The sequence below is a fragment of the Kitasatospora acidiphila genome (assembly GCF_006636205.1).
In the GTDB taxonomy this organism is placed as follows: Bacteria; Actinomycetota; Actinomycetes; order Streptomycetales; family Streptomycetaceae; genus Kitasatospora; species Kitasatospora acidiphila.
On sequence record NZ_VIGB01000003.1, the window covers coordinates 3896986 to 3952096 of the forward strand.

A 55111-nucleotide genomic window follows, 5' to 3' on the forward strand; every position below is an offset into this window, starting at 1 on the left:
CTCCCCCGCCGCTGCTAACAACGGCGCCCCCAGCAATGGTCCTCGGTCAGAGCCTCGGCCAGGTCAGCGAAAGTCTGTGCGGTGTCCAAGCCGGCTACATGCTCGAACAGCATGTAGCCGGTGATGAACTGCTCTACCACTGCGGCACCTGATCGAGCGACGCCTTGCCCGGCACTCGGAGCGGCCCGAACTCGTGGTGGGCGGCGAGCTGGCCCAACTCCCCGTCGCATGTCCTCCCCCACCACACCTGGGCCGACTGCAGGTCGGTGAACATCAATGCCCGACGAGTCCACCGATGGAACAGTAGCTAACACATCGTCAGATTGACCAGCTTCGGCAACGCGCTCACGTCCGCGGCGCGTTGGAGAGCCTGGGAGCGATCCGGATCCGCTATTGCCGCCCCTCGTACAGGAGCGAGAGGCTGGCCCAGCTGCACTCCGGCGAGCTCCGGCAGAGAGGACCAACCCCATGGCGCCGAGCACAAGAGCAGGCCGACCCGAGGACCTCGGGCCGCTGCTGGCGCTGGGCGCGGACATCGCGCCCGCACTTCTGGAAACGGCCCTGCGGGAAGGGCGCGTCCGGGTAGCTGTTCTGGACGGCGCACTCGCAGGCTACGTCGCCGTTGAGAAGCCGCTGCCCGGCCATGTCCGGCTCTCCTCCATCGGGGTGAGTCCCGCCTGCCGCCGACGCAGAGTCGCCACCTGCCTGCTCTACGACGTGCTCGGGGCGACTGGAGAGACCGAAGCCGGCGGAGGGACGATCTCAGCCGTCGCCGGGCTGGCCAACCTGGCAGTCGCCGGCCTTCTGCTCTCCTGCGGTTTCATAGCCACCCGGATGCTCCCCGCCGACGTCGCGGGCCAGCAGCCCCAGCTGTACTACCAGCACAAGATCCGAGTGGAGTACATCGATCCTGATGCCAGACACCTGGTACCCGCCTCCCGTTGGGACCTGGTCACCGAGTCGCTCACTCCCAGCGACCATGCAGTGACTGCCATCGCGCTGCTATCCGGCGAGCCCGCTTTCGAGATCTCCAGGTTCGAACGTGATGATCCCGCTCAGCTGCAATCAGGCGAGGCCGCAGCGGGGCTCGCGTTCTCTGGCACGATCCTCGCCGCGATCACATTCCTGCTCGGCTTCTCGTTCGCCTCGGAGCGGTATCCCGACGACGTACGGCTGCTGCTGATCGGCGCCACCTTCGCCACCACGATGTCCCTGATCATCTACGCAAGTGCCTCTGGGGAGCTCGCCCGGATCCGTTCTAACGCCTTCGGGAGGATCATGAAATGGGGCAACGTGCTGTCGGAGTACGGCGGGGTCCTCCCCTTCCTCGCCTCCCTTCCCATCACCTACGCGCAGGTCTCCGGATCGCGATGGTCTGCCGTCGTCACCGGTGTCTTCCTCGGCGCCGCCCTCGTAGTGTACGAGCGGTCCGAGTTCTCGATCGCCCACCGCTTCCGGTGGAGCCGTACCGCCACCGCACTGGCCGGGCTGACCTGCATGCTGCCGCTCGTATGCGTCGTTATGGTGGCTCTCAAGCTGCCGAGTTGGCCATGGACCGCCGTCCTAGCGGCAGCTCTTACCGGACGAACCATGCTGTACCTCTACCGCCGCGCCGCAGAGTCCGGGATCGCCGAGCGTCGCCGCACCTGGCAGATTCGGCAGTAGCACCAGCTCAATCCCCGTCCATTACCAGCCGTGTGATCTCCCTGGCGCACCCCCACGACAACGTGACGCCTGCACCGCCGTGCCCGTAGTTGTGCAGCAGCCTGAGCCCCGGCCTGGACCGTTCCTCCCCGAGCCGCACCCACGGCCGCAGCGGACGCAACCCCACCCGCTCGTCAATGACCACGGCGCTGTGCAGCATCGGCTCGACGGCCTGGCAGCGCTCCAAGATCCCCCGCGCGGTCGCTGGATCGCCGGTCAACTCCCCGGTATCGAGCTCGGATGTCCCGCCGAGCACGACCGTGTCGGCGTGCGGGAAGATGTAAACGAGCTCGGGCGCGTCCGGTGTGTCATCGCAGAAGAAGGTCGTGATGCCGGGGTTCTCCACCACGACCAGTCGGCCCCTGGAGGGCATCACCTGCCGGTCGGGAACCAGGTCGCGCGCTCCGGTACCCGAGCAGTTCACCACGATCGGGGCCGGGGCCTCGGCCAACACCTCAACCAGTGAGGCGTGGGCACGCCGCACCATCCGGCCGCCGATGCGCACAAACCGCCTCGTCAGGTAGTCGAGATAGCTCGGCATGTCGATCACCGGAGCCCCGTAACGCCACCCGGTGACGAAACCGGGCCGCAACTCCTCGGCGGCGCACAGCTCGGCATCAACCAGGGCCATCCACGACGGCGTCACGCATGGTAGCCGCGACTCGTGCGTTCCCAGGCGGATCCGTACCCCCGTGCTCTGCGGGTCACGGGCCAGCAGCCGGAACTCAGCCAGCGAGACGGCGCTCCAGCCCAGCACTCGGTCCAGCGGCTCCACCAGGTAGGGATCCCACATCGCTCCGGCCGCTGCCGACGACGTCCGCCGTACTGGCAGATCGGTATCCACCCGCACCCGCAGCCCCGCCTCTGCCAGGCATACCGCGGTGGTCAGTCCGGACACGCCGGCGCCGATGACCACGGCATCGAGGGTCGGACCAGTCGTCATATCGTGCATGCCGTGACAGTCTGCCAGGGCCGCCGGGGACAGCGGGCCTGGCACGGCGGCATTATCGAATCCGGCCCAGAGCGACCATTACCCCCGTATACCCGTCGCGCAGTGGTTGGCTTCCCGGAACGTCAATATGACTGACTTCCAGACCGTCCGCCGCGTAGTCCCGGAAAGCCTCCAGGACATCGGAGCGCTCGATCTCGCAGGCCGGGAAGGTGACGTCGCCTACGTCATACCCGCGCGAGCCCTCCATGAACGCGAGGGCGAACGGAGCTCCCGGACGCAGTGCCGCGGCGAAGTGGTCGATCGCGCCGCGGTACTCCACACGGGCCGCAGAGAGCGACTCGGCGACGAAGAACATGGTGCCGATGTCGGCAGCGCCCTGCGGCAGGTCGGTGAACAGGTCACCTCGGACCACCTTGGCGGCACCGGCCAGCCGGGTCCGCGGGTCGGTGACAGCACGATAGACCGGCTGGGAGCACAGCACTTCCCAGAAAGCGTCCCAACTGTCGCCATAGTTCTGGACCGCTGAGCGCAGCCAGCGGACATTGCTGATCGCCCGCTCGAAGAGCGTGATCGACCCGCACCAGGGCAGCATGGCCAGTGCCGGGTAGAGGTTGGTCCCCGCGCCGACGTCCAGACCGCGCAGACCGTCGCTCGACGGATGCCGTGCAAAGTGAGCTGCGAAGTGGTCCCGGACAGCCGCCAGAACCTGCCGATCATCCGCAACCAGGGAACGGTAGGTGTGCTTGAAGTACGCCTCGGCGTCGAACGAGTCCCATGGAGCTTGGCGGTTCGTCAGCGCTCGCGTGCCCAGCGAGGGTATGGCTTCCATGAACTACTCAACTCCTGGATTCCGCCCGCAGTTGCGGGTGTTCACCACTTGGCCGACCCGTATCCTCGGGTGCGTGCCCATAATGGGGGCCTGAAGGAGTGCCACTTTAGGGCATTATCAGGCCAGTTGGCAGATAAGACGATGAGAGGGCACGGGCATGCACCCATCGCTGCGGCAGCGCCACCCCGGTCTGGTCCGCCTCGCCACCGAGCGCGATCTCGATCGGCTCCACCGGATCGATCGGGAGATCTTCCCCGAGGAGCCGTATCCGTTCTTCGTCCTGCGCCAGCTGTTCGAGGTGCACGGCAGCCGGTTCCTGGTGCTGGACCAGGGCAGCGAGCTGGCCGGGTACGCGCTGCTCGCCACCACCCCGGACCACCAGGAGAGTTGGGTGCTCGGGCTGGGCGTGGTGGCGAAGCACCGCAACCTCGGCTACGGGCGGCAGCTGATCGAGGAGGGGATCAGCCTGCTGACCTCGGACCGGGTGCGCGAAGTCCGGCTCAGCGTCGACCGGGACAACGACGTCGCGCTGCACATCTACCGCTCGCTCGGCTTCTCGCTGGTCCGCGAGCACGACGGCTACTTCGGGCCCGGCGACGACCGGTTGATCCTGGGGCTGCCGCTCCCCGGTTGAACGCGGGCGGCCTTGGAGCCGCTGGACTCGGGCGGCCTTGGAGCCGCTGGGCTCAGGCGGCTCTGACGGCCGCTGGGCTCAGGCTGCCTTGAAGCCCCGGTGCAGCGCCACCACGCCGCCGGTGAGGTTGCGCCAGGCCACCTTCTGCCACCCGGCCCGCTGCAGCTTGGCGGCCAGCTCGGCCTGGTCGGGCCAGGCGCGGATCGACTCGGCCAGGTACACGTAGGCGTCCGGGTTGCTGCTCACCCGGGTGGCCACCGGGGGCAGCGCGCGCATCAGGTACTCGGTGTAGACGGTGCGGAACGGCGACCAGGTCGGGGTGGAGAACTCGCAGATCACCACCTTGCCGCCGGGCTTGGTGACCCGGAGCATCTCGCGCAGCGCAGCCTCCGTCTCCTGCACGTTGCGCAGCGCGAAGGAGATGGTCACCGCGTCGAAGGAGTCGTCCGCGAACGGCAGCCGGGTGGCGTCACCGGCGGTCAGCGCCAGCTCGGGGTGGCGGCGCTTGCCCTCGGCCAGCATGCCGATCGAGAAGTCGCACGGCACCACCTGGGCGCCCGCCTCCTGGAAGGGCAGCGAGGAGGTGCCGGTGCCGGCCCCCAGGTCGAGCACCAGCTGCCCCGGCCCGGCCGCGACCGCCTCCGCCACGGCGCGCCGCCAGAACCGGGCCTGGCCCAGCGAGAGCACCTCGTTGGTCAGGTCGTACTTGGCCGCGACGTCGTCGAACATGGCGGCGACTTCGTGGGGCTGCTTGTCCAGGTTGGCTCGGGTCACGTACCCCATTCTTCACCCTGGCACCGCCGGACCCGCCGAGGGGGCCGCAGCGGGCTCAGCGCGCCGGGCGGCGGGCCGCCTTGTGGCGGCGGCGGGAGCGCTTGCCGTCGGTGATCGCCGGCATGCCCTCGGCCAGCGCCTCGGTGGCCAGCGCGACGGTGGCGAACACCTGGTTGCGGCGCTCGGCCCAGCGCGCGGTGTGCCGGTGGTGGCGGCGGATCCGCAGCACGCACAGCAGGCAGAAGAGCAACGCCACCGGCACGCTGATCTGGGCCATCCGCACCCCGGCCGCCTGCGGATAGGTCTGGTCGCAGACCCGCACCGCACCCGCGTCGCCGGCCGCGTGCTCCAGGCAGACCGGGTCGCCGACCTTGGCGCCGGCCGGGAGCTGGAGGTCCTCGGCGGTGCGCTGCTGGCCGTTCACGGCGTAGCTGACGCCGCTGTAGGTGCCGCTACCGCCCGGGAGGCGGGTGACGGTGCCCTGGACCTGGACCGGATGCGCGCCGATCTTGTCGGCCAGCTCACTCTGCCGCCAGCCCAGCAGGCACATGCCGAGGGCCACCACCGCGCTGAGCACCGCGGCGAGGTACCAGCCACGGCCGATCCTGGGGGCGGCGGACGCGGACGGATATCGCAACTGACCTGGCTTTCCACGGGGACGTGTGGAGGCCGCACCGACCGGGGAGAGCGGTTGACGGGCCGACCGGGATCGTAACCGCTGTCAGCCGGTTGGGCCACTGCGAGCCGACGTCAGACGACTTCCCACGGCGCGGAGTTCGCAAGCTGACCACCCGTCCGGCAGCTGGCCGGAACGCTCAACTCCGGCCCCGGAACACGATCCTACCGGCCAGTACGGTGGCCAGGCAGTGATCGTCCGCCGCACCGATCGGTCCGAAGACGGCGAAATCCGCCCGCCCGCCGACCGTCGAGTCACGGTCGAACGGCGCGTCGGCCGCCACCACCGCGAGCCCCGAGCGGGCCACCGCGGTCCGCACCACGGGCACGGTGAACGGCCCGACCACCGCCGTCACCCCGCGGGCCAGCAGCGCCTGCAGCCCGCGCCGGGCGCTGCCGCCCAGCGCCGGATCGGAGAGGCCGGCCGGCAGCTCGCGCGGCGCGGTGCCGATCCCCTCGCGCGGATCCGGGTGGTAGCGGCGCTCCAGCAGCTCCACGGCGGCGGGCTCGACCAGCCCGCCGGTGATCCGGCCGCCGGGCCAGTCCCGCACCCGGGCGCCGGGGTGCGCGGCGGCCAGCTCGGCGGCGGGGCCGAGCGCGGCGATCCGGTCGTCCTGGACCAGCACGGCGTCGACCGCGCCCCGGTGCAGAGTGAGCATCCGTCAGTCGCTACTCGTCAGTCGTCAGTCGTTGGCGAGGATCTTCAGCTCGGGGTGCGCCGTGCCGCCCTCGATCGCCGTGGAGGCGATGTGCGAGGCGACCCGCGGGTCCACCGGGTCGTTGGCCGGGTCGTCCAGCACCCGCAGGTGCTCGTAGGTGGTGGAGCGCTGGGCGGGGGTGCGGCCGGCCGTGCGGATCAGGTGGATCAGCTCGGTCAGGTTGGAGCGGTGCTTGGCCCCGGCCGCCGAGACCACGTTCTCCTCCAGCATCACGGAGCCCAGGTCGTCCGCGCCGTAGTGCAGCGACAGCTGGCCGGCCTCCTTGCCGGTGGTCAGCCAGGAGCCCTGGATGTGCGCCACGTTGTCGAGGAAGAGGCGGGCGATCGCGATCATCCGCAGGTACTCGAAGACGGTGGCCTGGGTGGAGCCCTTGAGGTGGTTGTTCTGCGGCTGGTAGGTGTACGGGATGAACGCCCGGAAGCCGCCGGTGCGGTCCTGCACGTCCCGGATCATCCGCAGGTGCTCGATCCGCTCGGCGTTGGTCTCGCCGGTGCCCATCAGCATGGTGGAGGTCGACTCGACGCCCAGGCCGTGCGCGGTCTCCATGATCTCCAGCCAGCGCTCGCCCGACTCCTTGAGCGGGGCGATCGCCTTGCGCGGACGCTCCGGCAGCAGCTCGGCGCCGGCCCCGGCGAAGGAGTCCAGGCCCGCCTTGTGGATCCGGGTGATCGCCTCCTCGATGGAGACGCCGGAGATCCGCGACATGTGCTCGACCTCGGAGGCGCCGAGGGAGTGGATCACCAGCTGCGGGAACTCGGCCTTGATCGCGGAGAACGCCCGCTCGTAGTACTCCACGCCGTAGTCCGGGTGGTGGCCGCCCTGGAACATGATCTGGGTGCCGCCCAGCTCCACCGTCTCAGCGCAGCGGCGCAGGATCTCGTCCAGCTCCCGCGACCAGCCCTTGTCGCTCTTCGGCGGCACGTAGAAGGCGCAGAACTTGCAGGCGGTGACGCAGACGTTGGTGTAGTTGATGTTGCGTTCGATGATGTACGTGGCGATGTGCTCGACGCCCGCGTACCGGCGGCGGCGCACCGCGTCGGCCGCCGCGCCCAGGGCGTGCAGCGGCGCCGAGCGGTAGAGCTCCAGCGCCTCCTCCGGCGTGATCCTGCCCCCGGCCGCGGCCCGGTCGAGAACGGCCTGCAGGTCGCTGCTGGGCGCGGCGTGGGGCGCGGCGAGCTCGGTCACCTGGCGGCCTTCTTTCTTCCGGGTGCATCCAGGGGTGGAACGACCGAACCAGCCTACGCCAGCGGGTTCGGCCGCCCCCGGTGCACTCCGCCTCCGGATCCGGGCCGCGCGCCGGTCCCTCAGACCGCTCGGCTGTCCGCCAGCAGGCGGACCGTCACATCCGGCGCGAAGCCGCTGTCATGGCCGACCCGGCGGGCGAACTCGGCGATCCCGGCCAGCTGCGGGTCGCTGAGCGAGAAGTCCAGCGCCTCTCGGAAGTAGTGCTCCAGCACCGGGGCGTCGAAGCCCTCCCAGCGGGCGGCGTGCGCCGCCACCTGGTCGGCCTCCAGCAGTGAGATGTCCCGCGACTCCAGGAACGCCCGGTGCACGGCCGCCACCAGGGCCGGCTGCCGCTCCACGAACTCCCGGCGGGCCGCCCAGACCGCGAAGACGAACGGCAGGCCCGTCCACTCCTGCCACATCTGCCCCAGGTCGTACACCGTGTACTCGGGGTGCCGGTGCGCCTCCAGGGTGGCCCGCAGGCCCTCGTCGCCGATCAGCACGGCGGCGTCGGCCCGGGCCAGCATCGCGTCCAGGTCCGGCGGGCAGCTGAAGTACTCGGGGCGCACTCCCTCGCGCTCCTCCAGCAGCAGCCGGGCCAGCCGCACCGAGGTGCGGCTGGTGGAGCCGAGCGCCACCGGGCGGCCGTCCAACTGGTCCAGCGGCACGGTGCTGACGATCACGCAGGACATCACGGGCCCGTTGCTGCCGACCGCGATGTCCGGCAGCACCACCAGCTCGTCGGCGTGCCGCAGGTACTCGACGCAGGTGATCGGGCCGAGGTCGAGCCGGCCGTTGACCAACTGGTCGCTGAGCTTCTCCGGGGTGTCCCGGGTGAGGTCGAGGTCGAGCAGGGCGCCGGTGCGGCCGAGTCCCCAGTAAAGGGGGACACAGTTCAAGAACTCGATGTGGCCGACCCTCGGGCGGGCCGTTCTCACGCCTTCGCGCGCCGGGGTGAGGCCTTCGTCGCTGCGTTCCACCAGATCGGCCACTGCGTGCTCCCTCTTACCTGTCGGTGCCGTCTTCGCAGGGTATGCCCGGGCCCTTGGCCACCCGTCACGACCCCCTTCCGACACACCCCGACACGCCCCTTCCGCACCTTCGGACACCCCTGGTCGGGACCGCGCCTGCGTGCTACGGTTTCACTCAGTTGCAGTTTGATTCCCCTTGCAGTACTTGAAGCCTGCGGAGCATGTAACCGCGGGCTTTTTGTAGTTTTTCAGCATTGCAACACTGTGCGAAAAAACTCCGGACCCGGGTCCGGAGGCGGGGCGATCAGCGCAGCGGACCGGATGTCACAACACGTGTGGTGTCCAACACGTCCCTCGCAAGGAGAACGGCATGGCCACGGGAACCGTCAAGTGGTTCAACGCTGAGAAGGGCTTCGGCTTCATCGCCCAGGAAGGCGGCGGCCCGGACGTCTTCGTCCACTACTCCGCGATCAACGCCAGCGGCTTCCGCTCGCTGGAGGAGAACCAGGCGGTCACCTTCGACGTGACCCAGGGTCCGAAGGGCCCGCAGGCGGAGAACGTCACCGCAGTCTGATCATTTGCTGATCACCTGATCGCTCCGGACCTCAACCGCGGGTCCGCCGGCGGCCCGTCAGGGTCCCACGAGCACGAATAGCAGTACCAAGGGGGCCCGTACCGGGCCCCCTGCCGTTTGTTCAGAAGTTCTCGGTCGAGAGCACGAGGCCGAAGGGCTCAGGCAGTTCGACCGGCGCACCGAACGGATGAGGGCCCGACACCCGGGTGCAGCCCAGCGACCCCGGCTCGGCGAAGAGCGTGCAGTGGCGCACCTGACGGTCCACCAAAAGGTAGAGCGGCGCGCCGTACTCGGCCTAGCGGCGGTGCTTGTCCCCGCCGGGATCGGACACCACCTCGACCACCAGCAGGGTCTGGCTCGGCACCAGAGCCCCGGCGTCCCGGGCCAACTCGTCCGGCACCACGGCGAGATCCGGGATGAACCAGTTGCAGCTGCCCGGCAGGTCCAGAGCCCCGATCCGGCCAGTGCGCCCAATTCCGCTACTCGCGGCTCCAGTTCTTCCCGGATGATCTCGACCACCGCCGCATCGTCCCAACTCCGTGACATCACCTCGATGCTTCCCTCGACCAGCTGCACGCGATCGGCCCGAACAGACCGGAGCGCGAACTTCAGTGCCGCTTCCGGGTTCTCGACCTGGTAGGCCCTCTCGGTCTCCGTGCTCACTCCGCCAAGGTATCCCTCGTCCCGGCGCTTCCAGCCCCCGTTCACACGAACGAGCGAGTCCCCGGACGTCGGAGGACGCCCGGGGACTCGAAAGGGTGATCCGGAGGCTCAAGCGGCAGCGGCGACCGGGGTCGGCTCGGCCGGGCCTCGTCGTAGAGCTCCTTGGGGGCGTTGTACGCGGCGAGGTCGAGCGTCTTCTCGCGGGCCGAGACCAGCAGCGGGACGACGACCTGGCCGGCCACGCTGCTGGGCGGACAGTGCTCCAACCCAGTCCAAGCCTGCGGTCATTGGCCAACCGAGGCTGGGGGACGACAGCGCCCCCTCACCGAAGGGATCCGAGAGGGGGCAACTTGCGTCACTGGTCACGCTGCAGCAGGGACAGCCTCTGCATCCGATACGTGGGCTGCGGGGGTCGACGTCGGCTCCTCAAGCGGATCGCCACCCGCCCGGTCGTACGCGGCCCGGTCGAGGATGCCCTCGCGAGCAGCCACGATCAACGTAGTTACAACTTGACCGGCCACGTTGGTGGCGGTGCGCATCATGTCCAGGATCGGGTCGATGGCCAGCAGCAGGCCGACGCCCTCCAGCGGGAGGCCCAGGGTGGAGAGGGTCAGGGTCAGCATCACGATGGCGCCGGTGAGGCCGGCCGTGGCGGCGGAGCCGATCACCGAGACGAAGGCGATCAGCAGGTAGTCGCCGATGCCCAGGTGGATGCCGTAGACCTGGGCGACGAAGATCGACGCGATCGCCGGGTAGATCGCCGCGCAGCCGTCCATCTTGGTGGTGGCGCCGAACGGCACCGCGAAGCTGGCGTACTCACCGGGCACACCCAGGCGCTCGGTGACCCGGCGGGTCACCGGCAGGGTGCCGACCGAGGAGCGGGAGACGAAGGCCAGCTGGATCGCCAGCCAGGCGCCCTGGTAGAAGCGCACCGGGTTGAGGCCGCCGGCGAAGCGCAGCAGCAGCGAGTAGACGACGAAGAGCACCAGCGCGCAGCCGACGTAGATGTCGGCGGTGAAGGTGGCCATCGGGCGCAGCAGGTTCCAGCCGTACAGGGCGACCGACTTGCCGATCAGGCCCAGGGTGCCGAGCGGGGCCAGCCGGATCACCCACCAGAGCGCGGTCTGGACCAGTTCGAGGAGCGACTCGCTGAGCTTCAGGATCGGCTCGGCCTTGGCGCCGACCTTGAGGATGGCGGCACCGGCCACCACGCCGAGGAAGACGATCTGCAGCACGTTCACCTTGAGGAACGCGTCGGCGACGTTGGTCGGGATGATCCCGGTCAGGAAGTCGACCCAGGAGCCGGAGTCCGTAGGGGCCTTCAGGCCGCTGGTGGACAGGTGGGTGCCGGTGCCGGGGTCGGTGAGCAGCCCGATGGCCAGGCCGATGCTGACCGCGATCAGCGAGGTGATCCCGAACCAGAGCAGGGTGCGCACGGCCAGCCGGGCGGCGTTGGTGACGTGCCGCAGGTTGGCGACGGAGACCACGATCGCGGTGAAGACCAGGGGCGGCACGGCCAGCTTGAGCAGCTGGATGAAGGTCTTGCCGATGGTGTCCAGGGTGGTGGTGAGCCAGGAGACGTCGTTCTGCCGGGCGATGAAGCCGAGCACGACGCCGAGCAGCAGGCCGGCGACGATCTGCACCCAGAACGGGGTGCGGCGCAGGCGGCCGAGGGCCGTGGGCGCGGGTGTGGACATGGGGGTGCTACTCCGGGGGGTTGGCGGGGATTGGAGGCGTCGGGGGCAGGGCGGCGCACGCGGAGGTAGGAGGCTCCGGCCGAACGGGGCGGCCGGGAGCGGGCGGTACGCCGCCTAGCTACAGCTCGGAACGCGACACGAGCCGGCGCGGCACGCCAACACGGCGACCTCGCCCGGACGCGGGCCGGCACCCGGCATGAGCGGACCGCTCATGCCTTGCTGCCGGAGTGCGTCGGGGGTGGTCATGGCCGACACGTTAGCAGCGAAGGTTTGAGTTGTTCAAAGTAGAAGTTTGATATGTGGACAACGAGTGGACACGAACGGTCCTGGCGGGCCGGGGCGGGCTCGGTTGACCTATGCTGGTTATACGTATAACTTGCTGAGGCTTCCCCACCGCCACGACCCCGGGAGACCCCCCGTGGGCTACCTCGCCCTGCTCCGTGCCCCGCACGTCACCCGCCTGCTGGCCGGCACCCTGCTCGGACGGCTGCCCGCCGGGATGACCGGCCTGGTGATCGCCCTGGCGCTGCGTCAGGCCGGCGCCCCGTACAGCAGGATCGGCCTGGCCACCGCCGCCTACGCGCTCGCGGCCGCCATCGGCGGCCCGGTGCTCGGACGGATCGTCGACCGCACCGGCCAGCCCCGGGTGCTGCTCTGCTCCGCCGCGGTGGCCGGCTGCGGCTACGCCCTGCTGGCACTGGCCCCCGGCAGCGCACCGGCCGCGATCGGCGGCGCGGCGATAGCCGGGCTGGCGATGCCGCCGCTGGAGCCCTGCCTGCGGGCACTCTGGCCGGACGTCGTCGCCGAGGAGCAGCTCGACACCGCCTACGCCTTCGACTCCGCCTCGCAGCAGATCCTGTACGTGGCCGGGCCGTTGGCGGTGGCCGCGATCGCCGGCACCGCCGGTCCGGTCGCCGCCCTGTGGACCGCCGCCGTACTGGGCCTGCTGGGCGCCCTGGTGGTGGCCACCGCGGCACCGGCCCGCCGCTGGCAGGCCCCGCCGCGCGAGCACGGCGCGGGGCTGCTCGGGCCGCTGCGCTCCCCCGGTCTGGTGCTGCTGCTGATCGGGCTGGCCGGGGCCGGCTGGACGGTCGGCACGCAGAACGTGCTCTTCATCGCCTACGCCGAGCGGCACCACGGCAGCCTGCCCGGCGGCGCCGGCCTGCTGCTCGCGGCGGCCGCCTTCGCCGGGCTGCTCGGCGCGCTCGGGTACGGCGCGATGCGCTGGCGCAGCTCCACCGCCACCCGCACCTGGGCGCTCGCCCTGGGGATGGCCGCCTGCTACCTGCCGCTGCTCTGGCTGCCCGGCCCCTGGCCGATGGTCGCGCTGGCCTTCGTCTCCGGCATCGGCCTGGCCCCGCTGCTCGCCGCCGCCTTCGTACTGGTCGCCGAACTGGCCCCGACCGGCACGGTGACCGAGGCGTTCGCCTGGCTGGTCACCCTGTTCGCCACCGGCAACGCGCTCGGCTACGCGGTCTCCGGCTCGCTGGTGGCCGACTCCCTGACCGCCGTCGCCTGGTGCGCGGTCGGCGGGGTGACGCTTGGCGGCGGCCTGCTGTTCGCCACCCGGCGCCGGCTGCACCCGCCGACGGCGCCGCGGGTGGCGGCGCCGCTGGTGGCCGTCTGACCCGCCGGGGCCGCTGCGCTGCTGGGTCGGCGCACCCGGCGCGCGACGCCGGGGCACGCACGGGTGGGGCCCTACGCCCCGGTCGTCGACGCGCGGACCAGCAAGGTGGTGGGCAGCGGGGCGACGGGCTTCGGTTGCTCGCCCGACAGCAGGGCGGCCAGGGCGGCGATGCCGGTGCGGCCGAGCTGCTCGCCGGGGAGGTCCACGGTGGTGAGGGGCGGGGTGAGCAGGGCGGCGATGGAGACGTTGTCGATGCCGATCACCGAGACGTCCGCCGGGATCCGCAGCCCCAGGTCGGCGGCGGCCTGGTAGAGGCCGGAGGCGACCACGTCGTCGTCGCAGAGCACGGCGTGCGGCCGGTCGGGCCGCGACAGCAGCTCGGTGGCGACGATCCGGGCGGCGGACTCCCCCAGGTTGAGCTCGACCTGGTACTCCAGCACCTCAAGGCCGGCGGCGGCCCGTTCGAAGGCGGCCTGGCGGACCCGGAAGGTGTGGGCGCTGAGCGAGGAGCGCAGCCGGCCGATCCGGCGGTGGCCCAGCGCGGTGAGGTGGGCCACGGCGGCGGCCATGCCGGCGGCCAGGTCGAGTTCGACGGTCGGGGCGCCGCCGGCCGCCGCCGGGTCGGCGTCCAGGAGGACCGCCGGGGTGCTCGGCGGCAGCTCGCCGAGCTGGCTGTCGTCCGGCGAGCAGATCAGCAGACCGTCGAACCGGCTGGTGGTCGCGGCCTCGGCCAGGGTGGCCGCGTTCCAGCCGGAGCTGACCACCACGGCCAGCCCGTGCCGGGCCGCCTCCTCCTCCACCCCGGTGAGCACCCGGCCGAAGAACGGCCCCTGCAGATTGGGCACCGCCAGCAGTGCCATCCCGCTGCGGCCGAGGCGCAGTTGCCGCCCGGCCGCCTGCGGCCGGTAGCCCAGGCTGCGGGCGGCGTCCAGGACCCGCTGGCGGGTGGCGTCGGAGACCCGGTGGCCGGCCGCACCGCCGGAGAAGACCAGCGAGACGGTGGCCTGGGAGACGCCGGCCAGCTGCGCGACGTCGCGGCCGGTGGGGCGGCGGGCCGGTGTGCCGGGCACGGCGCCTACTGCTGGCCGGCGGCGGCAGCGCGGGCGGCGTCGTCGGCCGCGTCCTCCTCGGCGTTCTGCTCGGCGATCCGCTGCTTGGTGCGGTGCTTGATGCTGCTGACGCCGGAGACGATCTGCTCGGACATGTCGTCCCGCTGCTTGCTCAGCACCACGTAGCTGATCGGCGCCGACGCGATCACGGCGAGCAGCAGCAGGAAGACGGAGCCGGTGGCGCCCGCCACCGGGATCACGCCGAAGTGCCCGAGCAGGGCGAAGACCAGCAGGCAGGCGAGGAAGATGCTGGCCCGCAGCGAGGTGTAACGGAGCGTGGCGTGCTTCTTGCTGCTCACGGGTGGCTTCCTTCGTGGATCTCGCGGGTACGGCAGGTCTCCCAGTAGAGCATGCCTGCCGGGCCGATCATGAGCGGCCTGCCCGGCTCCCGGACGGGCGAGCCACCGGTCGCCAGGGTGCCGTCAGGCGAGCGCGCGCCAGAAGGTGATGTCGTCGCGGTCGTCGCCCGGGGCCACCCGGATCGCCCCGGGCACCCGGCCGACCTCGGTGTAGCCGCAGGAGGTGTAGAACCGCTCCAGGCCCAGGCCGCCGCGGGCCGTGAGCCGCAGCCCGGCAAGGCCCCAGTCGCGGGCGATCTCCTCGGCCTCGGCGAGCAGCTCCCGGCCGTAGCCGCGGCCCTGCTGTGCTGCTCGGGGTCGACCATCACGCTCCCTCCTTGCCCGCCATCGGGCTGGGGGTACCTCCCAGCCGCCAGGCTGGGGCGAGGGGCCCATGCAGCCGCCAGTGGTCCATCAGGTCGAACCGCATGCTCTCGAAGAACAGCACCGCGACCAGCCGCCCGCGCCCCGTCCTCCCGGGCGACCAGCAGCCGGTCAGCCGGTCACGCTGCCGGCGCCGGCGCCGGCAGCCCGGGCGCCGGGCTCCGGTTGACCGCCAAGCAGCAGAGCACCGCGAGCAGGCAGAGTCCGCCCGCGCCGTACCAGGCCAGGTCGTAGTCGCCGAACTTGTCGCGCATCACCCCGGCGGCGGTGGCGACGATCGAGGCGCCGATCTGGTGGCAGGCCAGCACCCAGCCGAAGACGATCGGCGCGTCGGCCCCGAAGTGGCGGCGGCAGAGCGCGATGGTGGGCGGCACGGTGGCGACCCAGTCCAGGCCGTAGAAGATCACGAAGGCCAGGAACGGCGGCTTGACCGTCCCGGCGAAGAGCTCCGGCAGCAGGAAGAGCGAGACGCCGCGCAGGGCGTAGTAGACCATCAGCAGCCGCCCGGAATCGACCCGGTCGGTGAACCAGCCGCTGGCCACCGTGCCGACCACGTCGAAGGCGCCGATCATGGCGAGCAGTCCGGCGGCCGTGGTCTCCGGCATGCCGTGGTCGTGGGCGGCGGGGATGAAGTGGGTGCCGACCAGGCCGACGGTGGTGGCCCCGCAGATCGCGAAGGAGCCGGCCAGCAGCCAGAAGACCCTGCTGCGCATCGCATCGCGCAGCACCCGCAGGGTGCGGGACACCGCCCGTCCGCTGTTGGCCGGCGGGAGGGGGTCGCCGGGCTCGGCGCCGTACGGCAGGAGGCCGAGGTCGGCCGGGCGCTCCTTCATCAGCAGCAGCACGGGGACCGCCACCGCGGTGGCGCAGAGCGAGACCACCATCACGGCGGCCCGCCAGCCGGCGGCCTGCACCAGCCAGGAGAGCACCGGCAGGAAGACCAGGTTGCCCGCTGCGCCGGCCGCCGTGAGCACCCCGGTGACCAAGCCCTGGCGGGCCTGGAACCAGCGCCCGGTGATGGTGGTGGCGAACGCCCCCGCCATGCTGCCGCTGCCCAGGCCGACCAGGAAGCCCCAGCAGAGGATCAGCTGCCACGCCTGGGTCATCAGCACGGTGAGCCCGGAGCCGACCGCGATGGTGAGCAGCGCGCAGACCGTCACCAGCCGCACCCCGAAGCGGTCCATCAGCGCGGCGGCGAACGGCGCGGTGAGGCCGTAGAGCACCAGGTTGACCGAGACGGCCAGTCCGATGGTGCCGTGCGACCAGCCGAACTCGCTGTTCCAGACGGTCATCATCAGGCCGGGGGTGGAGCGGAAGCCGGCCGAGCCGACCAGGACCAGCAGCGAGACGGCGGCGACCACCCAGGCGTAGTGCAGGCGCGGGCGGCGGTCGCGGGGCGGGGCTTCTTCAGCCGTGGCGGATGTGGGTCTGGTGTCGGTCACCTGATCGAGTCTTGCCGCTCGGCCGCCGCGCCACGAGCGGCCTGACTGCCATCTTCCACAAAGATCGGGCCAACCGGCCCGTCCGGCCGACGGCAGGAGCCGCAGTGGCAGCCCGGGCCTCCCGTCCCGAGCTGCCACCGGTACGGGCCCTGACCCGCACTGCCGGGCGCCCCGCACTCGCCAAGTGGTGACTGACCGTCATATCTGCTGGAACGGCCGTCTCTTGACGTCCCCTCGCAACGGAGAGCTGCCCCAAGAGTGATCAGCCCGATACGTCACGTCAATGGTTCATCCGAAATTCGGAATGGTTGCGACCTGTTTCAGCCGTGGAATGATCGAGAATCGGCCGTCAGTACACGGTCAAACGCAGCACGGTCAGGCGGTCAAGGCACCGGTTCCGCGCGGCGCCGCGCCGTCGGCCAGGTCGGTCCACGCTGCCGCACCGTCGGCCGGGTCGGTCCGCTCCACCTCGCACCAGACCAGCTTCCCGCCGCCCTGCGGGCACCAGCCCCAGCGGGCCGCGAGCAGGTCGACCAGTTCGAGCCCGCGCCCGCTGGTCGCCCCCGGGCAGGCGTGCCGGGGCCGCGGCGCCGTGCCGGAGGCGTCCGCCACCTCCACCCGCACCGGCCCTTCGCCCCTGGGCCAGACCAGCCGCAGCACCGCTGGACTGCCCGCGTGCACCACCGCGTTGGTCACCAGCTCGGAGACCAGCAGCACCAGCGTCTCGGCGTAGCCGGCCGTCGGATCGGCCCCGAGGTCGAGCAGCCTGCCCCGGACCCACCGCCGGGCCCGGCCGACCTCCGCGGGGTCGGCGGCCACCGCGAGCTGTTCCTGAACCACCTGCACCGCTCCACCACCTGCATGACGAGCTACCGGTTGGACTGCCCGTGTCGTCGGCACGAACAGGCACCAGGATGATTCGCGGAATCCGGGCCGGACAACCGCTTCGGGCATATTCCAGCGTTCGGGGGACAGCACGGCGCATACTGACCCGTTCGCCCGGCCGAGCATCGCAACGACCTTCGCACCGGTGTGGTGAAAACTACCGCCCGACACCCGCCCACCGGTGGCGGCCACGCGGCGGCGAGACGACCCCTGAGAGAAGTGTTCTTCCTACAATCCCCCACCCCGACACCGGTGGCCGCTATACGGTGGACGGCATGACCGCTCCGGACTGGGACCAGCAGATGCGGTCGCGGTTGGCCCGCGGCGAGGAGAGCGCGCTCGGCGAGCTCTACGACCAGCTGTCACCACTGGTGCACGGCCTGGCCGGTCGGATCCTGGGCGACGAGCAGGCGGCCGCGCAGCTCACCCGCGAGGTCTTCGGCCATCTCTGGGAGCACCCGGAGGAGTTCGACCCCGGTGAGCGCTCGCTGCGCTCCTGGGTCGGCGAGTTGACCCACCGTCGGGCGGTGGAGCGGTTGCGCCGGGAGGACCACGAGCCGCAGGAGATCGACCAGCGGGCCGCCACCGCCCAGGCGCAGTACGTGGTGGCCGCGCTGCCGCCGGCGCTGCGCGAGACCCTGGAGACCACCTGGTACGACGGCCGGACCTACCAGGAGACCGCTCGGCAGTTGGGCATCAGCGAGCAGGCGGCCCGTCAGCGGCTCCGCCTCGGCCTGCAACTGCTCGCCAATGAACTTGAGTTCGGCTCGTGACGGGGGACGTACGGGATGACTGAGCAGGAGCACGAGGCGCTGCGCGGTCTGCTCGGCGCCTGGGCGCTGCGGGCCTGCCTCCCCGATGAGGCGGCCGAGGTGGAGCGCCACCTGCCCGGCTGCGCCGAGTGCGCGGAGGAGGGCGAGCGGCTGCGCCGGGCGGCCGGCCGGCTGAGCCTGGACGATCCGCTGGACCAGCCGGACGGGCTGCGCCAGCAGGTGCTGGACTTCTGCCTGAACCGGCGGGCGGCCCACCACCCGCTGGCCGACTGGGCGGCGCCGTTCGCGGCCGAGACCGCCAAGTTGGACGCGCTGCTGCGCGACCTGGGCCGGGCGGAGTGGCAGGAGGTGGCCGAACTGCCGTGGCGCGGCGGGTCGCTGCGGCTGCGGCCGGCCGAGGTGCTGTGCCATCTGGCGGCCCTGGACGGGTTGGTCGGCACCGCCCTCGGCCTGCCGGACCCGGTGGGCTCGGCACGACCCCGGGTGCCGGCCCAGGCGACCGGGCCGGTGCCGTGGGGCGGGCTGCTGCAGCGCGGCGAGCGGCTGGCCGCCCAGCACGCCGAGCACTCCCCGCAGGAGGTGCGGCAGTTCTGGCGGGCCCAGTCGCAGGCGCTGCTGCGCGAGGCGGTGCCGGAGGTCGGCGACCTGCCGGTGGACTTCGGCTTCACTGCCCTGCCGGTTCGCGACGCCTTCATCGACCGGGCGTTGGAGACCTGGATCCACGGCGAGGACGTGGCCCGCGCGGTCGCCTACCCGTATGCCCAGCCGGCCCCCGGTCACCTGCGGCAGATGGTCGACCTGGCCGCCCGCCGGCTGCCCGGCGCGCTGGTCGGCCGCCGGCAGGCCGCCTATGCGGGCCCGGGGCCCGAAGCCGCCGGCTCCGGGCGGACGGTGCGGCTGGTGATCGAGGGCCCGGCGGCCGGGCAGTGGCTGATCCCGCTGGACGGCCGGCCGTCCGCCCCGGAGCAGCCGCCGAGCGAACCGGTGGCCGAACTGGTGATGGACGGCGTGGAGTTCTGCGCGCTTGCCGCCGCGCACCGGGATCCGGAGCACCTGCCGGTCGGCGAGTACGGCGACCGGGCGGCGATCCGCGAGGTGCTGGCGGCGGTGCCGCTGCTGTCGAGGCCATAGGGCCGCTCTTGCGGCCCCATGCGAGCCGGGCGGTCAGGCGAAGACCACGGTCCGGCTGCCGTTGATCAGCACCCGGTGCTCGCTGTGCCACTTCACGGCGCGAGCCAGCGTCTGGCTCTCGACGTCCCGGCCGAGCGCGACCAGCTGATCCGGCGTCACGTCGTGCTGCACCCGGGCCACCTCCTGCTCGATGATCGGGCCCTCGTCCAGATCGGCCGTCACATAGTGGGCGGTTGCACCGATCAGCTTCACGCCCCGGGCGTGCGCCTGGTGGTACGGCTTGGCGCCCTTGAAGCTCGGCAGGAAGGAGTGGTGGATGTTGATCATCCGGCCGGAGAGCGCCTTGCACAGGTCGTCCGAGAGCACCTGCATGTAGCGGGCCAGCACCACCAGGTCGACGTCCTGCTCGTCGACCAGCTCCAGCAGCCGGCGCTCCGCCGCCGGCTTGGTCTCGGCCGTCACCGGGATGTGCACGAAAGGCACGCCGTAGGAGGCGGTCAGTTCCTCGAAGTCGGTGTGGTTGGAGACCACCGCGGCGATCTCCACCGGCAGCGCGCCGATCGAGGTGCGGAACAGCAGGTCGTTGAGGCAGTGCCCGAACCTGCTGACCATCAGGACCACCCGCATCTTCGCCTCGGCCGGGTGGATCGCCCACTCCATCCCGAAGGAGGCGCCGATCGCGGCGAAGCTGGCCCGCAGGCTCTCCACGGTGACCGGGCGCTCGGCGGAGAAGTGCACCCGCATGAAGAACAGCGGTCCCCCGGCGCCCCCAGCCATGGGGGTCCCCCCGGCCGAAGGCTGGGGGAGGCCCGGAGGCGCCCCCACCGGCCGGGAGGTGCCCCCGTGCCGGTCACCGAACTGCTGGCTGTCGATGATGTTGCATCCGGTCATGAAGAGGTAGCTGGAGACCGCGTGCACGATCCCCTGCTTGTCCGGGCAGGAGAGGGTCAGTACGTACTGGGTCGGCTCGACCGCGGTCTGCTGCGCCACGCTCTCGGTCCTCGTTTCCGGTTCGTCCGCTGTCTGTGGTGAGGGCCCAGCCTGGCACAGCCGGGCCCGGGTCAGCCGATCCGTGTCAGGATCCTCAGCACTTCGAGCGAACGCGGCGGGGTGTCCGGGTCCTCGCCGTCGTTGGTGCTGAGCAGCTCGTGGGCGGCCCGGGCGGCGGCCACCGTGGCCGGCCAGTCCGGGTGGCCCAGGTAGGCGGCGGACGGGGCGTCCGCACCCACCTCGTGGAATATCCGCAGCACCCCCAGCACGGCGGCGTCCACCAGGGCCGCCTCGTCGGCGTCCCGCAGGACCGCGCCGATGTACTTCTCGGCCGACCAGCGGTCCAGCCAACTGTCCTCGACCAGGCGGTAGACGGCATCGGTGACGTCCCCGTAGCCGTCCCGTCCGGTGGCCCAGTACTCCTGCTGGAAGGCCGGGTCGGCGAGCATGTGCAGGGCGGAACGCAGGCGGGCGCGCCAGCGCCACCAGGGCAGATCGTTGAGCGGCATGCCGCCCATGGTGGTGGAGCGGCGCCCCGGACGAGAAGGGTTTCGCAGAGAGCCGTTGGTGTTTTCTGTGCTGACCGCCATGGCAGACGATCGTACGTTCCCTTGCGAACGGGATCTACACGCGTCCAATCCTTGAGTTCATCGCCGGTTAACCACCCGTTGAACATGTTGCCCACTTGTGGAGTGAACCCCCCGGAAGGCTAGGGGCCCCTGTCACGTCCGCATTTGGGGGAACAGCCGAGATGACCGCTGCACCGAGGGCACCGCGCCGCGGCCGCCGCACCGGGCGTCCGCTGGCCCTGGCGGCCGCGGCGGCGTTACTGCCGGCCGTGCTCGCCACCTCCGGCTGCGCCGCCAAGGCCGACGCCGCGGACCCCCGCACCGAGCTCACCGTGCTCACCTTCGCCCCCTGGGGCACCGGCTCCACCGACCGGCCCGGCATGGCCCAGCTGGCCACCGCGATCGGCGCCGAGGCCGACGCCCAGGGCGGGGTGGCCGGGCACCGGCTGCGGGTGCTCACCTGCAACGAGCACAACACCGCGGACGGCGCCGCCGCCTGCGCCAAGCAGGCCGTGGACGCCGGCGCGATCGCCGTGGTCGGCTCCTACAGCCAGTACGGCGACGCCTTCATGCCACTGCTGGAGAACGCCCGGATCCCGTTCATCGGCGGCTACGGCCTGTCCAACCCGGAGTTCAGCAGCCCGCTCTCCTACCCCGTCTCCGGCGGCACCCCGGCGCTGATCGCCGGCAGCGGGCGGCAGTTGGTCGCGGCCGGCTGCCAGACCGTCTCGGTGATCCGCCCGGACACCCCGGCCGGCGACACCCTGCCGGGCGCGCTGGGCGGCGCGCTCGCCCCGGCCGGAGTGAAACTCACCGACATCCGCGCCCAGGAGAAGTCCACGGACTTCACCCAGGCCGCGAAGACCGCGATCGGCTCCGACGCGCCGGGCAACTGCGTCACCGCGGCGCTCGGCCCGCTGCCCACCCTCAACCTGCTCGATTCGATGCGCCGGCAGCCCCACCGCAACACCCGGCTGTTCTCGGTGATCGGCAGCTTCCAGCAGTCGGTGGTGGACTCCACCGGCGGCGACGCGGGCCCGCTCGGCAACGCCTACGCGGTCGGCTGGTTCCCGCCCGAGGCCTCCCAGGTCTGGGATCCGCTGCGGGCCATCGTGCGCACCCGGGCCGCGGCCGACGCCACCATCGACACCGCCGACCCCGGGGTGCAGACCACCTGGGTGGCCTACCAGGTCTTCCTGCAGGCCGTGCAGCGGATCGGGCACGGCCAGCCGGTGACCAGCCACTCGCTGCGCGACGTGCTGGACGGCGGCACTCCGATCGACACCGGCGGCGCCACCCCGCCGCTGAACTGGGGGCTGACCAACATGCTGGCCAGCCCCGACTCGCCGCGCCTGGTGAACACCTCGGTCACCTTCCAGCAGGTGCGCGGCGGCCGGCTGGTCGAGCAGCAGCCCGGCTTCACCGACGTCCGCTGGGTGCTGACCGGCGGCAGACCGCCGACCGGCTGACCGTCAGCCCGTTCTGACGCACCGTCAGAACGGGCTGGCGCCTGCTCAGAGCTGGTAGTCGTTGAGGGTGGACAGGCCGGCCTGGCCGGCGATCGCGTTCCAGGTGGCGGCGGCCTGCTTCTTGGCACCGCTGGCGGTGCCGCTGGCCTGGTCGCCGGCCTGCTTGTGCGCGTCGCCGCTCACCTTGGCGGGGTCGCAGCCGCCCGCCGCATCGCCCGCCCAGGCCGCGTAGGCGTCGTCGGCGCTGGCCGAGGCCTGCCAGGCCTGGGTGAGCTGCTGGACCAGCTGCGGGCCGGTCGGCAGCTTGTCCACCTTGAGCGCGGCCAGCGAGGTCAGCAGCTGCTGGCGCTGCCCGGAGGCCTGGGTGAGGGCCTGCTGGGCGGCGGCGGGGTTGTCGCACTTGCCGATCGAGGCGACCGCCCCGACCACCGCCTGCCGGCTGGCGCTGGCCTGGCCCAGCAGGTTCGCGAGCGCCTGGGCCTGCGCCTGCGCGTCGGGGCCGAGTGCGGACGTGCTGCCGGCGGCGCTGCTGCCCGTTGACGCCGAAGCGGACCCGGCCGCCGAGGCCTCGGCCACCGGCGCCTGGCGCGGCTGCTTGGGGTGGCCACCGCCGCCGGACAGCACCGCGACCAGGATCCCGCCGACCGCGCAGACCGCGATCAGACCGCCGATCACCGCCTTGCGGGACATCCCACCGCCGCCGGCCGACCGCGCGTCGGCCCGGCCCAGCCGGGTGGTCTGGTCCGACACCGCCGGGTAGCCGCCGGGCTGGCCGGCGAAGGACTGCTGGCCCCCCGGGGACTGGTTGCCGCCGAAGGTCTGGTTGCCCCCGAACGACTGCTGCCCGCCGAAGGATTGGTTGCCCCCGAAGGACTGCTGACCACCGAACGACTGGTTGCCGCCGAACGACTGCTGGCCCCCGAAGGACTGGTTGCCGTCGAACGACTGCTGACCCCCGAAGGACTGCTGACCACCGAAGCTCTGCTGACCCCCATCGGCTGGCCGCCGGCGAAGCCGGCCCCCGGGGCACCGGTCGGGTAGGGCGGCAGCGCCTGGGTCTCCGCCACCGGCTGGCCGCCCAGCTGGGTCGGCTGCTCGCTCCACGTCTGCCCGGGCGCCAGGTACTCGGGACCGCCCTGCTCCGGGCCGGCCTGCCCCGGGATGGCCGGCGCCCCCGGCGGTGCGGCGGGCGCGGCCGGCTCCGGACGGAACAGGTCGTCCAGATTGAAGTCACCGGAGTTGGGGTACGAGCGGCGCTGGCTCAACGCGAATCCTCACCTGTGCACGACCATGGGCACACCGGCGCGGTCAGCGGCGAAGGGGCGGTCGATGGTGCGGACCGCCCGCGCTGTCTATCCGGTGAGAGCACCCGGGCCTTCCTCGGTTCTTCCGCGCGTTTTCACTGACGGCGGACCACTGCTGCTGGAGTTCCTCAAAACCTCCGGCCCACGCTACCGGTTCACCGCTTCGGGTGACCACGCGGGCGGGGTGCCGAGGACCTCGGGCACAGGCCCGCCGACAGTCCGTCACGCCGCCTCCACCTCCATCCGCTGGTGGAAGTCCCGCACCACCCGGTGGTCCCGGTAGGGCTCCAGGCGGCGGCGGAAGTCGTCCAGGTACTCCACGCCCCGGTTGGAGCGCAGCCCGCCGAGCAGCCGCACCGCCTGCGCCCCGGTCTCACAGGCGCGTTCGATGTCGCGCTGCTGCAACTGCGCGGTGGCCAGCAGCACCAAGTCGACGGCGCGGCGCCGCACTCGGCTGACCGGATGCAGGTCGAGGGCGATCCGGGCCTGCTTCTCGGCCTGCTTGCCGTGCTCCAGATCGCGGTAGCAGTGCGCCAACTCGTCGGCCAGGTAGGCCTCGTCGAAGTGCACGATCCAGTCCGGGTCCTGCTCGGGGTCGCGCTTCTCCATGGCCGCCACGGCCTTGGCGGCGACCGACTCGCAGGAGCGGGCGTCGCCCATCAGTGCGTGGCCGCGGGCCTCGGCGGCGTAGAACATCGCCATCGCGGTGGGGGTGGCCACCGAACGGGCGCCTTCCTGGGCGGCCCTGGCCAGTTGGGCGATCTCCCGCGGATTGCCCAGGGTGGCCGCCAGGTGGCTCATCGAGGCGGCGAGCACATAGCCGCCGTAGCCGCGGTCGTCGGCGGCCTGGGCCAGCCGCAGCGCCTGGATGTAGTACCGCTGGGCGAGCCCGGGCTGCCCGGTGTCCACCGCCATGTAGCCCGCCAGCTCGGTCAACCGGGCCACCGCGGCGAACAGCTGACGACCGGTCTCCTCCCGGTAGCCGCCGGTGAGCAGCCCGGAGACCACGCTGTTCAGGTAGTGCACCACCACCGGGCGGACGTGGCCGCTGCCGAACCGGTGGTCCAGGTCGACCAGCATCTCGGTGGTGGCCCGGATCGCCGACACGTCCGACGGCCCGACCCGCGGCCCGCCGGTGCGCGCCACCACCGGGTCGGGCGGGGTGATCAGCCAGTCCCGGCTGGGCTCGACCAGCGCCGAGGCGGCCACCGAGGCGCCGCCCAGGAAGTCCCGCCGGCTGACGTCGCTGCGCCACAACTCGCAGACCTGCTCCACGGCCCCGGCCAGCGTGGCGGCGAACTGCAGTCCGACGCCCGAGGTCAGGTTCTTGCCGTCGGCCATGCCGATCTCCTCGACCGTGACGCCGCGGCCGAGCTTGCGCCCCAGCGCCTCGGCGATCACCGCCGGTGCCTGGCCGCGCGGTTGCTGACCGCGCAGCCAGCGGGCGACCGAGGTCTTGTCGTACCGCAGGTCGAGCCCGTGTTCGGCGCCGCAGAGGTTGACCCGGCGGGCCAGACCCGCATTGGAGCAGCTCGCCTCCTGGATCAGCTGCTGCAGACGCTCGTTGGGCTGTCGTGCGACGAGTGGTCTCGCGGCCATGGGCTTCGCCTCCCCAGCGCCCCCGGCTGCACCGGGGGGCGTCGACTCTGCTGCTCTGGTGCCGGCCGACCGCTCGCGCGGTACCGCATCGCGCAGTGCCGAACGGCGTGCCGACTACCCGGCCAGTGAAGGAACTTGAGGCCAGGTTAGCGATCTACGACACCATCGGGATACCCATGCGGACGACCCGTTCCCCATGCGCGCCCGGGAAAATGCTCCTGTGCGCCCCCGCTGCGCCCGTCCCGCGAACCGCGGGCCGACACCGGACGAACAGCGGACCAACGCCCCCGGAGCGCCATGTTCCGCGCCAGGGCGCGCCACCGCGCCGACCCGGGCACCGGCGCGCTACCCGGGCGCCGCGATCACCGTTTCGAGTGACAAACCCGGGCGCGGCGCACGCGCCAGGAGTCGGCCCGTAACCCGCCCCACCGCCACCAGTTGAGTAGCGCGTGGACGAGCACCCAGGAATCCCGGAGCACGGCCGCGGCGGCGCGGCGACCTCCCCGCCGGCGGCCTCCCCGCTGCTGACCGAGGCGGTCAGGTATGCGGAGGACTGGCTCTGGGAGGTGGTGCCGGGCACCCACCTGGTCGACGGCGAGGGCGGGCCGTACTGCTCCTGCCGGGCCGCCCACTGCTCGCGGCCGGGCGCGCACCCCGCGCACCACGACTGGCAGCGGCTGGCCAGTGCCGGCCCCACCCGGGTGGGCCTGTGGTGGACCGAGGATCCGCAGGCCGCGATCCTGCTGCCGGCCGGCCGCTCGTTCGACGTGCTGGACGTGTCGATGACCGCCGGCTGCCTGGCGCTGACCCGGATGGAGCGGATGGAGACGCAGTTCGGTCCGGTGCTGTCGGCGCCGGCCGAGCCGGGGCGGCGCGACCGCCGGATGCTCTTCCTGGCGCCGCCCGGCACCCTGGCCAAACTCCCCGAGCTGCTGCGGCGGTTCGGCTGGGCGCCGGACCGGCTGGACCTGACCGGGCGCGGTGAGGGCGACTGGATCGTGGCGCCGCCGTCCCGGCTCGGCCCGTACGGCTTCGCCCAGTGGGCCCGGCCGCCGTCCTTCGCCAACCGCTGGCTGCCGGACGCGGCGGAGCTGGTCGGCTCGCTGGCCTACGCCTGCCGCCGGGCGGCCCCGTGGCCCGGCCACTGACCCGGCCCCGACCTGCTGACGCTTCATCAGATCATCGACGCCATAAGGGACCGGTGTACCCGCACCGGCTGTTCGACAAGCCGCTCGAACGAGTGACGAGTTGTCAGGATTGGCCTGCCTTGGGGCGGGGATGATTGGTTGCGTAACGCTTTCGCACCAAATCGACCCGGAGGTGGCAGCTAGGGCAGGCAGCGAAGATCGGGGAAGCCCAAGGACTGGGGGAGCGCCGAGGGGACGACCGGACGGGGAAGCCGGTCGGCGGCGGTGGGGGACCAGGGAGGGATCGGGAGGGACCGGGGGGTTCGGGCCTGGCACGCGGGGACGTGCCGGGCCCGAACGCATGCCCTCGGGCGGACCGACTACGCCCGCGCCACGAAGACGTGCGCCGCGATGTCCTTGCCGAGCTCGGCGGCGTCCGCACCCGAGCCCACCAGCACACCGCCCACCGCGGACGCGACCTGCACCGTGGCGCCCGGGCGGATCCCGGCCCGGCGCAGCGTGCGCATCAGCTCCTCGTCGGTCTGGATCGGCTCGCCGATCCGCCGCACCACCACGCGGGCGCCGCCGTCACCGGGCCGCAGCGCGTCCAGGGTGACCAGCGCGGCGTCGAACCCCTCCCCCTCGGCTCTCATGTCGCCCAGCTCGTCCAGGCCCGGGATCGGGTTGCCGTACGGCGACTGGGTCGGGTGGCCGAGCATCTTCAGCACCTTGCGCTCGACCTGCTCGCTCATCACGTGCTCCCAGCGGCAGGCCTCCTCGTGCACCTGCTCCCACTCCAGGCCGATCACGTCGACCAGCAGGCACTCGGCGATCCGGTGCTTGCGCATCACCCGCACCGCGAGCCGGCGCCCGTCATCGGTCAGCTCCAGGTGGCGGTCTCCGGCGACCTGGAGCAGGCCGTCCCGCTCCATCCGGCCGACAGTCTGGCTGACCGTGGGACCGCTCTGCTCCAGCCGCTCGGCGATCCGGGCGCGCATCGGGACGATGCCCTCCTCCTCCAACTCAAGGATGGTGCGAAGGTACATCTCAGTCGTATCGATCAGCCCAGACATCGCCGCAGGCTCCGTTCCCTCGAGGTCTACCGCCAATTCTGACCTACCGCACTGATAACCGGCCCCGCCCGCTCGGCCTTCCCGTCCGGGTCGGGCCCTGTTGACAGCGGGGGCGCGCAGGCAGCAGCGTGCTCGCCGTACCTTTCTCCACCGGCTCAGGGCGACCTAGGAGACGATCGAATGAGCGATCTGGTCGGGCAGTACTTCGACGCCGCGGTGGCTCACCTGCAGCGGGTCCGCACCGAGGAGGCCGAGTCGATCGACCGGGCCGCGGTGCTGCTGGCCGACGCGGTGGCCGACGGCCGGCGGATCTTCATCTTCGGGGCCGGGCACTCCTCGCTGGCCGCCCAGGACGTGGTCTACCGGGCCGGCGGCCTGGCGGTGGTCAACCTGCTGAACGTGCCCGGGATGACCGGGGTGAACGTGATGCCGGCGCCGCTGGGCAGCGCGCTGGAGCGGGTCTCCGGGCTGGCCACCGCCACCCTGGACCTGACCCCCGCCACCGCCGGTGACCTGCTCTTCGTCATCTCGCTCTCCGGCCGCCAGGTGATGCCGGTGGAGCTGGCCGCGCACGCCCGCACCCGGGGGATGCACGTGGTCGCGGTCACCTCGCTCGCCTACCCGGGGCGGGTCGGCTCGCGGCACCCGTCCGGCACCTACCTCAAGGACCACTGCGACGTGGTGCTGGACAGCAAGATCGCGGTCGGTGACGCCGAGCTCGACCACCCCGAGGTGGAGACCGGCTTCGGCTCGGTGTCCACCATCGTCACCAGCGCACTGATGCAGGCGGTGGTGGTGAGCGCGGTGGGCAAGCTGGCCGAGCGAGGCAGCACGCCCCCGCTGTTCCGCTCGGGCAACGTGGACGGCGGAACGGACTGGAACGCCAAGCTGATGGCCGAACACGCGGACCGGATCTACTACTCCTTCTGAACGAGGACATCTCGTCTCCCCGTAAAAGGCGCGTACGCGCCCTGTCCCCGGACCGGCCGACCGCCCATACTTCGAGCAGCGGACACCGACACGCACTCGGGGGCACACGGGATGGCTGCCGGCGGACGACCCACGGACCCGGTCCGCGAGGACGAGCTGCTCCCGGAGCTGTTCCGGGTCGCCGACTCCGCATCGCTGCTCGGCCAGCGGCGCTCCATCACGCTGGCCCGCTGGCAGCTGCTGCTGCTCACCGCGGCGGCCGCGGCCGGCAGCGCGGGCGGCGGCCCGCTCTGCTGGCTGGCCGCGGCCGCCTACCTGGCCGCGGCCGGGACGGCCCTGCGGCTGACCCGGCAGCAGCCCCAGGGCCTCTGGTACGAGGGGCGGGCGGCCGCCGAGTCGGTGAAGACGCTGGCCTGGAAGTTCGCGGTGCGGGCCGACGCGTATCAGCCACCGCCGGCCACCCTGCCGGACGCCGAAGGGCTCTACCGGCTGCAACTGCGCGGCCTGCTGCACGGGTTCCGGCACAGCCCGGCGCTGCCCGCCGACGCGGAGCAGCGCGCCTCGGTCACCGCGGCGATGCGCGCGCTGCGCGACGAGCCGCTGGCCGTGCGGCGCGAGGTCTACCTGCGGGAGCGGGTGCGGGCCCAGCACGACTGGTACCGGGCCAAGGGCGCCTACTGCGACCGGGCCGGCCGGCTCACCGAGCTGCTGGGCATCGCGCTGCCGCTGCTCGGGCTGGCGCTGGCCGTCCCCGGGGCGCTCGGCGTGCTGCCGCTGGACCTGCTGGGCGCGGTGTCGGCGGTGGCCCTGTCGGTGGCCGCCTGGGCCCAGCTGCGCCAGTACCGGCCGCTGGCCGCCGCCTACCGGCTGGCCGCCGACGAGCTGGAGCAGGTGCGCGACCAGCTGAGCCGGCTCGACCTCACGGCCGGCGACGCCGAGGAGCTCTGGGCCCGGCTCGCCAGGGACGCCGAGGACGCCGTCTCCCGCGAGCACACCACCTGGCAGGCCCGCCGCGAGGTCCGCCCGGGGCACTGACCCCGTGTCCCACGCTTTTCCAACTGGCAGAGTCACGTTCTGGAGGCGCTTTCGTGCAGCCACGACTGGTCAAGACCGGCGACGACCGGACCCTGGCCGTGCAGAGTTTCGGCAACCCGGCCGGGCGGCCGGTCTTCCTGCTGCACGGCACCCCGGGCAGCCGGGTCGGGCCGACCCCGCGTTCCACCGTGCTCTACAACCTGGGCGTGCACCTGATCTCCTTCGACCGGCCGGGCTACGGCGGCTCGGACCGGCAGCGCGGCCGGCGGGTCGCCTCGGCCGCCGCCGATGTGCAGACCATCGCCGACGAGCTGGGCCTGGAGACGTTCGCGGTGGTCGGCCGCTCCGGCGGCGCCCCGCACGCGCTGGCCTGCGGGGCCCTGCTGCCGGGCCGGGTGCACCGGGTGGCGGCGCTGGTCCCGCTGGCGCCCCGGGACGCCGAGGGGCTGGACTGGTACTCCGGGATGACCGCCTCCAACATCCGCGACTACCGGGCCGCCGAGCGCGGCCACAAGCGGATCGCGGCCACCATGGCGCAGCGGGCCCGGCGGATCCGGGACGACCCGGCGACCGTGCTGGCCGGGCTGCGCCAGGAGCTGTCCGGCAATGACGCGGCGGTGGTCTCGGACGCCGGGATCCGCCGGATGCTGGCGCGCAACTACCGCGAGGCGTTCCGGCAGAACGCCGACGGCTGGATCGACGACGTGCTGGCCTTCACCACCGGCTGGGGCTTCCAGGTCGAGGACATCACCGCCAAGACCTGGCTCTGGCACGGCGCCGAGGACATGTTCTCGCCGGTCGACCACTCCCGCTGGCTGGCCTCCCACATCCCCGACGCCACGCTGTTCCTGGAGCCGGGGGTGGCGCACTTCGCGTCCTTCCGAGTGCTCACCGCGGCCGTGAAGTGGGCCGCGGGAGCACCGCGGTGACGATCAGACCGGCTGCGGCTCCAGGTCGCGGTTGATCCGCTTCCAGCCGCGCGCCGACACGGTGTTGGGGTGCTCCTCGCCGAGCTGCCGGATGAACTCGGCGACCGCGCGGGAGCGCAGCTCGGACGCCTGGTTTATCCGGCCCTGCGAGCGCAGCGTGACCGCCGTGTTGGCCTGGCAGGAGACCGCGTCCGGGTGGGTGGCGCTGTAGCGGTCGCACAGGCCCCGGTAGGCGGTCCGCTCCAACTCCTCGGCCTCACTGAGCCGGCCGAGGTCGCCGTAGGCGTTGGCCAGGTTGATCATGCTGTTGAGGGTGAACGGGTGCTGGGGGCCGAGCACCCGGGACAGCGTCGCCACGGTGGCCTCGCCGAGCTCCGCCGCCTCGCCGAGGCCGCCGCTGCCGCGCAGGTAGATCACCAGGTTGTTGGCGCAGGCCAGGGTGAACGGGTGCTCCTGGCCGAAGAGTTGCTGGTGGCCGACGTAGACCTGGCGGGCCAGGTCGCGGGCCGCGTCCTTGTCGCCGCCGGCGCTGTAGTCGGCGGCGAGGTTGAGCGCGCAGGCCAGGGTGTCGGGGGCGTTCTCGCCGTACCGCTCCAGGTAGCGCTCGTAGGTCTCCTTGGTGAGCCGGCGGGCCTCCGCCTGCCGGCCGGACTTGCGCAGCGCCACGGCCAGCGCCTTGGCGTTGCGCAGGATCTCCGGCACGTCGATGTCGAGGGTTTCGGCGTAGGCCTCGTCGACCTCCTGGTGGACCGCCACCGAGGCCTCGTAGTCGCCCTGTTCGCGCAGGTCGCGAGCGAGGTTGGACTTGCTGGAGAGGGTGTAGGGGTGCTTGGGGCCGAGCACCAGGGCGCGCCGGTCCAGGGTGTCCTGGTCCAGCTCCAGGGCGGCGGCGCTGTCCCCGACCAGGCGGTGGTCGATGGCCAGGTTGTTGGCGATCGACAGGGTGCGCGGGTTGTCCTCGCCGAACTGCTCGCGGAACCGCTCCAGGATCTCCTTGTCCAGCTCCAGCGCCTTGGCGAACTCGCCCAGCGCCCGGCGGTCGGCGCTCAGCGAGCCGGCCGTCATCAGGGTGTACGGGTGGTGCTCGCCGAGCACCCGGCGCTGCCGCTCCAGGGTGTCCTCGTCCAGCTCCATGGCGGCGGCGTACTGGCCCTGGGAGCGCATCACATTGGCGAGTTGGAAGCGCAGCAGCAGGGTCTGCCGGTCGTCCTCGCCGAGCTTGGCGGTCCAGGCCTCGTCCAGCAGGTGGCCGGTGCGGCGGGCCTGGTTGAACTCGCCGCGCTTCCACAGGTAGCGGACCCGGTCGATCATCAGCTGGCGGGTGTCGGACTCGTCGCAGTCGTGCGCCCGGGACGGCGACAGGTGCGGCCAGATCTCCTCGAACGACGGCCAGTTGGCCGGGTCGTCGGTGTCGCCGACCACCGGGCGGGCGCCGATCAGGATCCGGTGCACCTCGTGGATGGTGTCGTTCTGCTCCTCCGGCGTCATCTCGGAGCGGATCACCTCCTGGACCAGCCGGTGCACCTGGATGCTGTTGGCCCCGGGGTCCACCTTGGCCAGCGCGTACCGGCCGATCGCCTGGATCACCCGGCCGAGCAGGAACTTGTCGCTCAGCCCCGGGTCGAACGGCACCAGCGCCCGGATCATCTGGTCGCTGTAGAAGAGGTTCATCGAGATCGGCTCGGGCGCGAAGTAGGCGCACAGCTGGAGCATCCGGGCGGCGGCCGGGGACTGCCGGCGCAGCCGGGCGATAGAGACCCGCCAGGTGGCCCCGACCGTCATCGGGTAGTCGACCGGGCGGCCCAGCTCCAGCACCCGGGCGGCCTCGGTGCGCAGCGCCGAGATGTACTCGGTGACCGGGGTGCCGGTCGCCTTCAGCCAGGCCCCGGCGACCTCGACGGCCAGCGGCAGGTCGCCGACCGCCTCGGCCACCGCGTTGGCGTCCTGCTGGGCGAGTGCGCCGCCGGTGCGCCTGGTCAGGTGGTCGATGCTCTCCGGGCGGGTGAAGACGTCCATGGTGAGCGCCTCGGCCGCGGTGGACCAGGCCTGGTTGCGCGAGGTGACCAGCACATGGCCCGGGCCGCCGGGGAAGAACTGGCGCACCTCGGTCGGCTCGTCGGCGTTGTCGAAGATCAGCAGCCAGCGCTTGGCCCGCTCGCCGCGGCGCAGCGCCTCCAGCGCGATCTCCGCCGCGTGCGCCACCGGCTCGTTGGTGGAGCGGCCCATCCGGCGGGCCAGCTCGGCCAGTTGGCCCTGGATCTCCTCCTCCTGCTCGGCCGAGATCCACCACACCAGGTCGTAGTCGGCCATGAAGCGGTGGGCGTACTCCAGCGCCACCTGGGTCTTGCCGACGCCGCCGAGGCCGTACAGGGTCTGCGGCACCGGCAGCACCGCGGTGGTGCCGCCGCCGAGCTGGTTGCGCAGCCGCTCCAGCACCTCGGCGCGGCCGGTGAAGTAGGTGTTGCGCGGCGGCACGTTCCAGATCTCCGGCTGGGTGCCGGGGAACCGCGGGCCGGTGGCGCCGTCGACCGTCGGCACCTCCTCCTTGCCCAGCGCCTTGACCAGTGCGGCCAGCGCCTGCGGCTCCTTGAGGTTGACCAGGTCGACCGGGTTGCGGGTGCTGAACGGCGCGACCAGCGGGGTGGAGCCGACCCGGACCGGGATCAGCTGGCGCCGGGTGCCGGACGGGTCGGAGCCGGCCACCGACTCCCACAGCGCCCGGGCCTGCGGGGAGCGCAGGTAGGCGGGCGAGAGCACGGCGACGGTGCGGAAGGCGGCGTCCACCGAGCGCTCGGTCTCCACCCGGGGGTCGGCGCCGGCGCTGATGTCCCGGGGCAGCACCCGGAAGCCGGCCAGGCCGAGCACGTACTCGATCCAGTCGGCCCACATCCGGTCCTCGGGCACGTAGCTGAGGTAGATGTCGGCGGGCACGGTGGGGCGGCGGCGGGTGAACGCCTCCACGTAGCGCAGCCGCAGTTCCTCGTCCATCGGCGGCAGCGAGCTGACCTCGCCGCCGGTGATCGCGTCGGCGAGGCGCTCGCAGGCGGAGAGCATGCTGGTCGGGGTGCCGGGCTGGTCGCCGAAGGTGGCGAGGATCTCCTCGTAGGCGTAGAACGGCCGGTACGGGATCTCCACCGAGCCCCAGTAGTGCACCAGTTCCTCGCCGGACAGGCCGGACGGCAGCCCGTCGAAGCGGATCCGGGCCAGCGCCCGGCCGGCGTCGGCCTTCTCCTTCTCGAAGTCGTCGATCCGCATCGGCACCGGCAGGATCCGGATCTGCCGCTCGCGGTAGCGGTCGGCGATGTGCTGGGCGATCCGGGAGGCGCCGTCGATGCTCTGGTCGCTCAGGGTGAAGCAGACCACCAGGTCGTCCGGCATCTGCACGGTGCAGATCTCGGCGGTGTCGGACAGGCCGGTGCGGCTGTCGATCAGCACGTAGTCGTACCGCTTGCGCATGTCGGCGCGGAGCGCGTCGAAGAACTGCCCGCCGTCGAACCGCTCGTAGAACAGGTCCCAGTCCAGGCTGCCCAGGGTGCCGGAGTAGTCGCGGTCCTGCCGGCCCGCGGCCAGGAAGTCGATGCCGCCGCCGGGCGGGAAGCCGTTCCAGGAGAGCGACACGGTGTGCCCGGCCACCTTGGCGAAGTCCAGGTGCCAGCCCTGGTGGTGGCCGATCCCGCGCAGCTCCTCCTGGTAGCGCTCGGGTTCCAGGAGCGCGTCGGCGTGCAGCTCGGTCTCCCGCAGCGCCTCCTCGCGGTAGTCGTTGATCAGCGTCATCACGCCCGGCGCCTCGGCGAGTTCGGCCGCGTCCAGGAACGGGTGGAAGAACTTGGCCAGGCCCGGCGCCTCCAGGTCCCAGTCCACGGTGAGCACCCGGTGGCCGTTGGCCGCCAGGATCCAGGCGGTGTTGGCCAGCGCCATGGTGCGCCCGGTGCCGCCCTTGTAGGAGTAGAAGGTGATGATCCGGCCCTGCCGCTCCTCCTCCGGCGGCTGGTCCTGCTCCGGGGCGGAGGCGCGCCTGCCCAGTCGCAGGTTGCGCGTCCGGTCCTTGTCGGACGTGTCAGGCATCGTTGTCTCCCCCTCGGTCGCTCTCGTCATCCTCGTTGTCGAACGGTCGCGCTGTGCCGGGCCGGCCGCCCCGCGGGCCCGAGGGCGGTAGGTCGCCGAACGCGCCGAGCAGCCGGGGCCGGGGCTCGCCGCCACCGGGCGGCCGGGGCAGCGCGCGCTCCTTGAACGCCTTCTGCGCCCTGATCGCCGCGTGCTGGAAGGCCAGCCCGAAGTCCCGGGCGGTGGGCACCCCCTCCGGGTCGAGGTGGTCGCCGGCCACCGGGCGGAACGACGGGCGGGCGCTGCCGGTGCGGCGGCGCAGCACCCGGTCGCTGAGCGCGGCCAGGTTGGCGGTCTCGGCGGCGCACTGCGGATCGTCCCGGTTCCACGGCTCGACCACGCTCACCCAGGCCGGGTTGCGCCGGGCGAACTCGGCCACCAGGGCGGCCCGGGCCGGATCCTGCAGCACCCAGCGGTCCAGCAGCAGCACGCCGGGGCCGGTGGGCTGCTCCAGCTCCATCAAGTGGTCGACGCGGGCGTCGAATTCGTGCACGGTCGGGTTGAGGTCGCACTGCCGGGCCAGCTGGGCGGCCTTGTCGGCGAGCGTGGTGTCACCGCCGCGGACGTACGGCTGCCAGTCGGTGCGCAGCGCGCCGTACCAGCCGGCGTCGCGGTGCTCGGGCACCTCGCTGTCCTTGAACGACAGCACGGCGATGGTGAGTTCGTCGGCCGGCGAGTGGCTGGGGAAGGCCGAGGGGTTGGTGGTGAAGTCGACCGGCTCGACCACCGGGACCACGGTCTCCAGCGCCACGTCGACGATCCGGCGGGCGATCTTGTAGACCACCTGCTCGTAGAGCCCCTGGTGGTGGCGCTGGGCCATCAGCGCGTAGAGGCCGTCCTCGGTGTAGGCGAGCGGCATGCTGGAGTGGTTGTACTGCACCTCGGACGCCACCTTGGGCAGCGCGCCCTCGCGCATGCCGACCCACAGCACCGGCACGACCGCGGTGTTGTGGGCCGGTCCGCCCGGGGATTTGGCGGCCCGCTGGGCGAAGGTGTACCACTCCTGCCCGCACGGCGTGGAGCGGAACAGCCGCGGGTGGTAGAGCGGCACGAAGACCCGGCAGGTGGCCAGTGCCTCGGAGATCTTGGCCGCCCAGTTGTCGCCCTGGTGCATGGTCTCGTCCATGAACCCGACCGGGTCGGCGGTGGGCAGGGGGGTCAACTGCAGCACCGCCTCACAGAGGTCCTCGTAGAACTGGCTGACCCGCAGATTGGGATTGCGGGAGCCGACCGTCGGCATGTGCGCGTAGGAGAGGAAGAAGTGCGGCTTCGCCGAGGCCTGCCGCACGCCTTCAGCGTCGTTCACTCAGCCTCCCCCGGGCGCCGACCGCTCCTCCCCGCAGGGGGACCTTCAGTGTAGGAAGGACGGCTTCCTGGAGGGAATAGCGCCGAGCCTGCCCTGCTGCCACTGATCATGCGTCAGAGCACGGTCAACTGTCAGGAGTTTGCCCGGATCTCACCCCTCGCCAGGGGCACCGCACGGCGTGTCGGCTCGGCGCGCAGCCACCCGGTGGCGGCGTCCACCGCGGGGCGGACCGGTAGCAGCACCGCGGGGGCGCCGCCGACCCGGCCGGTGCGGGCCCCCAGAGCGGGCCAGATCACGGGCAGCATCCGGGCGAAGTGCAGGTCGTCGACGTCGACGCCGTCGAAGTGCACCCAGCCGCGCCCGGCCACCCGGGCGGTGTAGCGCTTGCGCGGCGGATCCGGCAGCCGGTACTCGGCCAGGTGCAGCACGGTGCAGGTGGTGAGGGGGGCGCCCAGCATCAGTACCCGCGCCTCGGCCCGGTAGAGCGCGCCCACCGGGGAGCGGTCGCCCAGGTGGCTGGGGAGCTGGTGGTCGCACGTCAGTTCGGCGGCCCGGGGGCCCAGCGCGGCGAACGAGGTCTGCGGGTGGCCGCTGCGCAGCGCGCCCGGGGTGCGGCGCAGCTCCTCGGAGAGCCGGCCGACCGTCGGTGAGCTGGGGGTGGTCAGCGGGTCGAAGGCGGGCATCGCGGCGCGGTAGGCGACCAGCTCGGCGGGGGTGAGGGCGGCGGTGGCGCGGGTGTGCAGCCGGGAGGTGAGCGAGTTCTCCGGGGTCGCGGTGTAGCCGACCACGGTGCCGGCCGGCCCCAGCGCGGCCCGCAGCGCGGCCAGCACCGCGGCCGAGTCCCGCGCCGGGGCGTCCAGCGAGCGCAGCGCGGCGTGCACCAGCAGCACGCCGGTGTCGGGGCCGACGCCGAGCGCGCGCAGCTCGGCGGTCAGCCGGATCACCGGGGACATCAGGCGGGCAGCTCGGCGGGCTTGGCCGCCGGTGCCGGCAGCGGCGCCGCCTCGACCCGCACGGAGCCCCAGCGGTCCAGCGAGGCCCGCATGCCGCGCCCGAACCGCTCGCCCAGCGGGGTCAGCGCGCCGCAGCCCAGCAGGGTGTCGATGGCCCGGTCGGTGTGCCCGCGCCAGCGCGCCAGCTGCTCGCGGGCGTGGTCGGCGGCGTCCCCGCGCAGCCCGTCGTAGGCCCGCACCCGGGTGGCCCAGAACTCGGTGACCGCCAGATGGGCGTAGGTGCCCTGGAAGAGCCCCTCCAGCGGCCGCTTGTCCGCCCGCCAGGGCGCGTCGAAGAGCCGCTGGTCGGCGCGGTCGAACAGGTCGTGGAAGTCCAGCACCGCGCCCAGCTTGACGTGCTGGAACTCATGGGCGAGCAGCAGCGCCAGGATCGGCGCGGTGGCCGGGCGGGCGATGCCGACCGCCCCGAAGGCCTGCCGGGCGGCCGCGCTGACGTCCCGGCCGCTCGGGCCCGGGCGCAGCGGGGTGATGGTGTTCAGCCCGGCCGCGATCCCGGCCGCGTACTGCGGCAGGTCGCGCTGGGTCAACTCCCAGGCCTCGCGCAGCGATCCGGTCCAGTCGGCGAGCGCCGCCGCGGTGAGCCGCTGCTCGGCCGGCCACTGGTGGCTGTCCCGGTACGGGTCCAGGTCCTCCAGCGCCACCGTCCAGCCCGCCGGCAGCTCCACCCGGCGCACCGGCAGCCAGCGCTCGCCGGCCGGCTGGTCGTGCGCCACCCGGAACTCGGCGCCGCCGGGCGCCCGCACGGTGAACGCGGCGGCGCCCCCGCGCAGCACCGCGGTGCCGCTGCCACCGGTCAGCAGCCGTCCCAGTGTCGGCAGTTGGACCGCTCCCCCGCGCACCGGCACGGCCACCTCGGTGCTCCGGCCGGCGCGCAGCGCGGCGGCGGCGGCGATCTCGGCCAGCGGACCGAGGTCCGCCCCGCCCGTCCCGTCGCTCAGGCAGCGCACCGCCCAGGCCCGCACATACGGGTGGGTGAGCACCGCGTCCACCGCCAGCGGGGCCTCGGTGTCCAGTTCGGTGAGCAGCTCCCAGGCCGGGCCGGCCGCCGGGCCGACGGCGGCCAGCAGCCGCCTGGTCAGGTCGAGTTGGCCGGCGGCCAGGGCCCGCACCGTCGCCCCGTCCCCGTAGCCGCCGGCCAGCTGCTCCAGTTGGTCCTCGGTCAGTCCGGCGCCCGTGCCGGCGGCCGCCGGCTGCACGGGGGCCACCCGGTCCCGGATGGTGGTGATCAGCCGCATGAGGTCTCCGCAGAAGACGGACGGGTTGTCGAAGCCGGCGCCGGTGCGCCAGCGGTGCGCGTAGAGCCCGCCGCCGCAGCTGCGCACCACCGGGCAGGCCCGGCACTGCGCGCTGAGCCCGGCGAGCCCGGACTGACGGGCCATCATGCCAGGGTGCCGGGCGACCTCGTCGAGGCTGTTCGCGAAGATGTCGAATCCGGTCGCGGGTGCACCGTCATACGCCGTTTTCAGACTGTCCGCCTGCTCGAAGGTGCCATCGGTCTCGATCACCACCAGGTCGGCCGGGTCGAGGCCGAGCGACTCGGTCAGGCTGGAGCGGCCGCCCAGGGTGCGGACGATCGAGTCGAAGGTGCGCACCGGGACCGGGCGGCCGAGCCGCAGCCAGTGCCGGTGGATCGTCAGCAGCCATTCGGCATAAGGAGCCTGGCGGCCGTGCCGGGGCGGCGGGGCGTCCCAGGTGGCGTGCGGGAGCAGGAAGTCGATCTTCGGGGGGTCCAGCTCCAGCAGTGCGTCCAGCACCGCGACCGGGTCGTTCTCGATGTCGATGGTGCAGAGCAGGCCCGCGTAGAGGTCGCGGTAGCGCGGGGTGCGGAGCAGCTCGACGGCGGCCAGCACCTGGGGGTGGCTGCTGCGGCCGTCGGCGAACCGCCGATGCCGGTCGTTGGCGGCCCGGTCGCCGTCCAGCGAGATGCCGACCTTGATCCCCAACTCGCGGAAGAGCTCGCAGAATTCCTCGTTGAGCCGGACCCCGTTGGTGTGGATCCGCAGGTCCAGCGCGCAGTCGGCGGGCAGCCGGGCGCGCAGTTGCTCGGCCGCCCGGCGCAGCAGCACCGGGCCGGCCAGCAGCGGCTCCCCGCCGTGCAGCACGACGTGCACCGCGGGGAGCCGGTGGGCCAGGGCGTGCTCGGCGATCCGGTGCGCCGCCTGGTCGACCACCGCCTCGCCGATCGCCCTGGGGCGGCCGCGCCAGCTGGTGTCGGCGTGCTCGTAGACGTAGCAGTGGTCGCAGGCCAGGTCGCAGCGACTGTGCACCTTCAGCACCACCTGCGAGAACGGAACCAGCACGGGAGTCCGAACTATCTATCCGTCGCTGTCAGTTGTCGTTTCGGGTCGGATCAGATGGAGGAGTTGAACGCCGCCACCGGCACCTGGCCGGACTCCTCGCCGGGCAGTGCGCGGTACAGCGCTGCGGTGAGTTCCGCGACCCCCAGGGCGGCGAGTTGGTCGAGCGGGATCCGGGTGTCGGTCTGCGGGCCGGTGTGCTCGGCGGGCTCGACAGTCAGGACAGTGGTCATAGCGTCAGATCCTTCTCAGCGAGAGATGCGATTCAACCGCACCCGATGTGGGTAAAGGTAGCCCGCTCAGAGCGCCCTAGCATGCCGCCGTCCACCGCCCGCGGGGACACCGGCACGTGCCGTAGTCCGGCCCGGCGCCCCCGAACTGCGCCTACCTGCGGCGACGCCGAGCCGATGGCCCGAAGAGGCCACTGAATACCATCCGACCGGACTACTCCGATCCGCGTAAGTCGGCCGCGTCGCGTCTACCTGACTCGGCATCGGAGCATGTCGGTCCCAAGGCCCGGGCGCCTGGACCCGGCCCGCCCGGGGCCCCGGATCCGACGGCGGTCAGACCCGACGCCGGTCAGGGGCAGAGCCGCTCGACCGTCCAGCCCGACTCGGTGGCGACGTAGCGCAGCCGGTCGTGCAGCCGGTTGGGCCGCCCCTGCCAGAACTCCACGCTCTGCGGGATCACCCGGTAGCCGCCCCAGAACGGCGGCACCGGCACCCCCTCGCCCTCCGGATAGCGGGCCTCCAACTCGGCGAACCGCTGCTCCAGCACCTCGCGGGAGGCCACCGGGCTGGACTGTTCGCTTGCCCAGGCGCCGAGTTGGGAGCCGTGCGGGCGAGTCCGGAAGTAGGCGGCGGTCTCGTCCCGCCCGGTCCGCTCCACCCGGCCGATCACGATCACCTGACGCTCCAGCGGGTACCACGGGAACAGCAGCGACGCCTGCGGGTTGACGGACAGTTCGGCACCCTTGCGGGAGCCGTAGTTGGTGAAGAAGACGAAGCCGCGCTCGTCGAATCCCTTGAGCAGCACGGTCCGTGAGCTGGGTCGGCCGTCGGCGTCGGCGGTGGAGAGCACCATGGCGTTGGGCTCCAGCACACCGGCCCGCTCGGCCTGGGCGAACCATCTGCTGAACTGGGCGACCGGGTCGGGGGACAGATCCGTTTCGGACAGCCCCTCCTCGGCGTAGTGACGGCGCATCCGGGCGAGATCGGGGGCGGAGTTCTGCGGCGCGGGCTGGGCGCGGTCCGGGGTCTGCACGCCAACATCATCCCGTACGACAAGCGGCGCACGACGCCCTGCCTATGGAATCTCGACATCAAGAGATATGGTGGCTCGCCACCGCTTGACCAGCAGCGGGCCGGTTATTTGTCCGGCAGTGGCCGGTTTTCACCGGAAAATCCCCCGGTCTTCACCGGGTGCGTGCATAAGGTCGAGCTTCCTCCGGGAAACATCACCGCCGTGGTGTATGGCGCAATGCACCCAGTGCCTGTCACTCTGGCACCGAGTGCCAAACACCCAACGGTCACCGGCCGGTCGCCCCACCAGCGGCGGACCGGCCCTCACGTCACTGAGGAGCCGCGTGATGTCCGATTTCGTACCTGGTCTTGAGGGAGTCGTCGCCTTCGAGAGCGAGATCGCCGAGCCGGACCGCGAGGGCGGTGCCCTCCGCTACCGCGGTGTGGACATCGAGGAGCTGGTCGGCAGCGTCTCCTTCGGCAACGTCTGGGGCCTGCTGGTCGACGGCAAGTTCAACCCCGGCCTGCCGGCCGCCGAGCCGTTCCCGATCCCGGTGCACTCCGGTGACATCCGGGTCGACGTGCAGTCCGCACTCGCCATGCTCGCGCCGGTCTGGGGCCTGAAGCCGCTGCTGGACATCGACGTCGCCCAGGCCCGCGACGACCTCGCCCGGGCCGCCGTCATGGCGCTCTCCTACGTCGCCCAGTCGGCTCGCGGCCAGGGCCTGCCGATGGTCCCGCAGCGCGAGATCGACAAGGCCGAGACCGTCGTCGAGCGGTTCATGATCCGCTGGCGCGGCGAGCCGGACCCCAAGCACGTCAAGGCCGTCGACGCCTACTGGACCTCCGCCGCCGAGCACGGCATGAACGCCTCCACCTTCACCGCCCGGGTGATCGCCTCCACCGGTGCCGACGTGGCCGCCGCCCTCTCCGGCGCGGTCGGCGCGATGTCCGGCCCGCTGCACGGCGGTGCCCCGTCCCGGGTGCTGCACATGATCGAGGAGATCGAGCGCACCGGCGACGCCGCCGCCTACGTCCGGAAGACCCTGGACAAGGGCGAGCGCCTGATGGGCTTCGGCCACCGCGTCTACCGCGCCGAGGACCCGCGCGCCCGCGTGCTGCGCCGCACCGCCAAGGAGCTCGGCGCGCCGCGCTTCGAGGTCGCCGAGGCGCTGGAGAAGGCCGCCCTGGAGGAGCTGCACAACCGCCGCCCCGACCGGGTGCTGGCCACCAATGTGGAGTTCTGGGCCGCCATCATGCTGGACTTCGCCGAGGTGCCGGCGCACATGTTCACCTCGATGTTCACCTGCGCCCGCACGGCCGGCTGGTCGGCGCACATCCTGGAGCAGAAGCGCACCGGCCGCCTGGTCCGCCCGTCCGCCCGCTACATCGGCCCCGGCCCGCGCAGCCCGCGCGACGTCGAGGGCTACGACTCGATCGCGCACTGATCGGATGCACGACTCGATCGCGCGCTGATCGGATCCCCGTCCGATCCGACGATCCGGTGATCCGATCGTTCGCTGACGATCCGACAGGTCCACATCCCCGCCCGGTCGCTGAAGATCCCATCTCAGCGGCCGGACAGGGGGCGGACCAGGGCGATACGGAGCAGTAGGCTGCGCCCGTGGCCCAGATTCAGATCCCCGCTGACCTCAAGCCCGCAGACGGCCGTTTCGGCTGCGGCCCGTCCAAGGTGCGCCCCGAGGCCCTCAGTGCCCTCGCCGCCACCGGTACCTCACTGCTCGGCACCTCGCACCGCCAGGCTCCGGTGAAGAACATCGTGAAGCGCGTGCGCGAGGGCGTCGCCAGCCTCTTCTCGCTGCCCGAGGGCTACCAGGTGGTGCTCGGCAACGGCGGCTCCACCGCCTTCTGGGACATCGCCGCCCTCGGCCTGGTGCGCCAGAAGTCGCAGCACCTGAGCTTCGGCGAGTTCTCGTCCAAGTTCGCCTCCTCGGTCAAGGCCGTGCCGTGGCTGGACGAGCCGACCGTGATCAAGAGCGAGGTGGGCAGCCACCCGCTGCCGGTCGCCGAGGACGGCGTGGACGTCTACGCGCTCACCCACAACGAGACCTCCACCGGCGTGGCGATGCCGCTGCGCCGCCCCGCGGGCACCGCCGGCGACGGCTCGCTGGTACTGGTGGACGCCACCTCGGGCGCCGGCGGCCTGCCGGTGGACATCACCGAGACCGACGTCTACTACTTCGCCCCGCAGAAGTCCTTCGCCTCCGAGGGCGGGCTCTGGCTGGCCTCCTTCTCGCCGGCCGCGCTGGAGCGGGCCAACGAGATCGCCGCCTCCGGCCGCTACGTCCCGCCGTTCTTCGACCTGCCGACCGCGATCGATAACTCCTCGAAGGACCAGACCTACAACACCCCGTCGATCGCCACCCTGTTCCTGCTGGCCGACCAGCTGGAGTGGCTGAACGGCAACGGCGGGCTGGAGTGGGCCGTCGCCCGTACGGCTGAATCGTCGGGCCACCTCTACGGCTGGGCCGAGAAGTCCTCGTTCGCCAACCCGTTCGTCGCCGACCCGGCGATGCGCTCGCAGGTGGTCGGCACCATCGACTTCGACGACGCCGTCGACGCCGCCGCGGTCGCCAAGGCGCTGCGGGCCAACGGCATCGTGGACACCGAGCCGTACCGCAAGCTCGGCCGCAACCAGCTGCGGATCGCGATGTTCCCGGCCGTCGACCCGGCCGACGTGCAGGCGCTGACGGCCTGCATCGACTACGTGGTCGAGCAGCTCTGAGGGCTCTCCTCGGCTGAGGCTGTCCTCGGTTAGCCGAAGGGCCGCCACCGGGTGACCGGGGCGGCCCTTCGACGTGTCCGGGGGCTACTTGCAGACGCCGTCTCCGGGGGCTACTTCCCGAGGACGGCAGCGATCAGCACGGCCACCAGGATCAGCCCCAGGGCGCCGGAGACGATGCGGGTACGAGTCTTGGGATCCACGCTTCCCGAGGGTACCCGGCCGACTCAGACACCCAGATGCGAGCCCCCGGTGGCGTCCAGCACCTGGCCGGTCACCCAGCGGCCGTCATCGGAGGCCAGGAACGCCACCGCGTCCGCGATGTCGGCGGGCTCGCCGACCCGGTTGAAGACCGACATGCTGCCCCACTCCGCGCGCTGCGCCGGGTCGTCCAGGTGCGGGTTCATGTCGGTCGCCACGATGCCGGGGGCCACCGCGTTGACGGTGATCCCGCGCCCGCCGAGCTGCTGGGCCAGGGTGTGGGTGAAGACGTTCAGGGCGCCCTTGGTCATCGAGTAGGCGATCGTCGTGGTCAGGGCGATCCGGGCCACACCGGACGAGACGTTGATCACCCGGCCGCCGTCCCGCAGCCGGTCCAGGCCCTGCTGCACGATGAAGAACGGCGCCTTGACGTTGATCGCGAAGACCTGGTCGTAGTCCGCCTCGGTCACCTCGTGCACCTGGGAGAGCAGGCCGATCCCGGCGTTGTTCACCAGGATGTCCACGCCGGGCGCGGCGCCCCGCTCGGCCAGGGCCGCGTCGAAGGCCGCCCAGAGCGCGGCGGCGTCGCCCGGCACGCCCAGCTCGGCCCCGACCGCGAAGGCCTGCCCGCCGGCCGCCTCGATCTCGGCCACCGTCTCCTTGGCCGCCTGCTCGTTGCTGCCGTAGTGCACGGCGGTCAGCGCCCCCTCGCGCGCCAGCCGCAGCGCGATCCCCTTGCCGATGCCGCGGCTGCCGCCGGTGACGAGAGCGGTCTTGCCAGTGAGCCGATCCATGGCCGTCGCCTTTCTGTAGCGATCACTATGAAAAGAACCGTAGCACGGGATCTGTAGCGGTCGATATAAAATTGGCTCCATGACCGGAACCCGCGGGCGCCCCCGCTCCTTCGACCGCGAGGCCGCCCTGGCCACCGCCACCGAGCTGTTCTGGGAGCACGGTTACGAGGCCACCTCGATCGCCGACCTCACCGAGGCCATGGGCATCCGACCGCCGAGCCTCTACGCGGCCTTCGGCGACAAGCGCGGACTCTTCGACAAGGTGGTGGCCCGCTACGGCGAGCACTACGGCCTGCGGGCCATGGACGAGGAACCCACCGTGCGCGTCGGCGTGGCCCGCCTGCTCCTCGACGCCGCCCGGGAGTACACCGCGCCCGAGCACCCGCGCGGCTGCATGATCATCAGCGCCGCGGCCAACTGCACCGACCCCCAGGTGCGCGACGCCCTGCGCGCCATCCGCAACGCCAACATCGCCGACTTCGAGCAGCGGATCGCGGCGGCGGTGGCCCGCGGCGAAGAGCCACCGGAGACCGACCCCGCCACCCTCGCCCGCTTCACGGGCGCGGTGCTGCAGGGCATGTCCCAGCAGGCCCGGGACGGCGCGGTGCGCGAGGAGCTGGAGGCGGTGGCCGCGGCGGCGATGCGGGCCTGGCCGGAGGCGGCCGGCTGACCGGACGTCAGCCGGATCACACGCGCCACGCCGAGCCGACCAACATCAACTCCGTCGCCCGAGCCGGTACAGTTCTCCCTCGTGCCACGCCGACCGCACACCAGTACGAGGCGTGCGCACGGTAGTTGGTCGGCCGTCAGGGCCGGCGCACACACTTTTCCGTTCATGGGGAACACCATTTCAGCCCGTCACGCCGCTGCCGCGGCCCTGCTCGCTGCCACCGCGCTCACGCTGACCGCCTGCGGTCCGGACGACACCAACACGGGTGGCAACGGGGCGTCGTCCACCGCACCGTCCGCCGCCGCGTCGATCCCGGCCTCCGCGCCGGCGACCGGCAAGCCCGCCAAGCCCGTTGCGTCCGGTAGCGCCAAGCCTCCGACTGCCCGACCCTCGCACCCGGGCACACCGCGATCCGCGTCGACAACGTCAACGGCGCCATGAACCACGTCGAGGCCTACATCGCCAAGGCCGACTGCGACCCCAACCTCCCGGACGGCCCGCAGTGGGACCCGACCACGCAGGCGGTCGAGTACACCTTCTCGCAGACCGCCAAGACGAAGATCATCTACGACGACGGCGGCCTCAAGCTCGTCCCCTGGGACACCGCCCTGCGCCACGTCCAGTCCTGCGGCCAGCCCGACAAGTTCCCGACCCCCAAGGGCGAGGAGTGCATGGGCAACTTCTACGACGTGGTGGTCAACTCCAACAAGCAGATCACCGAGCTGACCCAGCTGTACCACGTCTGATCGTCGGCCAGCATCAACTGATCGCCGGGCCGGGCCCTTCCAAGGGGTCCGGCCCGCTCGCATATCCGGCCCGGATTTCCGCCGATCACCACCGAACCCGACCTCGGCGGGATGCCAATAAGGAGTGCAAGCACGGGACACGCCTGCCGACAGACGGAGTTGACATGCATGATGCACGGGGACCAGCCAGCGAGCCATCGGCCCAGCGTCTGTTGACGGACGCCGACATAGCCTCGACAGCAGGCCAGTTGGTTACCGATGCGGAGATTATCGGCGAGTCAGCGATCGCGCCCGAGCGCTTCGGTGAGATCTACGACCGGCACGCCACCGAGATCCACCGCTACCTGGCGCGCCGGGTGAGGACGGCCGTCGCCGACGGCAGCTGACGCCCCGTCAAGCTAGGCTCAGCCATCAGTCAGCCTACGGGGAGGCGCGGTGCCGGAGCGCTTGCGGATCGTTCTGTTGTCTTACGGCGCTGAGGGGTTCGCCGACCTGCACGGCCCGTGCATCGCGGCGGGGCACGAGCCGATCGCCTACGTGTTCGCGCCCCGCGCCAGCCGGACCAACGGAGCGCATCCGTGGCGGGGACCGCCGTAGGCAACATCCTGGCTCAGCTGCCGCCGGGCCCTGACCTGCTGCTACCGCGCAGCCCCGCCGGCCTGGCCCGTGCACTCGCCGGCTGTCAACCGGACCTGGTGGTGTGCAACGGGTTCCCTTGGAAGCTCTCGGCCGAGGTGCTGCGGATCCCCCGCCTCGGCGTGCTGAACGTCCACCCCTCGTTGCTGCCCCGCCATCGTGGGCCGATGCCGATCCACTGGGCGGTACGCCACGGAGATCCGGAGACGGGGGTGACGGTCCACTGGATGGACGAGTCCTTCGACACCGGCCGCATCCTCGTCCAACGTGGCGGCGTAGAACTGCCGGACGACCTGGACGGCGATTGCGTCTTCGACGAGGTCCAGGCGCTGTCGCGCGAACTACTCGCTGAAGCGCTGGAACTGGCCGCCGGTGGCTTCGCCGGGACGGCCCAGTCCAACGATCATGCCAGTTACGAAGGCCTGTTCGGCCCGCAGCACTCGGTGATCGACTGGTCGGCGAAGCGGCACGACATCCACAATCTCGTCCGCGCCTTCCGCTTCGGACTGTTCCCGCTCCCCGGTCCGCTCGCCATGGTCAAGGGCCAGTGGTGGTCGGTGCTGAAGTCCCGTACTACGCCTGGTGACGGAGTTCGGGTGGAGTGCGGCGACGGTCCACTATGGCTGGTGGAATGGGTACCGGTGCCGACGCGCGCGGCTTGGCTACTCCCGAGCTGACAGTCAGCCTCGCGTGAGCCGCTCGCGCAGGCGTTCCGCTCTCGGGTCGATGAACTCCCCGAGCAGCGCGAGCGCTTCGCTTCGGTGCCGGGACGCGTCCGCAGAGCCGCCGGTGGCGTCCAGGGCGTCCGCGAGATGGCTCAGAGCCACGGCGCGCTGCCACCGGTCGCCGAGCTCGCTATGCACGGCCGCAGCGCGGCGGTGGAAGTCGGATGCCTCTTCGGCGCGCTCGAGGTCGAGACAGGCCTGCCCCGCGCCGTCCCAAGCCAGCGCCTCGCGGCTGCGGTCCCCGAGCGTGCGCTGGATGACGGCCGCGCGGTGGTAGGAGCCGAGGGCATCCTCCGGGTGCCCCGCCGCGCGTTGCGCCGTGCCGAGTTGGGCCAGCCAATGGCCCTCCGCCACTGGGCTGTTCAGCTCCAGAGCGAGATCGACGGCCTGCTGGGCGGTGTCCAGCGCCTCGCCCTCACGGCCGGTTTCGAGCTGGATCAGGCTGAGGAGCCGTAGCGCGTTGCCCTCGCCCCAGCGGTTGGCCCGCGCCCGGAACGCCTCCAGCCCGGCACGGACCAGGGGCTCCGCTTCCTCGTACCGGGCCAGCGCCAGCTCGGCCTCGGCGAGGTTGACCGCCACCAGCGGCGCCCAGTAGGCGTCGTCGAGCCCCTGGAAGAGCGTCCGAGCACGCTCGAACGCCTGCCGCGCACCGAAGAGTTGCCGTTGACGCAGTTCCAGCAGGCCGAAGCCGTTGAGGGTCAGCGCCTCGCCGGACGGGTCGCCGAGCTCCCGCCGGATCTCCAGCGCCGCCCGGTACTGCTCGGCCGCCTGGTCGAGCTGGTGGGACTGGGTGTAGCCCATGCCAAGGCTCTCGTGCAGCTCCGCCTGCGCATGCCGGTCACCCTCGCACCTGGCCGCTTCCAGACCCACCAGCGAGACCGCGAGCCAGTCCTGGAACGGATTGCGAATCATGTAGAAGGCGCGCAGCACGACCGCGAGCTGCCAGGCGTATCGGTCAAAACCCAGTGCTGCCGCAGTTCGGGTGACGGCCGCCAGGTTCTCCTGCTCGTGCTCGAACCACTGCATCGAGGCCGCTTCGTCAGCGAGGCTGGCGGGTTCCACCTCGGGGTCGAGCGGGTCCAGCGGGACTCTGGGCTCCTGCGGGGCGATGCAGGCCTGGGCCGCGTCCGCCGTGTGCACGTACCAGGCGAGCACCCGCCTCAGCGCCTGCTCGCTCTCCTGCGGCTCCTGCTCACCACGCGCTTGGTCGATGGCGTAGGCGCGCAGCAGATCGTGGAACCGGTAGCGGTCCGGGGCGATCTGGTCGACCATGTGGGTCGCGACAAGTCCGTCCAGCAGACGGCGCGTTCGGCGCGTGCCAACAGCTGTGAGCGCGGCGGCGGCCCCGGTACTGAACTCCCCGGTGGGGTGCAGGCCCAGCATCCGGAACAGCCGCGCGGCATCGGCGGGCAGCGCGCGGTAGGACCAGGCGAAGACCGAGCGGACCGCCTCCGACTCCTCCTCGTCCTCACTGGAGAGCGCGTCCCACAGGCTGGATTCGTCGCGCAGGTCCTGGATCAGGTCGTCCAGCGGCATCCGTGGCCGTCCGGCCGCGCGCTCGGCCGCGATCCGCAGCGCCAGCGGCAGCCGGGCGCAGAGGCGGGCCAGCTGAGTGAGCTCGGCCGGGTCGTCCTCGCTGCGGTAGTCCGCCGTCACCGCTCGCAGGAGGTCCACGGCGTCCTGCTCCGCCAGCACCTCCAGGGTGAGATGCCGGGCGCCCTCCCGCACGCTGAGGCCGGACAGCCGGTGCCGACTCGTCACCACGACCAGTGCGCCCGGAGCGCCTGGCAGCAGTGGGCGGACCTGGGCCGCCTGCGAGGCGTTGTCGAGCACGATCAGTATCCGGCGTCCGGCCATCTGGGACCGGTAGGCCGCCGCCATCGCCTCCGGGTCGGCGGGGATCGCGGCAGCGGGTACGCCGAGGGCGCGCAGGAAGCGTTCGAGCACCTGCGCGGGGGCCACCGCCGGCTGCGGGTCGTAGCCGTGCAGGTTGGCGTACAACTGGCCGTCCGGGAACTGCGCGCGCACGGCATGCGCCCAGTGCAGCGTCAATGAGGTCTTGCCGACCCCGGCGGTCCCAGTGACCACCAGCACCTGGGCCGCCGCCGGGCGCTCGGCGAGTAGGCGGTCCATGGCCTGCCGTTCCGCTACCCGGTTGACGAACCCGCGCAGGTCGGTGGGCAGTTGCGACGGCACCGGTTCACTGTGCTGGGTGGACGGCGGGGGCGCGTGAAAGTGCACGGGCCCCTGGATGTCGCGGGCTTGCACGACCTGGCTGGCGGAGGACCCCGAGAGTGACGAGCTGACGCTGCTTGAGGAGCCCGCCGCCTGCTCCGGCACCTCCTCGCTCACCTGGCCGGCGCCAGCGCGGCCGCCTCGCGAGCCATGAAGCTCTCGATGTCCTCGCCCTGCTCGTAGAGACCGGCGATGAACTGTGCGACCCGTTCCCTGGTCGCGGCGTCCGTGTAGCGGGTCGCGCCCTCGCCGAGGCCAGTGGCGTCGTAGGTAATGTCGTAAACGGTGTCGGGGCCCAGGGTAATCAGCTCCGGCAGCTGCTGCCCGTCCTGTTCGTACTGGGAGATCTGCTCGGGGCCGACGACCCGGATCAGCTCGCCGCACTCGGCCCGCACGCGCAGCAGGTGCAGTTCCCAGGTGAGGTACGAAGTGACGGGAAACTCGACGACCCGCACGCGCAGCAGGCGGCAGTCGTGGTCGGCGGCCAGTTGGGAGAGGTGGAAAAGCCCGCCACGCCGGGCCTCGATCAGCTCCAGCGCCCGCGCCCAGTCGCCCTCGGAGTAGGCGCGCCAACTGGCGTCCCCTGGCTCCACAAAGTGCTGGCGGCGTTCCAGCTTCCACGAGTCCCAGCCGTCAACGGCGAAGTCCCGCTTGCGGAAGTCCGCCCGGTAGGCGTCGAGGGCGAGGCGCTCGCCGGAGGAGGAGCCGAGGAGGTCACGCATCCGGCAGGTCCGCCTTCACGGCGAGGAGCGTGATCCGGGGGATGACCACCAGGCGCTCACCATCGCCGATAACGAGGTCCTGAGGCAGGCCCGCCTGGTACGCCTCCGTCAGGTCGCGTCCGACGACGGCGATGTCACCGTTGTCGAGCTCCCAGATGTCGGGGCAGCCATCCCTCCCTCCGGTTGTCCCCAACTCAGCCGGTGACTTCCCCAGCCGCCGGATCAGCACGGCGTCGGGGTCCGCCTCCCAGGGGTGGGTCATGACTCCTCCAAGGCGTCACGTGATCAGATCACTACGGAGAGTATGAGGTGATCTGACGTGTCGTCAATGAAGCAGGTGCTTGCTCTTGAGGCCTGCCACGAAGGCGGCGAAGGAGCGGGCAGGGAAGGCGAGGGAGGGGCCGGCAGGGTCCTTGGAGTCACGCAAGGGGACGAGGCCGTCGGGGGCGAGCTGCGGAGCGCACTCGATGCAGTTGCCGCCGGTTCCACCGGAGTAGCTGCTCTTGACCCACACAGTGATCAACTCCTGGCGAGCGACCTGTTCTTGACACTCTCCACGAAAGCAGAGAAGGCGGAGGCCGGGAAGACCAGGGAGGGGCCGTGGGGATCCTTGGAGTCACGTACGGGGACGACGCCGTGGATAGCGGACTGCGGGGCGCATTCGACGCACTGGCCGCCGGTCCCGCCCGAATGGCTGCTCTTGATCCAGGTGATTTCGGTCATCTGCCTGTTCCTCCATGACACTTCGGATCACCTCAGCGGAGTCCGTCCGGGACAGAGCCTCCCCGCGTACCCGATCATACTCATCGACGTACCGGCTCACCTGGCGCGCGTTGTCGATGAAGTGCCCCTGGTCAAGGCTCTCTGAGTACACCCGCCTCTGCCCATTACCCTGCTCAAGAATGATCATGCCGCTCATCGGCATCCGGGTTGTCTCGCCCTCCCCAAAGGGCAGCACTTGGATGACGACATTCTTCCTCTGCATCACCGACAGCAGATGGGCCTGCTGGTCCCTCATCAGTGCTCGGCTTCCCACCGCGCGCCACAGGACCGCCTCGTCAATCACGCTGACCAGTTGCAGCCCGGCGGAGAAGAGTCGCTCCTGCCGAGCAAGCCGCTCGCGCACTCGCTCTTCAATCTGCTCAGCGCTGTCGAAGTGAGCAGCGAAGAGGGCGCGTGTGTATTCCTCGGTCTGCAGCAGGCCCGACAAGCGTCCCGTGGACAGGTCATACAGCCGTACCGCCTGTGTCTCCAGCTTCCGATACTCCTCATACGCGTTCCAGTTCGGGCTCGGCAGCGCCAAGTACGGCTCCACCAACTTGAACGCCGTGATCAACCGCCCTCCGGCTTGCAGCATCTCGTCGAGAAGGCGCGCCCACTTCTCATCTGGCTGCACCTTCCCCAACTCCAGATGGCTGATCATCGTCTGGTGCGCCTTGACCAGGTCCGCAAGCTGCGCCTGCGTCAGCCCCCGCTCCTCCCGGATCATCCGCAGCACGTCACCCCAGGTCATCCGCTTCTCATCAACGGCGTCCAGGTCCACGGTCATGACCGCCACCTCAACAATCTGCTCCTGCGTCTTGCACAACCGGTTGTCACCGCAGCATCACACGCCGAAACTGATTGTGCAGGTGAATCGACCAAGTTCCACCAATAGATCCTGTTTTGCCCCACCTCACTCCTCACAGAGAGCCATCCGCGATGCCCGTCCCCGAGGACCGCAACCTCCCCCGTGCCGCTGTCTCGCCAACTGCGGTGGGCACCCCGAGCAGCTCGCCCGCCTTGCGCCCGCGTACCCCACGGCCAGCCCCGAGGGCGTGCAGCCGCCCGAACTCCCCTACGAGCCGCGCAGACGCGGGGAGTTGATCTACGACGTGCTCAACCAGCGCACCGGTGCGTTCATGGACCGCAACCGCCAGCTCGTCTACCTGCGCCCCGAGCGCGGTGGCGCCGAATGGGAGGTGGACGTCAAGTGGCTGACGAAGTCCGCTCCGTGATGCCGTCCATCCGCCAAGCACGCGCCGCCCTCGACGAGTTGGAGGATGCCCTCGTGGACCGGGAGGTCGATGTCCCCGACCTTTCCGCCGGCCTCCGCGTCACCCCCATGGGAGCCGTGCTCGTCCAGCTCCGCCCGCTGCTCCCCACCGAGCTGCTGCTGATCGCAGAGGCCCTCCGCCACTGAGTGCTGCTATGCGGGGTGCAGTGCCCAACTGCGCACCCGCGTGTACTGCGCAGGGCCCCCGTGGAACTCGCTGCGCATCAGATGGACCGCCGCCACCGTGAAATCCGCGCCCTGGAACGTCTCCAGCCGTTGGGCCGCCGTCCGGAGCGCCTTCCGCTCCTCGGCGTCAGGGTGGCCGCTGCGGCCAGCGCGGGCCAGGGTCAGATGCGGGTGGAAGGCGACCTCCTCACCCAGGTCCGGTGCCTCCTCCCCCAGCACCTCGCCCGTCACCGTGGTCACCGAGCGCGCCAGCCCCCGCAGCGCCCAGGTCTCACCGGCCAGCCCGACCCAGAGCACCCGGTCGTGGAAGTGCCCGCCCCCGGCGAGCCGCAGCCGGTGCACCGGGTGTCCCAGTACCGCCTGCGCGAGCCCGTCCTCCAACGCCGGCAGTCGCTCCTCGTCCACCGCGCCCAGGAACGCCAGCGTCAGATGCCGCCCCTGGGGTGCCGTCCAGCGAAGCCGCTCCGCGCCCGGCAGTTCACGCAGCGGCGCCACGGTGGCGTCCAGCTCGGCGAGTACCTCGGACGGGGCAGCACCGCGACGAAGAGCCTCATGACTCCATTCTCCGCCCGCGCCACCTCTTCCACGCCTTCGCGGCGGCCGGTCACGGGGTCCGGAGGGGTCCCCGTGGCCAGACGCGGCTGCGGAGCTCGCCATCCCCATCAGGCGGCGTCGAGGGCGCTGGTGATCTTGCGGACCAGGTCCGCCATGGTGGGAGTGAGATCGCTACGGTGAGTCGCCGCTTCGATGGCGACGGTGATGGTGCTGCGGAAGTTGTCGGCCTCGGCCGGGTCCTGCCGCTTCAGCAGGCTCATGGCCTCCGTCAGGGCCGGCAGCACCTGGTCGGCCATGGCGGCCACGGACGTGTCGGCCAGCTTCACGGCTCCCGGCTTCTCGGCGAGCACGTGCCCGACCGCGCCGGTCGCGGAGGCCAGGGCGATGGAGCCGTCGGTGGCGATCCGGTGCGGCTTGCCACCGGCCGCGCCGGCGGCCGTCAGCAGCGAGACGGCGCCGTACGCGGCGGTCCGCAGGGTGGCCTTGTCCTGGTCGCTCAGGGTGAGGGTGATGCTCATGGTGGTGCGCTCCTCTGGGTGGGTTGTTCCAGGTGGGTTGGACGGGTGGAGTGCGGGCTAGGCGCGAGTCGCCCGGTCGACGACGTCGCGGATCGCCTGGACCACGAGGTCGGCCCGCTCGAAGCACAGCTGGCTGTGGTTGGTGTCGGTGAGGATGCGCTGTTCGCCGTCCGAGACCGCGCCCGCCATGGACGCGTACAGCCTGGTCTTGCCGTCGTGCAGCTCGCGCAGCGCCTCCTCCGACATCAGCGCCTGCTGGGCAGGGTCGACGGCCAGCGGGGTGAGCGCGATCAGCGGGACGTCGGGGATGTCCGCCCCGGAGCGCAGTTCGTCGGCGAGGGCAGCCATCGAGGCGCGTTCGGCGATGCCGGCGTGGATCCACCGGTCGCTCACGTGGTACTCGACCAGCGACTCCCGCACGTGCTCCGGGTAGTCGGCCAGCATCTCGGCGACGAACCCGCGCATGAACGGCAGCGCCTGCCGCAGCTGCTCCTCGGTCGGTGCGATCTGCTCGGTCGCCGCCAGGCTCAGCTCGGCGGGCACGAAGTCGTCCCAGTCGCGGTGGAAGGCGTCCAGCCAGACCAGCCCGGCCACCTCCTGCGGGTAGAGCTGGGCGAACCGGTGCGCGTAGGCGCCGCCGAGGGAGTGCGCCACCAGGACGTAGGGGCCGGCGATGCCCTGGGCGTGCAGCAGCTCGTGCAGTTCGGTGGCGACCGCGGTGCCGGTGCGCGGCAGTGCGGCCGGGTCGCTGTAGCCGGTGCCGGCGCGGTCGTACGTCACGGCGGTGGTGAACTGCGCGACCTGCTGCTGGATGCCGAGGTAGTCCAGGCCGACCGCGCTGGCGCCGGGCAGGAACACGACGGCCGGTCCGTCGCCGCTGCCCGCCTGGTGCACGAAGATGCGGCGGCCGTCGATCTCCTGGAACCCGCCGAGCGGAGGGGTCAGCTGGGTCGAAGTGGTGTTGTTCGCGGTGGTGTTGTTCGAAGTCATGCGTCAACTATCGGCAGCTCGCCTGACACCACCCTGTCGCCGCCCTGACACGGCCGCTGACACGGCGTTCCACCTGGTTCGCGCGTCAGTCGACCGGCCCGCCCGCGACGTAGACGACCTGCCCGGAGACGAACCCCGCACCGGAGCTGACCAGGAACGACGCGGTGTGCGCGATGTCCTCCGGCTGGCCCACCCGGCCGACCGGGATGGACTGCCGCGCATGGTCCTCGAACTCCTCGAAGGTGCGGCCGAGTCGCCGGGCCGACAGCCTCGTCATGTCGCTCACCACGAACCCCGGCACGATGGCGTTGACCGTCACGCCGTGCTTTCCGAGTTGCAGGGCAAGGGACTTGTTGACTGCTCCTCCGGTGGAAGCCGAGGAATTCCAGCTTCTCGCGGTGGGACTTCTGACTCACGATGCCTTCCGCAGCTACGCCGCGTCAGGTCTTCTACGATCAACGCCAGCCGGGGTCAGACCAGCCCGAATGAGCATCACGTGCGCAGAGTTCTTGTCTCTGGGGGATGCGGTTCCGCACGGGGTGCAGGTGTAAGTACGCTCACCCAGCGGCAGTGCATGCTTGGCTCTCGTCATGCAGTGCGCGCAGTCCATCGTGGTGTATGCGGGGTGTACGAGGTGCACGGTCCGGCCGTGCTTGCGGCCCGTCTCGATCCTGCTCTTGAGGGCCCGGATCGCGAATCTTGAATCACCCTACGGCTCCTCGCCGATACCGATGTCCGCCTGACCGCAGAAGCGAAAGCGCGAGAGGCTGTCCATCAACTCACAGATCTCCCAACTGCCTGAGGTCGCCCTCAACGCCCGCCCTTCGAGGACGGTGAACACCGGCCTGGTCACCCGGGCCCGCGCCGGGCGGCAGGTGCTCTACCGACGCAGCACCCTCGGCGACCAACTGGCCCCCTCCCCCACGTGACGCAGGTCACCACTGCCGGGTGCAGCAGCTGCCGGCCGGCCGCCGTCATGGGGCAGGAACCGTAGCAAGGAGAATCTGTGGGTAGCTGGCAGCGGGCCGAGCGGCTCGACTTCGTCGAGTTCGTCCAGCAGCGCTCTGCGGCACTCTTCCGGACCGCCTACGTGCTGACCGGCCATCAGCAGGTGGCCGAAGACCTGGTGCAGGAGGCGCTGGAGAAGGCGTGCCGGCGCTGGCGGCGGATCGCGGCGACCGACTCGCCGGAGGCGTATGTGCGGCGGATCCTGGTCAACCTGGCCAACGACCGCTGGCGGCGCGCCAAACGGGCCGGCGAGCGG

Annotated in this window: 56 protein-coding genes and 4 pseudogenes (1 of these 60 cut by a window edge); 21 read left to right on the plus strand and 39 right to left on the minus strand. The window is 71.8% G+C overall.

Annotated features, from left to right (window positions below):
- Positions 1-133: 133 nt before the first annotated feature.
- Positions 134-274, minus strand: a complete 141-nt coding sequence (locus tag E6W39_RS39445) for a hypothetical protein (RefSeq protein ID WP_181799319.1) — start codon at positions 272-274, stop codon at positions 134-136.
- A gap of 194 nt (positions 275-468) precedes the next feature.
- Here E6W39_RS39445 and E6W39_RS18170 point away from each other — a divergent pair, with 194 nt between their 5' ends.
- Complete coding sequence (locus E6W39_RS18170; RefSeq protein ID WP_141634407.1) at positions 469-1665, plus strand: GNAT family N-acetyltransferase; 1197 nt, start codon at positions 469-471, stop codon at positions 1663-1665.
- 7 nt (positions 1666-1672) lie between these two features.
- Here the strand turns inward: E6W39_RS18170 and E6W39_RS18175 are convergent, their stop codons facing one another.
- Together E6W39_RS18175 and E6W39_RS18180 are read right to left on the minus strand one after the other, a co-directional pair.
- Positions 1673-2656, minus strand: a complete 984-nt coding sequence (locus E6W39_RS18175) for an FAD-dependent oxidoreductase (protein WP_323809052.1) — start codon at positions 2654-2656, stop codon at positions 1673-1675.
- 52 nt (positions 2657-2708) lie between these two features.
- A complete protein-coding gene (locus tag E6W39_RS18180) occupies positions 2709-3485 on the minus strand; it encodes an SCO2525 family SAM-dependent methyltransferase (protein WP_141634408.1) in 777 nt (258 codons plus the stop codon).
- Positions 3486-3642: 157 nt separating this feature from the next.
- On the opposite strand from E6W39_RS18180, the gene E6W39_RS18185 reads away from it, so the two are divergent.
- Positions 3643-4119 carry a GNAT family N-acetyltransferase gene (locus E6W39_RS18185; protein ID WP_141634409.1) on the plus strand — a complete coding sequence of 159 codons (477 nt, stop codon included), beginning with the start codon at positions 3643-3645 and terminating at the stop codon, positions 4117-4119.
- 78 nt (positions 4120-4197) lie between these two features.
- Here E6W39_RS18185 and E6W39_RS18190 read toward each other — a convergent pair whose 3' ends face one another.
- The 5 genes from E6W39_RS18190 to E6W39_RS18210 all read right to left on the minus strand — a co-directional run bounded on the left by E6W39_RS18190 (position 4198) and on the right by E6W39_RS18210 (position 8494).
- Complete coding sequence (locus E6W39_RS18190) at positions 4198-4893, minus strand: demethylmenaquinone methyltransferase (protein WP_141634410.1); 696 nt, start codon at positions 4891-4893, stop codon at positions 4198-4200.
- Between the two features lie 55 nt (positions 4894-4948).
- Entirely contained in the window at positions 4949-5530 is a 582-nt protein-coding gene (locus tag E6W39_RS18195; protein ID WP_141634411.1) for a hypothetical protein, read from the minus strand.
- Between the two features lie 178 nt (positions 5531-5708).
- Positions 5709-6227: an imidazolonepropionase-like domain-containing protein gene (locus tag E6W39_RS18200; protein WP_141634412.1), complete on the minus strand. Its 519-nt coding sequence runs from the start codon at positions 6225-6227 to the stop codon at positions 5709-5711.
- 24 nt (positions 6228-6251) lie between these two features.
- Positions 6252-7472: a cyclic dehypoxanthinyl futalosine synthase gene (gene mqnC / locus E6W39_RS18205; protein ID WP_141634413.1), complete on the minus strand. Its 1221-nt coding sequence runs from the start codon at positions 7470-7472 to the stop codon at positions 6252-6254.
- Positions 7473-7591: 119 nt separating this feature from the next.
- Positions 7592-8494, minus strand: coding sequence for a menaquinone biosynthetic enzyme MqnA/MqnD family protein (locus tag E6W39_RS18210; protein ID WP_228718685.1), 903 nt, complete (start codon positions 8492-8494; stop codon positions 7592-7594).
- Positions 8495-8852: 358 nt separating this feature from the next.
- Between E6W39_RS18210 and E6W39_RS18215 the strand changes: the two genes are divergently transcribed.
- Positions 8853-9056 (plus strand): cold-shock protein, encoded by a 204-nt coding sequence (locus E6W39_RS18215; protein ID WP_101381817.1) that lies wholly within the window; start codon positions 8853-8855, stop codon positions 9054-9056.
- A 704-nt stretch (positions 9057-9760) separates the two neighbouring features.
- Here E6W39_RS18215 and E6W39_RS18225 read toward each other — a convergent pair.
- Both E6W39_RS18225 and E6W39_RS18230 read right to left on the minus strand, forming a co-directional pair.
- On the minus strand, positions 9761-9961 hold the full coding sequence (locus E6W39_RS18225) for a hypothetical protein (RefSeq protein ID WP_181799755.1): 201 nt from the start codon (positions 9959-9961) through the stop codon (positions 9761-9763).
- Between the two features lie 120 nt (positions 9962-10081).
- Positions 10082-11416 (minus strand): dicarboxylate/amino acid:cation symporter, encoded by a 1335-nt coding sequence (locus E6W39_RS18230; RefSeq protein ID WP_141634415.1) that lies wholly within the window; start codon positions 11414-11416, stop codon positions 10082-10084.
- 418 nt (positions 11417-11834) lie between these two features.
- Here E6W39_RS18230 and E6W39_RS18235 point away from each other — a divergent pair, with 418 nt between their 5' ends.
- Positions 11835-13043 carry an MFS transporter gene (locus tag E6W39_RS18235; RefSeq protein ID WP_141634416.1) on the plus strand — a complete coding sequence of 403 codons (1209 nt, stop codon included), beginning with the start codon at positions 11835-11837 and terminating at the stop codon, positions 13041-13043.
- Between the two features lie 71 nt (positions 13044-13114).
- Here the strand turns inward: E6W39_RS18235 and E6W39_RS18240 are convergent, their stop codons facing one another.
- The 5 genes and pseudogenes from E6W39_RS18240 to E6W39_RS18260 all read right to left on the minus strand — a co-directional run bounded on the left by E6W39_RS18240 (position 13115) and on the right by E6W39_RS18260 (position 17162).
- Positions 13115-14113, minus strand: coding sequence for a LacI family DNA-binding transcriptional regulator (locus E6W39_RS18240; RefSeq protein ID WP_141634417.1), 999 nt, complete (start codon positions 14111-14113; stop codon positions 13115-13117).
- Positions 14114-14118: 5 nt separating this feature from the next.
- Entirely contained in the window at positions 14119-14451 is a 333-nt protein-coding gene (locus tag E6W39_RS18245) for a DUF4229 domain-containing protein (RefSeq protein ID WP_141634418.1), read from the minus strand.
- A gap of 123 nt (positions 14452-14574) precedes the next feature.
- A pseudogene (locus tag E6W39_RS18250) lies at positions 14575-14793 on the minus strand (GNAT family N-acetyltransferase); the annotation flags it as partial.
- 200 nt (positions 14794-14993) lie between these two features.
- Positions 14994-16316: an MFS transporter gene (locus E6W39_RS18255; RefSeq protein WP_141634420.1), complete on the minus strand. Its 1323-nt coding sequence runs from the start codon at positions 16314-16316 to the stop codon at positions 14994-14996.
- A gap of 375 nt (positions 16317-16691) precedes the next feature.
- On the minus strand, positions 16692-17162 hold the full coding sequence (locus E6W39_RS18260; protein ID WP_141634421.1) for an ATP-binding protein: 471 nt from the start codon (positions 17160-17162) through the stop codon (positions 16692-16694).
- A 314-nt stretch (positions 17163-17476) separates the two neighbouring features.
- Here E6W39_RS18260 and E6W39_RS18265 point away from each other — a divergent pair, with 314 nt between their 5' ends.
- Together E6W39_RS18265 and E6W39_RS18270 are read left to right on the plus strand one after the other, a co-directional pair.
- A complete protein-coding gene (locus E6W39_RS18265) occupies positions 17477-17974 on the plus strand; it encodes a sigma-70 family RNA polymerase sigma factor (RefSeq protein WP_141634422.1) in 498 nt (165 codons plus the stop codon).
- 15 nt (positions 17975-17989) lie between these two features.
- Complete coding sequence (locus E6W39_RS18270) at positions 17990-19105, plus strand: maleylpyruvate isomerase N-terminal domain-containing protein (protein WP_141634423.1); 1116 nt, start codon at positions 17990-17992, stop codon at positions 19103-19105.
- 33 nt (positions 19106-19138) lie between these two features.
- Here E6W39_RS18270 and purU read toward each other — a convergent pair whose 3' ends face one another.
- Entirely contained in the window at positions 19139-20095 is a 957-nt protein-coding gene (purU, locus tag E6W39_RS18275; RefSeq protein WP_141634424.1) for a formyltetrahydrofolate deformylase, read from the minus strand.
- A gap of 71 nt (positions 20096-20166) precedes the next feature.
- Positions 20167-20685 (minus strand): SCO4402 family protein, encoded by a 519-nt coding sequence (locus E6W39_RS18280; RefSeq protein WP_141634425.1) that lies wholly within the window; start codon positions 20683-20685, stop codon positions 20167-20169.
- A 161-nt stretch (positions 20686-20846) separates the two neighbouring features.
- Here E6W39_RS18280 and E6W39_RS18285 point away from each other — a divergent pair, with 161 nt between their 5' ends.
- Positions 20847-22133, plus strand: a complete 1287-nt coding sequence (locus E6W39_RS18285; protein ID WP_141634426.1) for an ABC transporter substrate-binding protein — start codon at positions 20847-20849, stop codon at positions 22131-22133.
- 45 nt (positions 22134-22178) lie between these two features.
- On the opposite strand, the gene E6W39_RS18290 is transcribed toward E6W39_RS18285, so the two are convergent.
- Together E6W39_RS18290 and E6W39_RS18295 are read right to left on the minus strand one after the other, a co-directional pair.
- On the minus strand, positions 22179-23237 hold the full coding sequence (locus E6W39_RS18290) for a hypothetical protein (protein WP_141634427.1): 1059 nt from the start codon (positions 23235-23237) through the stop codon (positions 22179-22181).
- 422 nt (positions 23238-23659) lie between these two features.
- Entirely contained in the window at positions 23660-25036 is a 1377-nt protein-coding gene (locus E6W39_RS18295; RefSeq protein WP_141634428.1) for a transcriptional regulator, read from the minus strand.
- 449 nt (positions 25037-25485) lie between these two features.
- On the opposite strand from E6W39_RS18295, the gene E6W39_RS18300 reads away from it, so the two are divergent.
- Complete coding sequence (locus E6W39_RS18300; RefSeq protein WP_228718206.1) at positions 25486-26184, plus strand: bifunctional DNA primase/polymerase; 699 nt, start codon at positions 25486-25488, stop codon at positions 26182-26184.
- Between the two features lie 359 nt (positions 26185-26543).
- On the opposite strand, the gene E6W39_RS18305 is transcribed toward E6W39_RS18300, so the two are convergent.
- Positions 26544-27236, minus strand: coding sequence for a metal-dependent transcriptional regulator (locus E6W39_RS18305; RefSeq protein ID WP_141634429.1), 693 nt, complete (start codon positions 27234-27236; stop codon positions 26544-26546).
- A 180-nt stretch (positions 27237-27416) separates the two neighbouring features.
- On the opposite strand from E6W39_RS18305, the gene E6W39_RS18310 reads away from it, so the two are divergent.
- From E6W39_RS18310 to E6W39_RS18320, 3 genes are all read left to right on the plus strand, one after another.
- A complete protein-coding gene (locus tag E6W39_RS18310; protein WP_141634430.1) occupies positions 27417-28166 on the plus strand; it encodes an SIS domain-containing protein in 750 nt (249 codons plus the stop codon).
- A gap of 111 nt (positions 28167-28277) precedes the next feature.
- Positions 28278-29201: a DUF4231 domain-containing protein gene (locus tag E6W39_RS18315; protein WP_141634431.1), complete on the plus strand. Its 924-nt coding sequence runs from the start codon at positions 28278-28280 to the stop codon at positions 29199-29201.
- A gap of 53 nt (positions 29202-29254) precedes the next feature.
- Positions 29255-30130 (plus strand): alpha/beta fold hydrolase, encoded by an 876-nt coding sequence (locus E6W39_RS18320; protein ID WP_141634432.1) that lies wholly within the window; start codon positions 29255-29257, stop codon positions 30128-30130.
- Positions 30131-30133: 3 nt separating this feature from the next.
- Here the strand turns inward: E6W39_RS18320 and fxsT are convergent, their stop codons facing one another.
- The 6 genes from fxsT to pdxH all read right to left on the minus strand — a co-directional run bounded on the left by fxsT (position 30134) and on the right by pdxH (position 40053).
- On the minus strand, positions 30134-34195 hold the full coding sequence (fxsT, locus tag E6W39_RS18325; protein WP_141634433.1) for an FxSxx-COOH system tetratricopeptide repeat protein: 4062 nt from the start codon (positions 34193-34195) through the stop codon (positions 30134-30136).
- Entirely contained in the window at positions 34188-35540 is a 1353-nt protein-coding gene (locus tag E6W39_RS18330; protein ID WP_141634434.1) for a TIR-like protein FxsC, read from the minus strand. The genes fxsT and E6W39_RS18330 overlap by 8 nt, the downstream gene beginning before the upstream one ends.
- Positions 35541-35671: 131 nt before the next feature.
- On the minus strand, positions 35672-36493 hold the full coding sequence (locus tag E6W39_RS18335; protein ID WP_141634435.1) for an aminoglycoside N(3)-acetyltransferase: 822 nt from the start codon (positions 36491-36493) through the stop codon (positions 35672-35674).
- Positions 36493-38853: an FxsB family cyclophane-forming radical SAM/SPASM peptide maturase gene (locus tag E6W39_RS18340; RefSeq protein ID WP_181799320.1), complete on the minus strand. Its 2361-nt coding sequence runs from the start codon at positions 38851-38853 to the stop codon at positions 36493-36495. Before E6W39_RS18340 ends, E6W39_RS18335 begins: the two co-directional genes overlap by 1 nt.
- Positions 38854-38903: 50 nt before the next feature.
- On the minus strand, positions 38904-39083 hold the full coding sequence (gene fxsA, locus E6W39_RS18345) for an FxSxx-COOH cyclophane-containing RiPP peptide (protein ID WP_141634437.1): 180 nt from the start codon (positions 39081-39083) through the stop codon (positions 38904-38906).
- A gap of 346 nt (positions 39084-39429) precedes the next feature.
- Positions 39430-40053 carry a pyridoxamine 5'-phosphate oxidase gene (gene pdxH / locus E6W39_RS18350; protein WP_141637816.1) on the minus strand — a complete coding sequence of 208 codons (624 nt, stop codon included), beginning with the start codon at positions 40051-40053 and terminating at the stop codon, positions 39430-39432.
- 385 nt (positions 40054-40438) lie between these two features.
- On the opposite strand from pdxH, the gene E6W39_RS18355 reads away from it, so the two are divergent.
- On the plus strand, positions 40439-41539 hold the full coding sequence (locus tag E6W39_RS18355) for a citrate synthase 2 (protein ID WP_141634438.1): 1101 nt from the start codon (positions 40439-40441) through the stop codon (positions 41537-41539).
- 176 nt (positions 41540-41715) lie between these two features.
- Positions 41716-42837 (plus strand): phosphoserine transaminase, encoded by a 1122-nt coding sequence (serC, locus tag E6W39_RS18360; RefSeq protein WP_141634439.1) that lies wholly within the window; start codon positions 41716-41718, stop codon positions 42835-42837.
- Between the two features lie 224 nt (positions 42838-43061).
- Here serC and E6W39_RS18365 read toward each other — a convergent pair whose 3' ends face one another.
- Positions 43062-43829 (minus strand): SDR family oxidoreductase, encoded by a 768-nt coding sequence (locus tag E6W39_RS18365; RefSeq protein WP_141634440.1) that lies wholly within the window; start codon positions 43827-43829, stop codon positions 43062-43064.
- Between the two features lie 79 nt (positions 43830-43908).
- Here E6W39_RS18365 and E6W39_RS18370 point away from each other — a divergent pair, with 79 nt between their 5' ends.
- A complete protein-coding gene (locus tag E6W39_RS18370; RefSeq protein WP_141634441.1) occupies positions 43909-44499 on the plus strand; it encodes a TetR/AcrR family transcriptional regulator in 591 nt (196 codons plus the stop codon).
- A gap of 188 nt (positions 44500-44687) precedes the next feature.
- On the opposite strand, the gene E6W39_RS39450 is transcribed toward E6W39_RS18370, so the two are convergent.
- The gene (locus E6W39_RS39450) at positions 44688-44846 is read right to left on the minus strand and encodes a hypothetical protein (protein ID WP_181799321.1); all 159 of its coding nucleotides are present in this window, start codon (positions 44844-44846) and stop codon (positions 44688-44690) included.
- Between the two features lie 90 nt (positions 44847-44936).
- Between E6W39_RS39450 and E6W39_RS18375 the strand changes: the two genes are divergently transcribed.
- The 4 genes and pseudogenes from E6W39_RS18375 (at position 44937) to E6W39_RS43000 (ending at position 46558) form a co-directional block, all read left to right on the plus strand.
- Complete coding sequence (locus E6W39_RS18375; protein ID WP_141634442.1) at positions 44937-45245, plus strand: hypothetical protein; 309 nt, start codon at positions 44937-44939, stop codon at positions 45243-45245.
- A gap of 248 nt (positions 45246-45493) precedes the next feature.
- A complete protein-coding gene (locus tag E6W39_RS40470) occupies positions 45494-45631 on the plus strand; it encodes a hypothetical protein (protein ID WP_220140229.1) in 138 nt (45 codons plus the stop codon).
- Between the two features lie 312 nt (positions 45632-45943).
- Positions 45944-46093, plus strand: a pseudogene (locus E6W39_RS42995) (formyltransferase family protein); the annotation flags it as partial.
- Between the two features lie 15 nt (positions 46094-46108).
- The gene (locus tag E6W39_RS43000; protein ID WP_267286791.1) at positions 46109-46558 is read left to right on the plus strand and encodes a hypothetical protein; all 450 of its coding nucleotides are present in this window, start codon (positions 46109-46111) and stop codon (positions 46556-46558) included.
- Positions 46559-46561: 3 nt separating this feature from the next.
- On the opposite strand, the gene E6W39_RS18390 is transcribed toward E6W39_RS43000, so the two are convergent.
- The 6 genes from E6W39_RS18390 to E6W39_RS40475 form a co-directional block, all read right to left on the minus strand.
- On the minus strand, positions 46562-48802 hold the full coding sequence (locus tag E6W39_RS18390) for an ATP-binding protein (RefSeq protein WP_228718208.1): 2241 nt from the start codon (positions 48800-48802) through the stop codon (positions 46562-46564).
- Positions 48803-48954: 152 nt separating this feature from the next.
- Positions 48955-49563: a DUF6879 family protein gene (locus E6W39_RS18395; RefSeq protein WP_141634444.1), complete on the minus strand. Its 609-nt coding sequence runs from the start codon at positions 49561-49563 to the stop codon at positions 48955-48957.
- A complete protein-coding gene (locus tag E6W39_RS18400) occupies positions 49556-49825 on the minus strand; it encodes a hypothetical protein (RefSeq protein ID WP_141634445.1) in 270 nt (89 codons plus the stop codon). Before E6W39_RS18400 ends, E6W39_RS18395 begins: the two co-directional genes overlap by 8 nt.
- A 63-nt stretch (positions 49826-49888) precedes the next feature.
- A complete protein-coding gene (locus E6W39_RS18405) occupies positions 49889-50077 on the minus strand; it encodes a DUF397 domain-containing protein (protein WP_407658622.1) in 189 nt (62 codons plus the stop codon).
- 5 nt (positions 50078-50082) lie between these two features.
- Entirely contained in the window at positions 50083-50268 is a 186-nt protein-coding gene (locus E6W39_RS41645) for a DUF397 domain-containing protein (RefSeq protein WP_228718686.1), read from the minus strand.
- Positions 50180-51112: a helix-turn-helix domain-containing protein gene (locus tag E6W39_RS40475; protein WP_141634448.1), complete on the minus strand. Its 933-nt coding sequence runs from the start codon at positions 51110-51112 to the stop codon at positions 50180-50182. Before E6W39_RS40475 ends, E6W39_RS41645 begins: the two co-directional genes overlap by 89 nt.
- Before the next feature lie 268 nt (positions 51113-51380).
- Between E6W39_RS40475 and E6W39_RS18420 the strand changes: the two genes are divergently transcribed.
- Together E6W39_RS18420 and E6W39_RS18425 are read left to right on the plus strand one after the other, a co-directional pair.
- Complete coding sequence (locus tag E6W39_RS18420; RefSeq protein WP_141634449.1) at positions 51381-51560, plus strand: hypothetical protein; 180 nt, start codon at positions 51381-51383, stop codon at positions 51558-51560.
- Complete coding sequence (locus tag E6W39_RS18425; protein ID WP_141634450.1) at positions 51536-51745, plus strand: hypothetical protein; 210 nt, start codon at positions 51536-51538, stop codon at positions 51743-51745. Before E6W39_RS18420 ends, E6W39_RS18425 begins: the two co-directional genes overlap by 25 nt.
- Positions 51746-51751: 6 nt before the next feature.
- Here the strand turns inward: E6W39_RS18425 and thpR are convergent, their stop codons facing one another.
- The 5 genes and pseudogenes from thpR to E6W39_RS18450 all read right to left on the minus strand — a co-directional run.
- Entirely contained in the window at positions 51752-52447 is a 696-nt protein-coding gene (thpR, locus tag E6W39_RS18430) for an RNA 2',3'-cyclic phosphodiesterase (RefSeq protein ID WP_141634451.1), read from the minus strand.
- Complete coding sequence (locus tag E6W39_RS18435; protein ID WP_141634452.1) at positions 52447-52857, minus strand: hypothetical protein; 411 nt, start codon at positions 52855-52857, stop codon at positions 52447-52449. Before E6W39_RS18435 ends, thpR begins: the two co-directional genes overlap by 1 nt.
- 57 nt (positions 52858-52914) lie before the next feature.
- A complete protein-coding gene (locus E6W39_RS18440; RefSeq protein WP_141634453.1) occupies positions 52915-53847 on the minus strand; it encodes an alpha/beta fold hydrolase in 933 nt (310 codons plus the stop codon).
- 85 nt (positions 53848-53932) lie between these two features.
- Positions 53933-54193 (minus strand): annotated as a pseudogene (locus E6W39_RS18445) (SDR family oxidoreductase); the annotation flags it as partial.
- A gap of 84 nt (positions 54194-54277) precedes the next feature.
- Positions 54278-54541, minus strand: a pseudogene (locus E6W39_RS18450) (zinc ribbon domain-containing protein); the annotation flags it as partial.
- Between the two features lie 312 nt (positions 54542-54853).
- Here E6W39_RS18450 and E6W39_RS18455 point away from each other — a divergent pair.
- Positions 54854-55111: the start of a SigE family RNA polymerase sigma factor gene (locus tag E6W39_RS18455; RefSeq protein WP_141634455.1), read on the plus strand. 258 nt of this gene lie beyond the right edge of the window; the window shows 258 of its 516 coding nt (coding positions 1-258); its start codon is at positions 54854-54856; its stop codon lies beyond the right edge, outside the window.

Excerpts from the sequence above, each read along its gene's own strand:
- E6W39_RS39445 (WP_181799319.1), bottom strand. The coding sequence starts at position 274 with ATGTTCACCGACCTGCAGTCGGCCCAGGTGTGGTGGGGGAGGACATGC.
- E6W39_RS18170 (WP_141634407.1), top strand. The coding sequence starts at position 469 with ATGGCGCCGAGCACAAGAGCAGGCCGACCCGAGGACCTCGGGCCGCTG.
- E6W39_RS18175 (WP_323809052.1), bottom strand. The coding sequence starts at position 2,656 with ATGCACGATATGACGACTGGTCCGACCCTCGATGCCGTGGTCATCGGC.
- E6W39_RS18180 (WP_141634408.1), bottom strand. The coding sequence starts at position 3,485 with ATGGAAGCCATACCCTCGCTGGGCACGCGAGCGCTGACGAACCGCCAA.
- E6W39_RS18185 (WP_141634409.1), top strand. The coding sequence starts at position 3,643 with ATGCACCCATCGCTGCGGCAGCGCCACCCCGGTCTGGTCCGCCTCGCC.
- E6W39_RS18200 (WP_141634412.1), bottom strand. The coding sequence starts at position 6,227 with ATGCTCACTCTGCACCGGGGCGCGGTCGACGCCGTGCTGGTCCAGGAC.
- E6W39_RS18215 (WP_101381817.1), top strand. The coding sequence starts at position 8,853 with ATGGCCACGGGAACCGTCAAGTGGTTCAACGCTGAGAAGGGCTTCGGC.
- E6W39_RS18230 (WP_141634415.1), bottom strand. The coding sequence starts at position 11,416 with ATGTCCACACCCGCGCCCACGGCCCTCGGCCGCCTGCGCCGCACCCCG.
- E6W39_RS18265 (WP_141634422.1), top strand. The coding sequence starts at position 17,477 with ATGACCGCTCCGGACTGGGACCAGCAGATGCGGTCGCGGTTGGCCCGC.
- E6W39_RS18270 (WP_141634423.1), top strand. The coding sequence starts at position 17,990 with ATGACTGAGCAGGAGCACGAGGCGCTGCGCGGTCTGCTCGGCGCCTGG.
- E6W39_RS18280 (WP_141634425.1), bottom strand. The coding sequence starts at position 20,685 with ATGGCGGTCAGCACAGAAAACACCAACGGCTCTCTGCGAAACCCTTCT.
- E6W39_RS18285 (WP_141634426.1), top strand. The coding sequence starts at position 20,847 with ATGACCGCTGCACCGAGGGCACCGCGCCGCGGCCGCCGCACCGGGCGT.
- E6W39_RS18295 (WP_141634428.1), bottom strand. The coding sequence starts at position 25,036 with ATGGCCGCGAGACCACTCGTCGCACGACAGCCCAACGAGCGTCTGCAG.
- E6W39_RS18305 (WP_141634429.1), bottom strand. The coding sequence starts at position 27,236 with ATGTCTGGGCTGATCGATACGACTGAGATGTACCTTCGCACCATCCTT.
- E6W39_RS18310 (WP_141634430.1), top strand. The coding sequence starts at position 27,417 with ATGAGCGATCTGGTCGGGCAGTACTTCGACGCCGCGGTGGCTCACCTG.
- E6W39_RS18315 (WP_141634431.1), top strand. The coding sequence starts at position 28,278 with ATGGCTGCCGGCGGACGACCCACGGACCCGGTCCGCGAGGACGAGCTG.
- fxsT (WP_141634433.1), bottom strand. The coding sequence starts at position 34,195 with ATGCCTGACACGTCCGACAAGGACCGGACGCGCAACCTGCGACTGGGC.
- E6W39_RS18335 (WP_141634435.1), bottom strand. The coding sequence starts at position 36,493 with ATGTCCCCGGTGATCCGGCTGACCGCCGAGCTGCGCGCGCTCGGCGTC.
- fxsA (WP_141634437.1), bottom strand. The coding sequence starts at position 39,083 with ATGACCACTGTCCTGACTGTCGAGCCCGCCGAGCACACCGGCCCGCAG.
- pdxH (WP_141637816.1), bottom strand. The coding sequence starts at position 40,053 with ATGCGCCGTCACTACGCCGAGGAGGGGCTGTCCGAAACGGATCTGTCC.
- E6W39_RS18355 (WP_141634438.1), top strand. The coding sequence starts at position 40,439 with ATGTCCGATTTCGTACCTGGTCTTGAGGGAGTCGTCGCCTTCGAGAGC.
- E6W39_RS18365 (WP_141634440.1), bottom strand. The coding sequence starts at position 43,829 with ATGGATCGGCTCACTGGCAAGACCGCTCTCGTCACCGGCGGCAGCCGC.
- E6W39_RS18370 (WP_141634441.1), top strand. The coding sequence starts at position 43,909 with ATGACCGGAACCCGCGGGCGCCCCCGCTCCTTCGACCGCGAGGCCGCC.
- E6W39_RS18375 (WP_141634442.1), top strand. The coding sequence starts at position 44,937 with ATGAACCACGTCGAGGCCTACATCGCCAAGGCCGACTGCGACCCCAAC.
- E6W39_RS43000 (WP_267286791.1), top strand. The coding sequence starts at position 46,109 with ATGGACGAGTCCTTCGACACCGGCCGCATCCTCGTCCAACGTGGCGGC.
- E6W39_RS18395 (WP_141634444.1), bottom strand. The coding sequence starts at position 49,563 with ATGCGTGACCTCCTCGGCTCCTCCTCCGGCGAGCGCCTCGCCCTCGAC.
- E6W39_RS18400 (WP_141634445.1), bottom strand. The coding sequence starts at position 49,825 with ATGACCCACCCCTGGGAGGCGGACCCCGACGCCGTGCTGATCCGGCGG.
- E6W39_RS40475 (WP_141634448.1), bottom strand. The coding sequence starts at position 51,112 with ATGACCGTGGACCTGGACGCCGTTGATGAGAAGCGGATGACCTGGGGT.
- thpR (WP_141634451.1), bottom strand. The coding sequence starts at position 52,447 with ATGGGGATGGCGAGCTCCGCAGCCGCGTCTGGCCACGGGGACCCCTCC.
- E6W39_RS18435 (WP_141634452.1), bottom strand. The coding sequence starts at position 52,857 with ATGAGCATCACCCTCACCCTGAGCGACCAGGACAAGGCCACCCTGCGG.
- E6W39_RS18440 (WP_141634453.1), bottom strand. The coding sequence starts at position 53,847 with ATGACTTCGAACAACACCACCGCGAACAACACCACTTCGACCCAGCTG.